This window comes from Variovorax sucrosi (genome assembly GCF_051216635.1).
In the GTDB taxonomy this organism is placed as follows: Bacteria; Pseudomonadota; Gammaproteobacteria; order Burkholderiales; family Burkholderiaceae_C; genus Variovorax.
In genome coordinates, this window is record NZ_JBPJZU010000012.1 from 55001 (window position 1) to 109180 (window position 54180).

55 protein-coding genes (1 of these 55 running past the window's edge) are annotated in these 54180 nt (G+C 68.7%); 31 read left to right on the top strand and 24 right to left on the bottom strand.

Annotated elements, in window-relative coordinates:
• Window positions 1-1815, top strand: partial view of an ATP-binding cassette domain-containing protein gene (locus ACSFBE_RS21805; RefSeq protein WP_435492487.1) — the 3' portion only. It extends 84 nt beyond the left edge of the window; the window shows 1815 of its 1899 coding nt (coding positions 85-1899); its start codon lies beyond the left edge, outside the window; it ends in the stop codon at window positions 1813-1815.
• An 87-nt stretch (window positions 1816-1902) separates the two neighbouring features.
• A complete protein-coding gene (locus ACSFBE_RS21810; protein ID WP_435492488.1) occupies window positions 1903-3666 on the top strand; it encodes a phospholipase D family protein in 1764 nt (587 codons plus the stop codon).
• Window positions 3667-3687: 21 nt separating this feature from the next.
• On the opposite strand, the gene ACSFBE_RS21815 is transcribed toward ACSFBE_RS21810, so the two are convergent.
• Both ACSFBE_RS21815 and ACSFBE_RS21820 read right to left on the bottom strand, forming a co-directional pair.
• Window positions 3688-4917 (bottom strand): DUF445 domain-containing protein, encoded by a 1230-nt coding sequence (locus ACSFBE_RS21815; protein WP_435492489.1) that lies wholly within the window; start codon window positions 4915-4917, stop codon window positions 3688-3690.
• A gap of 43 nt (window positions 4918-4960) precedes the next feature.
• Window positions 4961-6193 (bottom strand): M20/M25/M40 family metallo-hydrolase, encoded by a 1233-nt coding sequence (locus ACSFBE_RS21820; protein ID WP_435492490.1) that lies wholly within the window; start codon window positions 6191-6193, stop codon window positions 4961-4963.
• A gap of 112 nt (window positions 6194-6305) precedes the next feature.
• On the opposite strand from ACSFBE_RS21820, the gene ACSFBE_RS21825 reads away from it, so the two are divergent.
• From ACSFBE_RS21825 to ACSFBE_RS21835, 3 genes are read left to right on the top strand one after another with little or no spacing between them, the layout of a single operon-like run.
• Window positions 6306-7544 carry a glycerophosphodiester phosphodiesterase gene (locus ACSFBE_RS21825; protein WP_435492491.1) on the top strand — a complete coding sequence of 413 codons (1239 nt, stop codon included), beginning with the start codon at window positions 6306-6308 and terminating at the stop codon, window positions 7542-7544.
• Between the two features lie 55 nt (window positions 7545-7599).
• Entirely contained in the window at window positions 7600-8802 is a 1203-nt protein-coding gene (locus ACSFBE_RS21830; protein ID WP_435492492.1) for a M20 aminoacylase family protein, read from the top strand.
• Window positions 8799-9896, top strand: a complete 1098-nt coding sequence (locus tag ACSFBE_RS21835; RefSeq protein ID WP_435492493.1) for a M14 family metallopeptidase — start codon at window positions 8799-8801, stop codon at window positions 9894-9896. Before ACSFBE_RS21830 ends, ACSFBE_RS21835 begins: the two co-directional genes overlap by 4 nt.
• Window positions 9897-9914: 18 nt before the next feature.
• Here the strand turns inward: ACSFBE_RS21835 and ACSFBE_RS21840 are convergent, their stop codons facing one another.
• The gene (locus ACSFBE_RS21840; RefSeq protein WP_435492494.1) at window positions 9915-10685 is read right to left on the bottom strand and encodes a type III pantothenate kinase; all 771 of its coding nucleotides are present in this window, start codon (window positions 10683-10685) and stop codon (window positions 9915-9917) included.
• 130 nt (window positions 10686-10815) lie between these two features.
• On the opposite strand from ACSFBE_RS21840, the gene lysM reads away from it, so the two are divergent.
• On the top strand, window positions 10816-11286 hold the full coding sequence (gene lysM / locus ACSFBE_RS21845) for a peptidoglycan-binding protein LysM (RefSeq protein ID WP_435492495.1): 471 nt from the start codon (window positions 10816-10818) through the stop codon (window positions 11284-11286).
• Window positions 11287-11320: 34 nt separating this feature from the next.
• Here lysM and ACSFBE_RS21850 read toward each other — a convergent pair whose 3' ends face one another.
• Entirely contained in the window at window positions 11321-11743 is a 423-nt protein-coding gene (locus ACSFBE_RS21850; protein ID WP_435492496.1) for a rhodanese-like domain-containing protein, read from the bottom strand.
• 175 nt (window positions 11744-11918) lie between these two features.
• Here ACSFBE_RS21850 and ACSFBE_RS21855 point away from each other — a divergent pair, with 175 nt between their 5' ends.
• From ACSFBE_RS21855 to ACSFBE_RS21885, 7 genes are all read left to right on the top strand, one after another.
• Window positions 11919-13034, top strand: coding sequence for a TRAP transporter substrate-binding protein (locus ACSFBE_RS21855; RefSeq protein ID WP_435492497.1), 1116 nt, complete (start codon window positions 11919-11921; stop codon window positions 13032-13034).
• 82 nt (window positions 13035-13116) lie between these two features.
• Entirely contained in the window at window positions 13117-13737 is a 621-nt protein-coding gene (locus ACSFBE_RS21860) for a TRAP transporter small permease subunit (RefSeq protein ID WP_435492498.1), read from the top strand.
• Window positions 13734-15683 (top strand): TRAP transporter large permease, encoded by a 1950-nt coding sequence (locus ACSFBE_RS21865; RefSeq protein WP_435492499.1) that lies wholly within the window; start codon window positions 13734-13736, stop codon window positions 15681-15683. The genes ACSFBE_RS21860 and ACSFBE_RS21865 overlap by 4 nt, the downstream gene beginning before the upstream one ends.
• Before the next feature lie 78 nt (window positions 15684-15761).
• The gene (gorA, locus tag ACSFBE_RS21870) at window positions 15762-17126 is read left to right on the top strand and encodes a glutathione-disulfide reductase (RefSeq protein ID WP_435492500.1); all 1365 of its coding nucleotides are present in this window, start codon (window positions 15762-15764) and stop codon (window positions 17124-17126) included.
• A 38-nt stretch (window positions 17127-17164) separates the two neighbouring features.
• Window positions 17165-18649 (top strand): AMP nucleosidase, encoded by a 1485-nt coding sequence (locus tag ACSFBE_RS21875; RefSeq protein WP_435492501.1) that lies wholly within the window; start codon window positions 17165-17167, stop codon window positions 18647-18649.
• A gap of 68 nt (window positions 18650-18717) precedes the next feature.
• On the top strand, window positions 18718-19080 hold the full coding sequence (locus tag ACSFBE_RS21880) for a translation initiation factor Sui1 (RefSeq protein WP_435492502.1): 363 nt from the start codon (window positions 18718-18720) through the stop codon (window positions 19078-19080).
• Window positions 19081-19090: 10 nt separating this feature from the next.
• Window positions 19091-19318, top strand: a complete 228-nt coding sequence (locus tag ACSFBE_RS21885; protein WP_435492503.1) for a DUF3820 family protein — start codon at window positions 19091-19093, stop codon at window positions 19316-19318.
• Window positions 19319-19326: 8 nt separating this feature from the next.
• Here ACSFBE_RS21885 and ACSFBE_RS21890 read toward each other — a convergent pair whose 3' ends face one another.
• Window positions 19327-20598: a D-amino acid dehydrogenase gene (locus ACSFBE_RS21890; protein ID WP_435492504.1), complete on the bottom strand. Its 1272-nt coding sequence runs from the start codon at window positions 20596-20598 to the stop codon at window positions 19327-19329.
• 73 nt (window positions 20599-20671) lie between these two features.
• Complete coding sequence (locus tag ACSFBE_RS21895) at window positions 20672-21388, bottom strand: ArsR/SmtB family transcription factor (protein WP_435492505.1); 717 nt, start codon at window positions 21386-21388, stop codon at window positions 20672-20674.
• Window positions 21389-21439: 51 nt separating this feature from the next.
• Here ACSFBE_RS21895 and ACSFBE_RS21900 point away from each other — a divergent pair, with 51 nt between their 5' ends.
• Genes ACSFBE_RS21900 through ACSFBE_RS21915 form a run of 4 tightly spaced genes read left to right on the top strand, consistent with a single transcriptional unit; the run spans window position 21440 to window position 24739 of the window.
• Complete coding sequence (locus ACSFBE_RS21900; protein WP_435492506.1) at window positions 21440-22612, top strand: cytochrome P450; 1173 nt, start codon at window positions 21440-21442, stop codon at window positions 22610-22612.
• Window positions 22609-22953 carry an antibiotic biosynthesis monooxygenase family protein gene (locus ACSFBE_RS21905; RefSeq protein ID WP_435492507.1) on the top strand — a complete coding sequence of 115 codons (345 nt, stop codon included), beginning with the start codon at window positions 22609-22611 and terminating at the stop codon, window positions 22951-22953. Before ACSFBE_RS21900 ends, ACSFBE_RS21905 begins: the two co-directional genes overlap by 4 nt.
• 27 nt (window positions 22954-22980) lie before the next feature.
• A complete protein-coding gene (locus ACSFBE_RS21910; protein ID WP_435492570.1) occupies window positions 22981-23931 on the top strand; it encodes an ATP-binding cassette domain-containing protein in 951 nt (316 codons plus the stop codon).
• Between the two features lie 46 nt (window positions 23932-23977).
• Window positions 23978-24739, top strand: coding sequence for an ABC transporter permease (locus ACSFBE_RS21915; RefSeq protein ID WP_435492571.1), 762 nt, complete (start codon window positions 23978-23980; stop codon window positions 24737-24739).
• 21 nt (window positions 24740-24760) lie between these two features.
• On the opposite strand, the gene ACSFBE_RS21920 is transcribed toward ACSFBE_RS21915, so the two are convergent.
• Entirely contained in the window at window positions 24761-26017 is a 1257-nt protein-coding gene (locus ACSFBE_RS21920; RefSeq protein ID WP_435492508.1) for a DEAD/DEAH box helicase, read from the bottom strand.
• A gap of 308 nt (window positions 26018-26325) precedes the next feature.
• On the opposite strand from ACSFBE_RS21920, the gene ACSFBE_RS21925 reads away from it, so the two are divergent.
• The 3 genes from ACSFBE_RS21925 (at window position 26326) to ACSFBE_RS21935 (ending at window position 28950) form a co-directional block, all read left to right on the top strand.
• The gene (locus ACSFBE_RS21925; protein WP_435492509.1) at window positions 26326-26751 is read left to right on the top strand and encodes an RNA recognition motif domain-containing protein; all 426 of its coding nucleotides are present in this window, start codon (window positions 26326-26328) and stop codon (window positions 26749-26751) included.
• 185 nt (window positions 26752-26936) lie between these two features.
• Complete coding sequence (locus ACSFBE_RS21930; RefSeq protein ID WP_435492510.1) at window positions 26937-27425, top strand: tripartite tricarboxylate transporter TctB family protein; 489 nt, start codon at window positions 26937-26939, stop codon at window positions 27423-27425.
• A 13-nt stretch (window positions 27426-27438) separates the two neighbouring features.
• On the top strand, window positions 27439-28950 hold the full coding sequence (locus tag ACSFBE_RS21935) for a tripartite tricarboxylate transporter permease (protein WP_435492511.1): 1512 nt from the start codon (window positions 27439-27441) through the stop codon (window positions 28948-28950).
• A 148-nt stretch (window positions 28951-29098) separates the two neighbouring features.
• On the opposite strand, the gene purT is transcribed toward ACSFBE_RS21935, so the two are convergent.
• Window positions 29099-30304 carry a formate-dependent phosphoribosylglycinamide formyltransferase gene (purT, locus tag ACSFBE_RS21940; protein WP_435492512.1) on the bottom strand — a complete coding sequence of 402 codons (1206 nt, stop codon included), beginning with the start codon at window positions 30302-30304 and terminating at the stop codon, window positions 29099-29101.
• A 167-nt stretch (window positions 30305-30471) separates the two neighbouring features.
• On the opposite strand from purT, the gene ACSFBE_RS21945 reads away from it, so the two are divergent.
• The 5 genes from ACSFBE_RS21945 (at window position 30472) to ACSFBE_RS21965 (ending at window position 34355) form a co-directional block, all read left to right on the top strand.
• Window positions 30472-31320 carry a 3-hydroxybutyryl-CoA dehydrogenase gene (locus ACSFBE_RS21945; protein ID WP_435492513.1) on the top strand — a complete coding sequence of 283 codons (849 nt, stop codon included), beginning with the start codon at window positions 30472-30474 and terminating at the stop codon, window positions 31318-31320.
• Between the two features lie 60 nt (window positions 31321-31380).
• Window positions 31381-32196 (top strand): crotonase/enoyl-CoA hydratase family protein, encoded by an 816-nt coding sequence (locus ACSFBE_RS21950; RefSeq protein ID WP_435492514.1) that lies wholly within the window; start codon window positions 31381-31383, stop codon window positions 32194-32196.
• Between the two features lie 80 nt (window positions 32197-32276).
• Window positions 32277-32726: a MarR family winged helix-turn-helix transcriptional regulator gene (locus tag ACSFBE_RS21955; RefSeq protein WP_435492515.1), complete on the top strand. Its 450-nt coding sequence runs from the start codon at window positions 32277-32279 to the stop codon at window positions 32724-32726.
• A 58-nt stretch (window positions 32727-32784) separates the two neighbouring features.
• Entirely contained in the window at window positions 32785-33210 is a 426-nt protein-coding gene (locus ACSFBE_RS21960) for an organic hydroperoxide resistance protein (RefSeq protein WP_435455541.1), read from the top strand.
• A 110-nt stretch (window positions 33211-33320) separates the two neighbouring features.
• Entirely contained in the window at window positions 33321-34355 is a 1035-nt protein-coding gene (locus ACSFBE_RS21965) for a serine/threonine protein kinase (RefSeq protein ID WP_435492516.1), read from the top strand.
• A 12-nt stretch (window positions 34356-34367) separates the two neighbouring features.
• Here ACSFBE_RS21965 and ACSFBE_RS21970 read toward each other — a convergent pair whose 3' ends face one another.
• From ACSFBE_RS21970 to ACSFBE_RS21995, 6 genes are read right to left on the bottom strand one after another with little or no spacing between them, the layout of a single operon-like run.
• A complete protein-coding gene (locus ACSFBE_RS21970; RefSeq protein WP_435492517.1) occupies window positions 34368-35198 on the bottom strand; it encodes an aldolase/citrate lyase family protein in 831 nt (276 codons plus the stop codon).
• Window positions 35195-36007 (bottom strand): 2-oxo-hept-4-ene-1,7-dioate hydratase, encoded by an 813-nt coding sequence (gene hpaH, locus ACSFBE_RS21975; protein ID WP_435492518.1) that lies wholly within the window; start codon window positions 36005-36007, stop codon window positions 35195-35197. Before hpaH ends, ACSFBE_RS21970 begins: the two co-directional genes overlap by 4 nt.
• On the bottom strand, window positions 36004-36879 hold the full coding sequence (locus ACSFBE_RS21980) for a fumarylacetoacetate hydrolase family protein (RefSeq protein ID WP_435492519.1): 876 nt from the start codon (window positions 36877-36879) through the stop codon (window positions 36004-36006). The genes hpaH and ACSFBE_RS21980 overlap by 4 nt, the downstream gene beginning before the upstream one ends.
• A complete protein-coding gene (locus tag ACSFBE_RS21985) occupies window positions 36876-37763 on the bottom strand; it encodes an amidohydrolase family protein (protein ID WP_435492520.1) in 888 nt (295 codons plus the stop codon). The genes ACSFBE_RS21980 and ACSFBE_RS21985 overlap by 4 nt, the downstream gene beginning before the upstream one ends.
• A 26-nt stretch (window positions 37764-37789) precedes the next feature.
• The gene (locus tag ACSFBE_RS21990) at window positions 37790-38212 is read right to left on the bottom strand and encodes a RidA family protein (RefSeq protein WP_435492521.1); all 423 of its coding nucleotides are present in this window, start codon (window positions 38210-38212) and stop codon (window positions 37790-37792) included.
• On the bottom strand, window positions 38209-39186 hold the full coding sequence (locus ACSFBE_RS21995) for a Bug family tripartite tricarboxylate transporter substrate binding protein (RefSeq protein ID WP_435492522.1): 978 nt from the start codon (window positions 39184-39186) through the stop codon (window positions 38209-38211). Before ACSFBE_RS21995 ends, ACSFBE_RS21990 begins: the two co-directional genes overlap by 4 nt.
• A 198-nt stretch (window positions 39187-39384) precedes the next feature.
• Between ACSFBE_RS21995 and ACSFBE_RS22000 the strand changes: the two genes are divergently transcribed.
• Complete coding sequence (locus ACSFBE_RS22000; RefSeq protein ID WP_435492523.1) at window positions 39385-40020, top strand: flavin reductase family protein; 636 nt, start codon at window positions 39385-39387, stop codon at window positions 40018-40020.
• On the top strand, window positions 40001-40819 hold the full coding sequence (locus ACSFBE_RS22005) for an IclR family transcriptional regulator (protein ID WP_435492524.1): 819 nt from the start codon (window positions 40001-40003) through the stop codon (window positions 40817-40819). Before ACSFBE_RS22000 ends, ACSFBE_RS22005 begins: the two co-directional genes overlap by 20 nt.
• Before the next feature lie 50 nt (window positions 40820-40869).
• Here ACSFBE_RS22005 and ACSFBE_RS22010 read toward each other — a convergent pair whose 3' ends face one another.
• The gene (locus ACSFBE_RS22010; RefSeq protein WP_435492525.1) at window positions 40870-41259 is read right to left on the bottom strand and encodes a hypothetical protein; all 390 of its coding nucleotides are present in this window, start codon (window positions 41257-41259) and stop codon (window positions 40870-40872) included.
• Window positions 41260-41314: 55 nt separating this feature from the next.
• Window positions 41315-43294 (bottom strand): molecular chaperone HtpG, encoded by a 1980-nt coding sequence (gene htpG / locus ACSFBE_RS22015; RefSeq protein WP_435492526.1) that lies wholly within the window; start codon window positions 43292-43294, stop codon window positions 41315-41317.
• A 202-nt stretch (window positions 43295-43496) separates the two neighbouring features.
• On the opposite strand from htpG, the gene aqpZ reads away from it, so the two are divergent.
• Window positions 43497-44255 (top strand): aquaporin Z, encoded by a 759-nt coding sequence (aqpZ, locus tag ACSFBE_RS22020; protein ID WP_435492527.1) that lies wholly within the window; start codon window positions 43497-43499, stop codon window positions 44253-44255.
• 43 nt (window positions 44256-44298) lie between these two features.
• On the opposite strand, the gene ACSFBE_RS22025 is transcribed toward aqpZ, so the two are convergent.
• Entirely contained in the window at window positions 44299-45225 is a 927-nt protein-coding gene (locus tag ACSFBE_RS22025) for a LysR family transcriptional regulator (RefSeq protein WP_435492528.1), read from the bottom strand.
• Between the two features lie 101 nt (window positions 45226-45326).
• Here ACSFBE_RS22025 and ACSFBE_RS22030 point away from each other — a divergent pair, with 101 nt between their 5' ends.
• The gene (locus tag ACSFBE_RS22030) at window positions 45327-46331 is read left to right on the top strand and encodes a zinc-dependent alcohol dehydrogenase family protein (RefSeq protein ID WP_435492529.1); all 1005 of its coding nucleotides are present in this window, start codon (window positions 45327-45329) and stop codon (window positions 46329-46331) included.
• Between the two features lie 16 nt (window positions 46332-46347).
• Here ACSFBE_RS22030 and ACSFBE_RS22035 read toward each other — a convergent pair whose 3' ends face one another.
• The 5 genes from ACSFBE_RS22035 to ACSFBE_RS22055 form a co-directional block, all read right to left on the bottom strand.
• Complete coding sequence (locus ACSFBE_RS22035) at window positions 46348-47169, bottom strand: pseudouridine synthase (RefSeq protein ID WP_435492530.1); 822 nt, start codon at window positions 47167-47169, stop codon at window positions 46348-46350.
• A 113-nt stretch (window positions 47170-47282) separates the two neighbouring features.
• A complete protein-coding gene (locus ACSFBE_RS22040) occupies window positions 47283-47510 on the bottom strand; it encodes a DUF3606 domain-containing protein (RefSeq protein WP_435492531.1) in 228 nt (75 codons plus the stop codon).
• Window positions 47511-47627: 117 nt separating this feature from the next.
• Window positions 47628-47972 (bottom strand): hypothetical protein, encoded by a 345-nt coding sequence (locus tag ACSFBE_RS22045; protein WP_435492532.1) that lies wholly within the window; start codon window positions 47970-47972, stop codon window positions 47628-47630.
• A 122-nt stretch (window positions 47973-48094) separates the two neighbouring features.
• Window positions 48095-49693, bottom strand: coding sequence for a gamma-glutamyltransferase family protein (locus ACSFBE_RS22050; RefSeq protein ID WP_435492533.1), 1599 nt, complete (start codon window positions 49691-49693; stop codon window positions 48095-48097).
• 37 nt (window positions 49694-49730) lie between these two features.
• Window positions 49731-50711, bottom strand: coding sequence for a Bug family tripartite tricarboxylate transporter substrate binding protein (locus ACSFBE_RS22055; protein WP_435492534.1), 981 nt, complete (start codon window positions 50709-50711; stop codon window positions 49731-49733).
• Here ACSFBE_RS22055 and ACSFBE_RS22060 point away from each other — a divergent pair.
• Window positions 50599-50850, top strand: a complete 252-nt coding sequence (locus ACSFBE_RS22060) for a hypothetical protein (protein ID WP_435492574.1) — start codon at window positions 50599-50601, stop codon at window positions 50848-50850. The genes ACSFBE_RS22055 and ACSFBE_RS22060 overlap by 113 nt on opposite strands.
• A gap of 59 nt (window positions 50851-50909) precedes the next feature.
• On the opposite strand, the gene ACSFBE_RS22065 is transcribed toward ACSFBE_RS22060, so the two are convergent.
• Both ACSFBE_RS22065 and ACSFBE_RS22070 read right to left on the bottom strand, forming a co-directional pair.
• A complete protein-coding gene (locus ACSFBE_RS22065) occupies window positions 50910-51593 on the bottom strand; it encodes a GntR family transcriptional regulator (RefSeq protein ID WP_435492535.1) in 684 nt (227 codons plus the stop codon).
• Window positions 51594-51707: 114 nt separating this feature from the next.
• Window positions 51708-52427 (bottom strand): Crp/Fnr family transcriptional regulator, encoded by a 720-nt coding sequence (locus tag ACSFBE_RS22070; RefSeq protein WP_435492536.1) that lies wholly within the window; start codon window positions 52425-52427, stop codon window positions 51708-51710.
• 57 nt (window positions 52428-52484) lie between these two features.
• Between ACSFBE_RS22070 and ACSFBE_RS22075 the strand changes: the two genes are divergently transcribed.
• Window positions 52485-54134, top strand: a complete 1650-nt coding sequence (locus ACSFBE_RS22075) for an adenylate/guanylate cyclase domain-containing protein (protein WP_435492537.1) — start codon at window positions 52485-52487, stop codon at window positions 54132-54134.
• Window positions 54135-54180 lie beyond the last annotated feature (46 nt).

Sequence of the window (54180 nt, forward strand, 5' to 3'; positions counted from 1 at the left end):
TCCGAGCGCATCGGCCTGATCGGCCGCAATGGCGCAGGCAAGTCTTCGCTGCTCAAGATACTGGGGGGCCTGGAGAAGGCAGACGATGGCACCCTGCAACTCCAGCAGAACCTGCGCGTGGCCTATGTTGCGCAGGAACCTCTGCTCGATATGGATGCGGATGTATTCACCGCAGCCAGTGAAGGCCTGGGAAGCGTCATTGCCGTGCGGGACCTGTATCTCTCCGGTGCGGAGGGGCTGGATCTGGACGCCCTCCAGTCCCAGATCGAAGCCTTCGACGCCTGGAATTGGGAACAACGCGTCGAAGAGACATTGCATCGCCTCCACCTGGACCGCAACGCCCGTGTCGGCTCCCTCTCTGGCGGCACGCGCAAACGGGTCGCTTTGGCGCAGGCGCTCGTTGCCGCTCCTGATGTGCTGCTGCTCGACGAACCCACCAACCACTTGGACCTCGACTCCATCGAATGGTTGGAGCAGTTGCTGATCGACTTCAAGGGCAGCGTCGTCACCATCACCCATGACCGCAGCTTCCTGAACCGCGTCGCCACCCGTATCGTCGAGCTGGACCGGGGCAAGCTGAGCTCCTACCCCGGCAACTTCGAGCAGTACCTATTACAGAAGGAAGAGCAGCTCGCCCAGGAGGCCGTCATCAGCGCGAAGGCCGACAAGCTGCTCGCCCAGGAGGAGATCTGGATCCGCAAGGGCGTGGAAGCCCGCCGCACCCGTAGCCAGAGCCGCATCACCCGCCTGCAGGAACTGCGCGCCAGCCGCGTCTCCCGCCGAGAGGTGCAGGGCAGCGTCAACATGGACGTGGCCTCGGGCCAATCCAGCGGCAAGATCGTGGCCGAACTCACCGAGGCCTCGAAATCCTTCGGCCCCAAGACCGTGATCCGCAACTTCAGCGGCACCATCCTGCGAGGCGACAAGATCGGCCTGCTCGGACCGAATGGTGCCGGCAAGACCACGCTGCTGAAGCTCATTCTGGGCCAGCTCGAGCCCGACACCGGGAAGATCCGCCGCGGCACCAACCTGCAGGTCGCGTATTTCGACCAGATGCGCGAGGCGCTCGACCTGGACGCCACCCTGGAGGACTTCATCAGCCCTGGCAGCGAGTGGATCGAGATCGGCAAGCAGCGCAAGCATGTGAAGAGCTACCTGGGCGACTTCCTGTTCTCGCCGGCCCGCGCCAATTCGCCGGTGCGCTCCCTCAGCGGTGGCGAGCGCAACCGCCTGCTGCTGGCGCGCTTGTTCGCCCGGCCGGCCAACGTGCTGGTGCTCGACGAACCGACCAACGATCTCGACATCGACACGCTCGAACTGCTCGAAGACCTGCTGCAGAACTACGACGGCACTGTCTTTCTCGTCAGCCACGACCGCACCTTCCTCGACAACGTCGTGACCAGCACGATCGCCTACGAAGGCGACGGCCGCTGGCGCGAGTACGAAGGCAGCGTGCAGGACTGGCTTACCCAGTCGAAGCGGGCACGCGAGATCGTGGCCCAGCGCGAGGCGGCCAGCCCCGCAGCACCGCCTGCCGCCGCGCCAGCGCCCCAGCCCGCCGCCGCCGAGCCTCGCCCGGCTGCACGCAAGAAGCTCGCTTACAAGGAGCAGCGCGAACTCGAGGCGCTGCCCGCGACCATCGCCGCGCTCGAAGACGAGCAGGCCCGCATCAGCGCCCTGCTCGAATTGGACGGCGGCGCCATCTATGCCAGCGAGCCGGCCCGTGCCACCGAACTCGCCGAGCGGCATGCGCAGATCGACGACGAACTGCTCGCTGCGCTCGAACGGCAGGAAGCGCTCGGCGCGACGCGCTGAACGCGCCCTCCCGGCCGCGCGCCGTCCGACGCGGCGCCGCGGCCGCATGCGCTATACAGACAGCCTTTCCACGGCCGGATGTTCCGTATGCCCCCTTTGCGCGTGTTCCGTCGCCCTTTCCGAGCGCAGTGCCTGGCACTGCTTCTCCCTCTCTTTCTCGCGGTCGGATGCGCTGAACTGCCCAAGAACGTGGAGCGCCCCGTCTCCACCGCCCTCTCGTCGACGGACAGCACGCCGCTCGCGGCCCTGGTGGCGCAACGCCGCACCGACGCCCGGGCACGCTTCGACTCGGGCTTCCTGCTGCTCGAAGGGCCGCAAGTGGCGTACGGCAGCCGCCTGGCACTGGTCGAGGCGGCCCAGAAGACACTCGACCTGCAGTACTACGCCATCCATGCCGACGCCAGCACCGAGCGCCTGCTGCGCGGCGTGGTGCAGGCGGCACGCCGCGGCGTGCGGGTGCGCGTGCTGCTCGACGACTTTCACAGCACCGGCCGCAACGCCCTCGTGATGCGGCTCGCCTTCGAGCCGAACATCCAGATGCGGATGTTCAACCCGGTGGCAGGTGCCCGCGGATCCAGCCTCGTGCGCCTGTTCAACGCCGCCGGGGACTTCGACCGGGTGCAGCAGCGCATGCACAACAAGCTCTTCATCGCCGACAACGCCATGGGCGTGACCGGCGGCCGGAACCTCGGCGACGCCTACTTCGGCATCGCGAAGAGCCGCAACTTCGTCGACCTGGACGTGCTGGCGGCCGGGCCGATCGTTCAGGACATGTCCCGCAGCTTCGACCACTACTGGAACGACGAACGGGCTTATCCGGTTCAGTCGCTGATCGACCGCGAAACCCTGCAGAAGCTGCGCGACAAGACGCGCGCGGCCGACGCGGCGCAGCGCCAGCGCGACAACGAACCCGGCGACCCCAACGCACCGAAGCCGCCAGACGGCGAGCCGAGACCGTCGGATGCCGGCCCGACCGATGCGCAGCGTGCCGCCGCCTGGGACGAGAAGCCGCTGGACCTGCGCAACGCCGCCTTCGTCTGGGCACCGGCCGCGCTGCTGGCCGACCGGCCGGCCAAGATCGCCGCGGAGTCCGGCGCCACCGTTGTCGACGACACGGCCGGCGCGCCCTCCCTGGTGGTCACGCAGCCGCGCAATGCCGCCGCGGCACGCCGCCTCACCGCGCTGGAAGACGCCTCGGGGGCGGCCGACGGCGGCGAGACGGTGGTCTCCGGCCTGCTGCAGTTGATCGGCCAGGCGCGCAGCGAGCTCACCATCATCTCGCCCTACTTCGTGCCTGGGCCCGACATGAAGCAAGCCTTTGCCTCGGCCCGCAGCCGAGGGGTTCGGGTGCGGGTGCTGACGAACTCGCTCGCGTCCAACGATGCGCCGATCGCCCACGTCGGCTACGCGCGCCACCGCGAGGAACTGCTGGCGATGGGCGTCGAACTGTACGAACTGCGCAGCGAACAGGCCGGCCTGGGCAGCGCCTTCGGCTCTTCCGGTTCCAGCACGACCGGCGAGTCGCGCTCGATGCTGCATTCCAAGGCCCTGGTGCTGGACGACCAGTTGCTCGTTATCGGTTCGATGAACCTCGACCTGCGTTCGCAGCTGCAGAACACCGAGATCGCGCTGCTGATCCGCAGCCAGGCGCTGTCGCGCATCGCGACGACGCAGATCGAGACGGCGATGACGAAGGGCGCCTGGCACGTCGAACGGTCCGACGGCGGGCTGATCTGGCGGGCGCCGCAGGACAGCGGCCTGCAGGACACCCGCACCGAGCCCGATGCCAGCGCAGGCCTTCGGCTGCTGCTCAAGATCTTCGGCCCGCTCGCGCCCGACGAACTGCTCTGAACCCGCCGCCGAACTGCGCCGCTAGCGAAGCGCCTGGGTCACGGTGTGGATCAGCAGGCCGACCAGGCCGCCCACCAGCGTGCCGTTGATGCGGATGAACTGCAGGTCGCGGCCGATGTGGCGCTCCAGTTCGTCCGTCATCTCCTGCGCGTTCCATTGCGCGACCCGCTCGACGATGTAGCGCCGGATGTCTTCGCGGTAGCGGGCGATCGCCACCGGTGCGGCGTCGGTGATCTGCTCGTTGACCCAGCGACGGAAGGCCTCGTCCTGCTGCAGCCGTTCGCCCATCGAGCCGGCCAGCGCGGCGATGCGTCGGCGGATGGTCGAATCGTCACGCGCCAAGTCGTCGTGCAGCCAGTCCAGCAGCGTGTCCCACAACCCGTGCAGATAGTCGGTGAGCGCCGGGTGCGCCAGCAGCTCGGCGCGGATCGCCTCGCCGCGCGCGTGGAACTCGGGGTCCGATTTCAGGCGCTCGACGAAGTCCGCCATGAAGCCGTCGAAGCGCAGCCGCAGCGGATGGCCGGGTTGAGCCGCCACGTCGCCGAGGGTGTGCACCAGGGCCGCCACGATCTTGCGCGTCGCAGCGCGCGCGGCCACCTGGTCGAGGCCCACGTAGCGCAGCGTCTTGATCTCGCGTGCGATCGCCTCGGTGATGTGCTCCTGCACCGTCTCGCCCTGCATCACCTCGGCCACCTGCGTCAGCACGTCGTCGAGCAGCGCCTGGTGCCGCCCGCCGGCAGTGAGCGCATCGAGCGCCTGGCCGAGCAGGCGCGACACATCGACCTGCGCCAGCCCGGCGGCCGCCGCACGCCCGACGAAGGCGCGCGCCCGTTCGTCGTCGAATGCGCTCAGGCCGTAGCGCACCGCAGCCACCGCATGCTGGCCCAGGCGCTCGCCATGCGCGGGCGCGGCCAGCCAGTTCGCCAGGCGCGCCGCCGGATCGAACTCGCGCAGCTTGGCCAGCACCTGCGGCGTGCTCAGGAAGTTGTCGAGGATGAAGCCGGCCAGCTTGGCGCCGATGCGGTCCTTGTTGGCGGGGATGATGGCCGTGTGGGGAATCGGCAGGCCCATCGGATGGCGAAACAGCGCCACCACCGCGAACCAGTCGGCGATGGCGCCGACCATGGCCGCTTCGGCGAAAGCCGCGACATAGCCCCAGGCCGGGTGTCGCGCCTCCAGCGCGTGGGCCACGCCGTAGAGCACCGCAGCACCGCACAGCAGGCCGAGCGCGACGCGCTTCATCGCGTTCATCGGAGCAGCCGGGCGTTTCTCGTGCAGCGGTGGCCGGGACGGCTCACGGCAGGCTGCGCGTCTGCGCCAGCCCCCGCAGAAAGCCTTCGCAGCGCGCGAGCTGCTCGAGCGTCACGTACTCGTCGGGCTGGTGCGCCTGGGTGATGCTGCCCGGGCCGCACACCACGGTTGGAATGCCCGCGCCCTTGAACAGCCCCGCCTCGGTGCCGAAGGCCACCAGCGTGGTGCCCTGTTCGCCCGACAGGCGCTGCGCCAGCCGCGTGATCGGATCGGCCGCCGAGCCGAGGAAGCTCGGCACTTCGCAGATCGTCTCGAAGCTGAACCCGGTGTCCGGGGCGACCTTCTTCATCGGCCCTTCGAGGCGCGCGGCATACGCCAGCACTTCCTTCTGCATCTGCTGCGCATCGGCCGTCGGCAGGTTGCGGAATTCATAGCGGAACTCGGCGTCGCGCGGCACCACGTTGTCGGCGATGCCGCCGTGGAACTGACCGACGCTGGCGGTGCTGAAGGGCACGTCGAAGCCGTCGTAGCGCCGCTCGTTCTGCTCGAAGTCTTCCGCCATGTCGCGCACCTTGCCGACCACGCGGGCCGCCATCTCGATCGCATTGACCGACTGCGGCGTGAGCGACGAATGCGCTTCCTTGCCGCGCACGCAGCAGCGGTAGCGGTACACGCCCTTGTGGGCGATGGCCGGCACCATGCTGGTGGGCTCGCCGATGATGCAGGCCATCGGCTGGATGTTCTGCGCCTTCATGTCGGCGATCAGCTCCCGCACGCCGAAGCAGCCGACCTCCTCGTCGTAGCTGAAGGCGAAATGCACCGCGAAGGGCGCCTTGCTTTCCAGGAACGCCTCGGCATTCGCCAGCGCCACCGCGATGAAGCCCTTCATGTCGGCCGCGCCGCGGCCGTACAGCCGGGGGCTGCCCAGCGCGGCAAGTTCGTCGTGGGGTCCGGCCGGCACCGGGCCGCCGCCCTCCGAGGGCCAGTGCTGCACCATGGCCGAGAGCGGGTCGATGCTCCAGTCCTGCCCGTCCCAGGGCACCGTGTCGGTATGGCCCGACAGGATGATGCCGCTGCGCTTGCCGGCGCCGAGCGTGGCGAACAGGTTCGCCTTGGTCTTGTCGGCGTTGTAGGTCAGGCGGCTGCGCACGCCGAGCGCGGCGAGCTGGTCGCGCACGAAGCCGATCAGCTCCAGGTTGCTGTTGGCGCTGACCGTGTTCATGCGCACCAGGGTCTGGGCCAGCTCGAGGCTGCGGGCGGAAAGGACATGGGACATGCGGCCATTGTCCCGGAAGTCCGCGCGGCCGTGCCCCCGTCGCGCCGGCTTCGCCCCCGTCATGCGCGCGGTGTAGGCTGGCGCCTTCGTTCACCGCCCCATGGGACATGCCATGACTCCTTCGACGACCGCCCGCCCCTTCCCCGCCCATCGCTCCGCCCACCGCCCCGCCGTGCTGTGGGCTTTCTGCACCTTGGCCGCGCTCGGCACCACCGCCTGCACCCTGCCCACCGCGCCGACCGCCCTGCCGACGCTCGACGGCAAGCCGCCGCTGGTGGTGGCGCACCGCGGCGCCTCGGGCCAGTTGCCGGAAGAGACGCTGGAAGCCTATGCCCGCGCCATCGAGCTGGGCGCCGACGTCATCGAGATGGACCTGCTGTCCACCAAGGACGGTGTGCTGATCACCCGGCACGACCCGAACCTGGCGATCAGCACCGACGTGGCCAAGCACCCGGAGTTCGCCGCGCGCAAGAAGACGATCCAAGTCGATGGCGAGACGCAGACCGGCTGGTTCGTCCATGAATTCACGCTGGCCGAACTGCGCACGCTGGGCGCCACGTCGACGGACGCCGAACGGCCGCAGCAGTTCAACGGCCGCTTCAAGGTGCCGACCTTCCAGGAGGTGGTCGACCTGGCCAAGGCCAAGTCGCGCGAGACCGGCCGCACCATCGGGATCTACCCCGAAACCAAGAACCCGACCTGGTTCCGCAACCTCGGGCTGCCGCTCGAGGAGAAGCTCGTCGCCATCCTGGAGGCCGCGGGCTGGAACAGCAAGAGCGCACCGGTCTACGTCCAGTCCTTCGAGCCGGGCAGCCTGAAGCGCATGAAGGCGGCCGGCCTGAAGACCCGGCTGATTCAACTGATCGATGGCGACGGCATCGACCTGCGCACAGGCGCCATGACCTATGCGGTGCCGGTCGACCGCCCCTACGAATGGACCCTGGCCGGCGACAAGCGCAATTTCGACGTCATGGTCACGCCCGCGGGCCTGGCCGAGATCGCCACCTATGCCGACGGCATCGGCCCCTGGAAGCGCTACATCATCAGCGTCAAGGGCACGGTCGGTGCGGACGGCAAGCCGATGGACGTCAACGCCGACGGCAAGGTCAACGACGCCGACGCCACCTCCCTGGCGCCGACCCCCCTGGTGGCGGATGCGCACAAGGCCGGGCTGTTCGTGCACCCCTTCACCTTCCGCAACGAATCGCGCCGGCTGGCGGCCGATTACAAGGGCGACCCGAAGGCCGAGTACGCCGCCTACTACCGGGCGGGCGTGGACGGCGTCTTCACCGACTTCACCGACACCGCGCTGGCCGCCCGGACCGCCTGGTTGAAGGAAACCGGACGCTGAGCGCATCGCGGGCACGGTCTTTGCGGGCATCGCCAGCCCCGCCTAGACTGTGCCCATGAAACTCATCGATTCGCTCGTTACCCAGGCCGCCGGCATCGCGTCGATCCGACGCGACCTGCACGCCCACCCCGAACTCTGCTTCCAGGAAGTCCGCACTGCCGACGTCGTCGCAGCCAAGCTGACCGAGTGGGGCATCCCGATCCACCGCGGCCTGGGCACCACCGGCGTCGTGGGCATCGTGAAGAACGGCACCAGCACGCGCGCCATCGGCCTGCGCGCCGACATGGATGCGCTGCCGGTGACCGAACTCAACACCTTCGAGCACGCCAGCAAGCACCAGGGAAAGATGCACGCCTGCGGCCATGACGGCCACACCGCCATGCTGCTGGCCGCCGCCCAGCACCTGTCCAAGCACCGCAACTTCGATGGCACCGTGTACCTGATCTTCCAGCCGGCCGAAGAAGGCGGCGGCGGCGCGCGCGAAATGATCGCGGACGGCCTGTTCGAGAAATTCCCGATGGACGCCGTCTACGGCATGCACAACTGGCCCGGCATGAAGGCCGGCCAGTTCGCGGTGAGCCCCGGCCCGGCGATGGCGTCGAGCAACGAGTTCAAGATCACGATCCATGGCAAGGGAGGCCACGCCGCGCTGCCGCACACCGGCGTCGACCCGGTGCCGGTCGCCTGCGAGATGGTGCAGGCCTTCCAGACCATCCTCACCCGCAACAAGAAGCCGACCGACACCGGCCTGATCTCGGTCACGATGATCCACGCCGGCGAGGCCAGCAACGTGATCCCCGACACCTGCGAGCTGCAGGGCACGGTGCGCACCTTCACCCTCGAGGTGCTCGACCTGATCGAGCGCCGCATGAAGCAGATCGCCGAGCACATCGGCGCAGCGCACGACACCGAGGTCGACTTCTACTTCCACCGCAACTACCCGCCGACCATCAACACCGCCGCCGAAGCCGACTTCGCCCGCGCCGTGATGGCCGGCATTGTCGGCGCCGACAACGTGCTGCCGCAGGAAGCGGCGATGACGGCCGAAGACTTCTCCTTCATGCTGCTGGCCAAGCCCGGGGCCTACGCCTTCATCGGCAACGGCGACGGTGCGCACCGCGACATGCACCACGGCGGCGGACCGTGCACGCTGCACAACGCCAGCTACGATTTCAACGACGACCTCATTCCGCTGGGCGCGACCTGCTGGGTCGAGCTGGCCGAGCAGTTCCTCCAACCCGGCAGGACCGGCGTGTGATCGGCGTCGTCGAGGCCTTTTCGCCCAGCTACGCGCTGGCGCGCCGCAAGTTCCTGCAGGGCTGCGTCGCTGCAGGGCTGACCGTCGACACCCATCCGCATCCGTTGAAGGGACGCGAGGGCGAAGACCTGGCGATGGACGTGGCCTACGACGGCCCGGCCGATGCGCAGAACCTGCTGATGGTCAGCAGTGCCTGCCACGGCGTCGAAGGTCACTGCGGCAGCGGCGTGCAGGTGTTCGCGCTGCACGATGCCGAGTGGCGCGACAAGGCGCGCGCGGCCGGCGTCGGCGTGCTCTACGTGCATGCGCTGAACCCGCACGGCTTCTCGTACGGCCGGCGCGTGACGCACGAGAACGTCGACCTCAACCGCAACTTCGCGGACTTCGGCCAGCCGCTGCCGGTGAACGCAGCCTATGCCGAACTCCATGCGCTGCTCCTGCCCGATGCATGGCCGCCCTCGCCGCAGAACCAGGCCGAGATCGAACAGTGGATCGCCGCGCATGGCGTGCCGGCGTACCAGGCGGCCATCTCGGGCGGCCAGTACCAATTCGACGACGGACTCTTCTTCGGCGGCCGGGCCCCGACCTGGAGCAACCACACGCTGCGTCAGGTCCTGCGCACGCATGCCCGGCGGGCAAAGCGGCTGGCCTGGATCGACCTGCACACGGGGCTGGGCCCGAACGGCCATGGCGAGCGCATCTTCGCCGGCCGCGACGACGCGTCGGCCTATGCGCGCGCCAACGCCTGGTGGGGACGCGAGACGGCCGTCACCTCCATCTACGACGGCTCGTCGACCTCGGCACGGCTCGCCGGCCTGATGTGCGGTGCGATCGACGAGGAATGCGCACAGCTCGAGTACACCGGCATCGCGCTCGAGTACGGCACGCTGCCGATCCTCGATGTGATGGGCGCGCTGCGCGCCGACCATTGGCTGCACATGCATCCGGACGCCGCGCCCGAGCTGGCCGACGCCATCCACGAGCGCATGCGCGAGGCCTTCTACACCGACACCGATGGCTGGAAGGGCCAGGTCATCAGCCAGGCGCGACAAGCGATGTTCCAGGCCGTGGACGGCCTCCACGCCGGCGCCTGAGCCGGCGCGACCAATGGGTCAGGCGGCCGCGCGGGCCTGCGCGATCACCAGCAGCCCGTCCATGATGAGTCCGTCGACCAGTTCGAAGGGGCTCACCATCGACGGCGCCATCTTCCAGCCGGCACCCCCGGTCATGTAGCAGGCGGGCTCGGTGCCGCAATGCGCCCGGACGTGCTGGCGCATGCGCTCGACGGCGCCGGCGATGGCGTAGGTGCCGCCACTGGTCAGCGCATCGCTGGTGTTGGTCGGGAACTCGCGCACCTCGCCGGTGGGCACATGCAGCCCGGCGGTGCCCGACTCCAGGGCGCGCAGCATGATGCCGTGGCCCGGCAGGATCAGCCCGCCCAGAAAGCGGCCGAGCACGTCGATCGCCTCGACCGTCACCGCGGTGCCGATCATCACCACCACCATCGGCCGCGCCGGCCCTTGGGACAGCATGCGATGGCGCGCGCCGATCATGGCGACCCAGCGGTCGGCACCGAGGCGCGTCGGATGGTCGTAGCCGTTGACGAGGCCGGCCTCGGTCGCACTCGAGACCACCCAGCGCGGTTCGCAGTCGAAGCACTCGACCACCTGCTCCTCGGCACGCCGGCGGACTGCGTCGCCGGCCACCGCACACCCCAGCATCGCCGCGGGCGACGCCAGGCCGGCCCATGGACCCTCGGCCAGGCGCTCGATGTGGTCGAGGAACTCGGCACCGCCGGCCAGCAGTTCGGCCCCCGGGTGCGCGGCCGCATAGAGAGCCCACTTGAGGCGGGTGTTGCCGATGTCGATGGCGAGGAAGGTCATGGCGGATTATTTGCGAGTTTGCGCGGGCGGGTGCTTACCCTTGCTTGCAACCATGCGCCCAGCGCCTACGCCTCGCGGCGGCGGGCGTGCTTACAGTGGACCTTCATCACCACACGAAGGAGCGCACACCATGGGTCTGCTGAGTTTCATCAAGGAAGCTGGAGAAAAGCTGTTCGGCGGTTCGTCCGCGCACGCCGCCGAGCCCGGCGCCAACCCCGACGCGGCGGCCTCTGCGGCCATCAAGACCTACATCGAGACGCAGAACCTCGGCCTCACCAGCCTCGCCGTTTCGTACGTGGGCGCCAGCGGCGTCGTCACCTTGAGCGGCAATGCGCCCTCGCAGGAGGCGAGCGAGAAGGCTGCCCTGGCCGCCGGCAACGTGGCGAACGTGACCAGCGTCGACAACAATCTTGTGGCTCCGGCGGCACCGCCCGCGCAGTACCACGACGTGGTGCGCGGCGACACGCTTTCGGCCATCGCGAAGAAGTACTACGGCGATGCCAACAAGTACAACGCCATCTTCGAGGCGAACAAGCCGATGCTGACGCACCCGGACAAGATCTATCCGGGCCAGAAGCTGCGCATCCCGACCCAGGGCTGAGCGTCGACCGCGCCAACGCGGTCCTTCGGTCTCCTCAGTTCTGCTTCCAGGGCAGGCCACGAAAGCGCCAGCCGCCGACGCGGCCGCGGTGGCCTTCGGCATCCGGGTTGCCCTCGAAGCCTTCGAGAATGTTGTAGGCCTCGATGCCCAGTTCGGTCGCGCGCTTCGCAGCGGCGACCGAGCGCACACCGCTGCGGCACAGCAGCACCGCCTTGCCGCCCGTCGGCACGGCGGCACGCAGGCCTTCGTCGAAGCCCGGGTTCATCGCCATGCCTGGCCATTGCTTCCACGCCAGCGCCACCGCGCCCGGCACGTAACCCACCCATTCGCGCTCGGCATCGCTGCGCACATCGACCAGCACCGCCTGGCCGTCGGCCACCCACTGTGCGGCCTGCGCGGGCGTCACGTCGCCGGCGTAGCCCTCGGCCGGGGTGAAGGGAGCATCGGCTCGGGTCATTTCAGTCCTCAATCTTCATAGGGTTAATCGAAGCGGTCGCCATGGCTTCAGAGGGCGAGGCGCGCCTCGCCGTGCCTCAATTCTGGACGCTGCGTGGAAACCCTCTGTGTCACGAATCGTCACATACCAAAGATGGGTGGTCTGGATGTTCCAGACATTACAACGGAGACAACGCATGACCGAGCACACCCCGAATCGCCGTCGCAATCTGTTGAAAGGCGCCGCCGTCGCGGCCGGCGCCATGGCCGCCCCGATGGTCAGCACGGCGCAGACCAGCACGCTTCGCTTCCAGAGCACCTGGCCGGCCAAGGACATCTTCCACGAGTACGCGCAGGACTTCGCCAAGAAGGTGAACGACATGGCGGGCAGCCGCCTGAAGATCGAGGTGCTGCCCGCAGGCTCGGTGGTGCCGGCCTTCCAACTGCTCGACGCGGTCGCCAAGGGCACGCTCGACGGCGGCCACGGCGTGGTGGCGTACTGGTACGGCAAGAACTCGGCGCTCGCCCTGTGGGGGTCGGGCCCGGGCTACGGCATGGACGCGAACATGGTGCTGGCCTGGCACAACTACGGCGGCGGCAAGGCGCTGATGGAAGAGATCTACAAGAGCCTCAACCTCGACGTGATCTCCTACCTCTACGGCCCGATGCCCACGCAACCGCTGGGCTGGTTCAAGAAACCGGTGGCGAAGGTCGAGGACATGAAGGGGCTCAAGTTCCGCACGGTCGGGCTGGCGGTCGACGTGTTCACCGACATGGGCACGGCCGTCAACCCGCTGCCCGGCGGCGAGATCGTGCCGGCGCTCGACCGCGGCCTGATCGATGCGGCCGAGTTCAACAATGCATCGAGCGACCGGGTGCTGGGCTTCCCGGACGTGGCGAAGAACTGCATGCTGCAGAGCTTTCACCAGTCGGGCGAGCAGTTCGAGATCCTGTTCAACGGACCGAAGCTCAAGGCCCTGCCCGCGGAGCTCAAGGCCGTCATCGACTACGCCGTGCAGGCCGGCAGCGCCGACATGAGCTGGAAGGCGATCGACCGCAACTCGAAGGACTACGAAGAGCTCAAGAAGGCCGGCGTCAAGTTCTACAAGACGCCCGATGCGATCCTGCGTGCGCAGCTCGCCTCGTGGGACAAGACGATCGCGAAGAAGTCCGCCGAGAACCCGATTTTCAAGAGAGTGCTCGACTCGCAGCGCGCCTTCGCCGAGCGGGCCGGCCAATGGCAAAACGACTATACGGTCGACTTCAAGATGGCCTACAACCACTACTTCGGCCGCCAGGCGAAGAAGAGCTGAACACCCTCCGTTGAGCACAGGGGCACCGGCGGTGCCCCTTTTTCCTTCGTCCGATTCCGCCTGCGCGCGGCAAGGGTCTTCGATGCAATCCTTCCTTCTCGCGATCGACCGCTTTTCGACCTGGATCGGCAAGACGTTCGCCTGGTGCGCCGTCCTGCTCACGCTGCTGATCAGCTGGGAGGTGTTCTCTCGCTATGCGCTGAACACGCCGCACGCCTGGGTGCTCGACGCGCAAATCATGCTGTACGGCACGCTCTTCATGACCGCGGGCGCCTACACGCTGAGCAAGAACGGCCATGTGCGCGGCGACGTGCTCTACGGCTTCTTCCGGCCGCGCACGCAGGCCATCTTCGACCTGGCGCTGTACATCCTCTTCTTCCTGCCGGGCATCGTCGCGCTGACCTGGGCCGGCTGGATCTACGCGGGCGAATCGCTCGCCATCCGCGAGCAGACCTTCTCGGCCGACCCGCTGCCGCTCTACCCCTTCAAGTACATCATCCCGCTCGCCGGCATCACGCTGCTGATCCAGGGCGTCGCCGAGATCATCCGCTGCGTGCAGTGCATCCAGCGCGGCGCCTGGCCCTCGCGCGAGGACGATGTCGAAGAGGTCGACGTCGCGAAGCTCAAGGAGATGGTCAATGTGCAGGACGCCGACATCCAGGCGCTCGACGCCGTGGTCGTCGCGAAGGAAAGCGCCAAATGAAGATTCGCAAGGAACTCTGGTTCGGCCTCAGCTTCATGGCGCTGATCGTCGGCGGCGCCATCGCGATGCTGGTGAGCGTCGAGACCGTCACCAACGGCCACCTCGGCCTGCTGATGCTGTCGCTCGTCGTGGTCGCGATCATGCTGGGCTTTCCCACCGCCTTCACGCTGATGGGCATGGGGATGATCTTCACCTGGTTCGCCTACGACCGGAACACCACGCACACGCTCGACCTGATGGTGCAGTCGGCCTACAAGACGATGTCGAACGACGTGCTGATCGCGGTGCCCCTGTTCGTCTTCATGGGCTACCTGGTCGAGCGCGCCAACCTCATCGAGACGCTGTTCAAGAGCCTGCACCTGGCCATGGCGCGCCTGCCGGGTGCGCTGGCCGTCGCCACGCTGGTGACCTGCACCATCTTCGCGACCGCCACCGGCATCGTCGGCGCGGTGGTCACGCTGATGGGCCTGCTCGCGCTGCCGGCCATGCTGCGCGCGGGCTACAGCATTCCGCTGGCGGCCGGCGCCATCACGGCCGGCGGCTGCCTGGGCATTCTGATTCCGCCGTCGGTGCTGCTGATCGTCTACGGTGCCACGGCGGGCGTGTCGGTGGTGCAGCTCTACGCGGGCGCCTTCTTCCCGGGGCTGATGCTGGCGTCGCTCTACGTGGTGTACGTGGTCCTCGTCGCCAAGCTCAAGCCGGCCTGGGCGCCGCCGCTGTCCGCGGCCGACCGCGTGGTGCCGCTGCCGCCTCTCACGCAGCGTACCGGCGCCACCGCAGAAGCGCATGTGCTGCCCAAGCTCATCGCCACGCTCAAGGGACGGCGCAACGCCGACGTGCCGGTGGGCCATCTGCTGCGCCAACTGGCCATCGTCGCGCTGCCGGGGCTGCTGTTCGCGCTGCTGACCATCGTCAGTTACCGCGCAGTGACCACCGTCGAAGCAGCGGCGCAGTACGACATCCAGGAGATCGGTGCATCGCGCGCTGCGGCTTCCCAGAGCGGGCTCGCCGAGCCGCCCGCGTCGGGCGGCCTGGAAGAGCCACCGTCGGGCGACGGCGGCGGCCTGCAGGAGCCGCCGAGCGACGGCGGCGCGTTGGCCGCGCCGCCGGGGGCCGCGCCCGCGGCCGCCACGACGGCGGCGACAGCGAGCGCCTCGGCAGGCGCCCCGTCCGCCGCAGAAGCCGGCACCCGCCCCGCGCCGACCTGGTGGTGGGTCGTCTTCGCCGTGCTCGGCGCCCTTGTCACGCTGTTCTATCTGTTCCTCAGCTTCGCCCGGCTCGAGATCTTCAAGATGCTGCTGGCGTCGTTCTTCCCGCTGATGCTGCTGATCCTCTCGGTGCTGGGCTCGATCGTGCTCGGGCTGGCCACGCCGACCGAAGCCGCGGCCATGGGCGCGCTGGGCGGCTTCCTGCTCGCCGCGGCGTACCGGCGGCTCACCCTGAGCGTGCTCAAGGAATCGGTCTTCCTCACGGCCAAGACCTCGGCCATGGTGTGCTGGCTGTTCGTCGGCTCGGCCATCTTCTCGGCGGCCTTCGCCCTGCTGGGCGGGCAGGCGCTGGTCGAGGAATGGGTGCTGAGCATGAACCTGAGCAAGGTGCAGTTCCTCATCCTGAGCCAGGTGATCATCTTCCTGCTCGGCTGGCCCCTGGAATGGACCGAGATCATCGTGATCTTCATGCCCATCTTCATCCCCCTGCTGGACAACTTCGGCGTCGACCCGCTGTTCTTCGGGCTGCTGGTGGCGATGAACCTGCAGACGGCGTTCCTTTCGCCGCCGGTGGCCATGGCCGCGTTCTACCTGAAGGGCGTGAGCCCGCCGCATGTCACGCTCAACCAGATCTTCCTCGGCATGCTGCCCTTCATGGGCATCCAGGTGCTGGCGATCGTGCTGCTCTACATCTGGCCGCAGATCGGGCTCTGGCTCCCGCAGCTGCTGTACAAATAAGCGGGGGGGGGGTGGAGCCGACGTGGGCGTCGAGCGCGTGCCTCTTTGCCCGGCTACAGTCGGCGCAAGGAACACGACATGCCCACATTCGACTTCGATCTCTTCGTCATCGGCGGCGGCAGCGGCGGTGTGCGGGCCGCTCGCATGGCAGCCCAGCGGGGCGCCCGCGTGGCGCTGGCCGAAGTGGCCGATCTCGGTGGCACCTGCGTGAATGTCGGCTGCATTCCGAAAAAGCTCTACAGCTATGCCGCCGGTTATGCCGAGGCCTTCGAGGAGGCGCCCGGCTACGGCTGGCAGCTCGGCGAGGCACGCTTCGACTGGCCCACGCTCAGGGCGAACCGGGCACGCGAGATCACCCGCCTCAACGGCGTCTACCGCGGCCTGCTGGATGCGGCCGGCGTCACGCTCGTCATCGGCTGGGCCCACCTGGAAGACGCGCACACGGTGAAGGTCGGACAAGCACGGCACACGGCACGGCGCATCCTCGTGGTCACCGGCGGCCGGCCCTTCGTGCCGCCGTTGCCGGGGCGCGAGCATGTGCAGGTGTCGGACGGCATGTTCGACCTGCCCGACTTCCCGAAGCGGCTGGTGATCGTCGGTGGTGGCTACATCGCCTGCGAATTCGCCTCCATCTTCAACGGCCTGGGCGCCGAGGTGACGCTGGTGCAGCGCCAGCCGCACCTGCTCAACGGCTTCGACGAGGACGTGCGCGTGTTCCTGGCGCGTGAGATGGGCAAGGCGGGCGTCGACATCCGGCTCAACACCGAAGTTGCGTCCGTCGCGCGCAACCGCGGCAAGGACGCCCCGCTCGCCGTGATGCTGTCGCGCGGCCAGCAGCTCGAAGCCGACACCGTGCTCTACGCCACCGGCCGCGTGCCCAACACCGAGGGGCTGTGCCTGGAGGCCGCCGGCGTCACCCTCGACGAGCGCGGCGCGGTGAAGGTCGACGCGCACTACCGCAGCAGCGTGCCCTCGGTCTACGCGCTGGGCGACGTGTCGACCAAGATGCAGCTCACCCCGGTCGCGCTGGCCGAGGCGATGGCCGTGGTCGACGCCCTCTTCGGCGACGGCCGGCGCAAGGTCGACTACGACTACGTGCCCACCGCCGTCTTCACGCACCCGAACGTCGGCACCTGCGGCCTGACCGAAGCCGAGGCGCGCAAGAAGTACGAGAAGGTCACGCTCTTCAGCAGCGAGTTCAAGGCACTGCGTCACACGCTCTCCGGCCGCCAGGAACGCACCTTCCTCAAGTTGATCGTGGACACCGCGAGTGACCGCGTGGTCGGCCTGCACATGGTGGGGCCCGAGGCGGGCGAGGTGGTGCAGGGCTTCGCGGTCGCGATGCGCGCCGGCGCGACCAAGGCGCACTTCGACAGCACCATCGGCATCCACCCCACCGTGGCGGAGGAGTTCGTGACGATGCGCGAGCCGATGCCGGGCTGAGCTCACCCGCGCCCTTCGCGGACCTGCACAATGACGGCATGCCTTACATGCCGCCCTTCATCGCCCCCGCCCGCTTTACCGATGCCGCCGCCGCCCTGGCGCAGGTGCAGAAGATCTACCAGGAGGCGCTGGCGCATCTGCGGGATTCGATGCTCCGCTTCGTGGCGGGCGAGACGCTGCCGGGCCGGGTGCGGGCCTGCTACCCCTTCGTGCGGGTGCACACGCACACCGTGTCGCGCCAGAGCCCGCCGACCACCGCCGGCCTGAGCTACGGCTTCGTCGCCGGCCCCGGCCGCTACGAGACGACGCTGACGCGGCCCGACCTGTTCCACCGCTACTACCTGGAGCAGTTCCGCCTGCTGCTGGAGAACCACGGGATGGAACTGGAGGTCGGCACCGCCACGCAGCCGATCCCGATCCACTTCTCCTTCGCCGAGAACGACCACATCGAAGGCACGATGAACGCCGAGCGCCGCGCCTTGATGCGCGACGTGTTCGACCTGCCCGACCTGGCGGCCATGGACGACGGCATCGCCAACGGCACCTACGAACCGAAGGATGGCGAGCCGCAGCCGCTGGCGCTCTTCACCGCGGCGCGGGTCGACTACTCGCTGCACCGGCTGCGCCACTACACCGGCACCGCGCCGGAGTGGTTCCAGAACTTCGTGCTGTTCACCAACTACCAGTTCTATATCGACGAGTTCGTGGCGCTCGGCCACAAGGAGATGGCGAACCCCGACAGCCCCTACGTCGCCTTCATCGAGCCGGGCAACGTGACCCGCTACCGCAGCGGCTACGACGGCCCCGAGGGCGGCATCGCGCCGCCGCGGCTGCCGCAGATGCCGGCCTACCACCTGGTGCGCGAAGACCGCACCGGCATCACGATGGTGAACATCGGCGTCGGCCCGTCGAACGCCAAGACCATCACCGACCACATCGCGGTGCTGCGCCCGCACGCCTGGATGATGCTGGGCCACTGCGCGGGCCTGCGCAACAGCCAGCAGCTGGGCGACTACGTGCTGGCCCACGCCTACGTGCGCGAGGACCATGTGCTCGACGAGGAGTTGCCGCTGTGGGTGCCGATCCCGGCGCTGGCCGAGATCCAGCTCGCGCTGGAGAAGGCGGTGGAAGAAGTCACGCAGATCAGCGGCCCCGATCTGAAGACCATCATGCGCACCGGCACCGTCGCCAGCACCGACAACCGCAACTGGGAGCTGCTGCCGCAGAACGAGCCGCAGCGCCGCTTCAGCCAAAGTCGCGCGGTGGCGCTCGACATGGAAAGCGCGACCATCGCGGCCAATGGCTTCCGCTTCCGGGTGCCCTACGGCACGCTGCTGTGCGTGTCCGACAAGCCGCTGCACGGCGAGATCAAGCTGCCGGGCATGGCCAACCATTTCTACCGGGAGCGGGTCGAGCAGCATCTGCGCATCGGCATGAAAGCCATCGAGATCCTGCGCGCCGAAGGTTCGAGCCGCCTGCACAGCCGCAAGCTGCGCAGCTTCGCCGAGGTCGCCTTCCAGTAGGCGCAGGGCGCCACCCAGGTGGCTGGCACCCCGTTCCCGAGGCTCCCCCGAAATTCCATCGTCCCATCATGATGCACAGCACGTCCTCCAGCCGTCTGGTCTATTCCACCGACACCGGCCGCGTCTGCCCCAACTGCCGGCAGGCGAGCGCCGACTGCCGCTGCAAGGCCACGGCCGCGGCGCCGAAGGGTGACGGCATCGTGCGGGTGTCGCAGGAGACCAAGGGCCGCAAGGGCAAGGGCGTGACGCTGATCCGCGGCGTGCCGCTCGCGGCCGACGCGCTGGCCGCACTCGCCAAGCAGCTCAAGGCGAACTGCGGTTCGGGCGGCACGGTGAAGGACGGCGTCATCGAAATCCAGGGCGACCACCGCGACACGGTCATTGCCGCGCTGCAGAAGCAGGGCATGACGGTCAAGCGCGCCGGCGGATAGGCTCGCCGCGATGAATCCGGAAGACCTTCAACGCCTGGTCACCCTGCAAATGCCCTTCGGCAAGTACAAGGGCACGCTGATCGCCGACCTGCCCGGCAACTACCTCACCTGGTTCGCCCGCGAGGGCTTTCCCAAGGGCGAGATCGGCCGGCTGCTGCAGCTGATGCACGAGATCGACCACAACGGCCTCAAGCCGCTGCTGGCGCCCTTGCGCAATGCCGGCAGCCGCAGCGCTTAAGGGAGGGCCTAAAGGGAGGCGTAGGCGTTCGGATAGCGGGCCACCGTCAGGCCTTCCATGTCGATGGCCGGCGCCTCGCCGGAGATCAGGTCGGCGATCACGCGGCCGGTGCCTGCGGCCATCGTCCAGCCCAGCGTGCCGTGGCCGGTGGCGAGGAACAGGTTGGGCAGCCGGGTAGCGCCGATGATCGGTGTGCCGTCCGGCGTCATCGGACGCAAGCCGCACCAGAACTCGGCGCGCGACAGGTCGCCCCCACGCGGGAACAGGTCGCCCACCACGTGCGCCAGCGTCTGCCGGCGCGCCTCGTGCAGCTTCAGCGTGTAGCCGGCGAGTTCGGCCGTCCCGCCGACACGGATGCGGTCGCCCAGGCGCGTAACCGCGACCTTGTGGGTCTCGTCCATCACCGTCGATTCGGGCGAACCGGACGCATCGGTGATCGGCACGGTGATCGAGTAGCCCTTGACCGGATAGACCGGGATGCGAATACCGACGTCCTTCAGCAACAGCGGCGAATGGCTGCCCAGCGCGACCAGGTAGGCGTCGGCCTTCAGGGTGCCGCCATCGGTCACGACGCCGTCGATCGCGGCGATGGTGCCGTCGAAGCGCCGGACCTGCACGCCATAGCGGAAGCGCACGCCCAGGTCGGCCGCCATGGCCGCCAGCCGTTGGGTGAACTTGAAGCAGTCGCCGGTTTCGTCCCCCGGCAGCAGCAGGCCGCCGACGAACTTCTCGCGCACCGCGGCGAGAGCGGGCTCGTGCCGGATGCAGCCGTCGCGGTCGAGCAGCTCGAAGGGCACGCCATCGCGCTGCAGCACCGCGACGTCGGCGGCGGTGCCGTCCAGCTGCGCCTGGGTGCGAAAGAGCTGCAGCGTGCCCTGCATGCGTTCGTCGTAGCGGATGCCGGTCTGCGCCCGCAGCGCCTTCAGGCAGTCGCGGCTGTACTCGGCCAGCCGCACCATGCGGCTCTTGTTGATGTCGTAGCGGGCACTGGTGCAATTGCGCAGCATCGCGAAGCCCCAGCGCACCAGCGCCAGGTCGAGCTGCGGGCGGATCACGAGCGGCCGGTGGTGCATCAGCAGCCACTTGACCGCCTTCAGCGGCACGCCCGGGCCGGCCCAGGGCGAGGAATAGCCGGGCGACACCTCGCCGGCATTGCCGTAGCTGGTCTCCATCGCGGCCGCGGGCTGGCGGTCGACCACCGTCACCTCGTGGCCGGCCAAGGCCAGTTGGTAGGCGGCGCTCACGCCGATGACGCCACTGCCCAGAACCAAAACCCTCATGCGATGCGCTCCGTGTCGTTGTGGCCGCACCCGGACGGGCGCGGCGCTGCTGGGGTGCAAGGAACGGGCCCGGTCACGGCACGGCGTCGGTCTTGGCGAACAGTCCGGGCACCTCGCGCAGCGCTTTCGGCGTGACGGCAAGCGCGCGGCTGTCCAGGTCTTGCTGCACCCAGCCTCGGCGCACCGACTGCGCCAGCAGTGCGGCACCGAGCGCGCCGCCCAGATGCGGCCGACGTTCGCTCCAGTCGAGGCAGGGGCAGGCGAAACGCCGGCGCAGCGACCGCGCAGCCCCCACATCGATCCCCAGCGCAGCGAAGCCGCCCGCGCCGTGCGGCGTGAGCGCGTAGCCCGCGGCGCCGTCGGGCACCAGCCACCCCTGGGCGTGCAGGTGGTCGTGCATCGCCACGCCGGCCGCGCCGGCGATGTGGTCGTAGCAGGTGCGGGCCGCGCGCAGCCGGTGCGGCGTGTTGGGGCGGAAGCGTTCGCCGCCTGCGCCGGCCAGCACCAACAGGCTTTCGAGGGCGGTGCCGACCTCGTCGCCGGTAAGACGGAAGTAGCGGTGCTTGCCCTGCGCCACCGACTCGACCAGCCGCTCGTCGCGCAGCCGCGCCAGATGGGCGCTGGCGGTCGAGGCCGCTACGCCGGCCACCGAGGCCAGCTCGGTCGCGGTGCGGGCATGGCCGTCCATCAGGCAGCACAGCATGCGGGCGCGCGCCGGCTCGGCCATCGCACCGGCGATGCGGGCAAGGCGGTCGTCGGCCGGGTCGGCGAGGTTGGCAACTGCATCCATGCTTCGATGGTAGACGAAGCATGGCGTGCGCGTCGGCCTACGATCCGCCCCATGACGCCCTCGACAGCCCCATCGGCCGACCTCCTTCCCGACCCGGTCGCCGCCGCCACGCAGCCCGACCCGTACCCCGGCTATGCACGCTGGCGTGCCGCGGCACCGCTCGTCTTCGACCCCCGCTGCGGCCTCTGGGTGGCCAGCCGTGCCGAGGTGGTGCAGGCACTGCTCGCACACCCGCAACTGCGCGTGCGTCCGCCCGGCGAAACGGTGCCGCGTGCACTGGCCGGCCGCAGCGCCGGCGCGGTGTTCGGCCAGCTGGTGCGCATGAACGACGGGCCGCTGCACGCGCGCTTCAAGCCGCTTCTGGCGCAGTGCCTGGCTCGCCTGTCGACACCAATGCTGCAGCAGGCGGCGCGGGCGGCGCTGCGCTGCCTGCCGCCGATGCCGCTGAACGACTGGCTGTTCGCCCTTCCCCTGTGCACCCTGGCGCATGCGCTCGGCTTCGACGCGCGGGCCGCCACGGCAGCGGCCGAGGAAGGGCGCGCCTTCGCCGCCGGCATCTCCCCGCTCGCGACGCCCGACCCGCGCGATGCAGCGAGCGCGGCGGCCGAGGCCCTGAGCGATCGGCTCGGTCGCCTGCTGCAGGATGGCCCGGTCGACGGACCGCTCGCCGGATGGCCGGAGCTCGATGCCGAGGCGCGCGAGACGGTGCTGGCCAACCTGGTCGGCCTGTTCTCGCAGGCTTGCGACGGCACCGCCGGACTGGTGGGCCTGGGCTTGCTTGCGCTGGCACGCGCGCCCGGGCTGGCAGCGCAGCTGCGCGCCGATCCCGCCGCATTCGCGCCCTTCGTTGCCGAGGTCGCGCGGCACGATCCGCCGATCCAGAACACGCGGCGCTACGTCGCCACCGCCGGCGCGTTGCACGGTGCGGTGCTGGCACCGGGCGACGGCGTGTTGCTGCTGCTGGGCGCCGCGCAGCGCGATGCGACGCTCGACCCGGCGCCGGACGACTTCCGCCTGGCGCGCAGCGAGCGGCACCTGCTCGGTTTCGGCCACGGCGCGCATGCCTGTCCGGGCCGCGCCGCAGCGCTCGCCATCGCGGCATCGGCGCTGCACCACCTGATCGATCGCGGCCTCGAACCCGCGACACTGGCGAACGGCGGCTGGGGCTTCCATGCCTCGGTCAACGCGCGCATTCCCTTTTTTCACACTGGAGCGACACCATGATGGCCGTGATCTTCGAAGTCTGGCCCGCCGCAGGCCAGCGCGACACCTACCTGCAGATGGCCGCGGCGCTGCGCGACGACCTGATGCAGCGCGACGGCTTCCTTTCCATCGAGCGCTTCGAGAGCCTCGGAGAGCCCGGCAAGATGCTGAGCCTGAGCTTCTGGCGCGACGAGGCCTCGCTGGCCGCATGGCGCGCCCTGGACACCCACCGCCGTGCGCAGAGCGCCGGCCGCGACCATGTGTTCGGCGACTACCGGCTGCGCATTGCCGAGGTGGTGCGCGACTACGGCATGACCGACCGCGCGCAGGCGCCGTCCGACAGCCGCCGCGCGCATGGCTGACGGCGGCGGCCAGCCGGGCCGCGCACAATCCGGTCGGTGAGCACAGGCCCCCTCTTCCTCGTCCGCGATCTGCGCAAGTGCTACGGCGCGACGACGGTGGTCGACGACCTGTCCTTCGACATCGGCGAGGGCGAGTGCCTGGGCGTGATCGGGCCGAACGGCGCCGGCAAGACCACCACCATCCGCATGTGCCTCGGCCTCACGGCACCCGACGGCGGTGCAATTACCTACCGCGGCAACGGGAGCGATCTGCAGATGCCGCGCGACGCGCTCGCCATCAAGGCGCAGCTGGGCGTGGTGACCCAGTTCGACACCCTCGACCCGGACTTCAGCTGCGCCGAGAACCTGATGGTCTACGGCCGCTACTTCGGTTTTCGCCGCGCGCAGATCGCGCCGCGCGTCCCCGAACTGCTGGAATTCGCCGCGCTCACGCACAAGGCCGCCGCCAAGCCGGGTGAGCTGTCGGGCGGCATGAAGCGGCGGCTCTCGCTGGCGCGCGCACTGGTCAACGACCCGAAGCTGCTGCTGCTCGACGAGCCGACCACCGGGCTCGACCCGCAGGCGCGCCACCTCATGTGGGAACGGCTGCAGGTGTTGCTGCAGCGCGGCAAGTCGATCCTGCTGACCACACACTTCATGGACGAGGCCGAGCGCCTGTGCACGCGATTGCTGGTGCTCGACCACGGCCGCAAGATCGCCGAAGGCCGGCCGCGCGACCTGATCGCAGCGCACCTGGAGCCCGACGTGGTCGAGGTCTACGGCAACGGCGCGCTCGACCTGGCCACCGCGCCCGAATTGAAGGCGCTGGCCGCGCGCGTCGAGGTCAGCGGCGAGACGGTGTTCTTCTACACCCAGGATGCACGTCGGCTGCTGGATGCGCTGACGCAGCGTGGCGGACTGCGCACCTTTCACCGCCCGGCCAACCTGGAAGACCTGTTCCTGAAGCTCACCGGGAGGCAGATTCGTGAAGACGGCTGAAGCGACGCGATCCATCCCTTCGGCCTGGCGTGCACCAGCGCTCTCGATGCGCTGGTGGCCGGTGTTCCTGCGCAACCTGCTGGTGTGGCGCAAGCTGGCGATTCCCAGCCTGATCGGCAACATCGCCGAGCCGCTGATCTGGCTGGTGGCTTTCGGCTATGGCATGGGCGCACTGGTGGGGCAGGTCGAGGTGAACGGCGTCAAGGTTCCCTACATCCTGTTCCTCGCGAGTGGCTCGATCTGCATGAGCGCGATGAACGCGGCCTCGTTCGAGGCGCTCTACTCCGCCTTCTCGCGCATGCATGTGCAGAAGACCTGGGACGGCATCATGAACGCGCCGATCGGGCTCGACGACGTGGTGCTGGCCGAGATGCTGTGGGCCGCCTTCAAGTCGATCTTCACCGTCACCGCGATCCTGTTGGTGATGCTCGGCCTGGGCATCAGCCACAGCCCGAAGCTTCTGGTGGCCTGGTGCGTGCTGGCGGGCGCGGGCATCACCTTCTCGTCGATCGCCCTCATCTTCAACGCGCTGGCCAAGGGCTACGACTTCTTCACCTATTACTTCACGCTGTTCATGACGCCGATGATGTTCCTGTCGGGGGTGTTCTTCCCGCTGGATCAGCTGCCGGGCTTCGTGCGCGCCATCGCCGCCTGGCTGCCGCTCACCAACGCGGTGGCGCTGGTGCGGCCGCTCTTCATGGACCAGTGGCCGACCGATGCCTGGCGCCACGGCGGGGTGCTGGTCGGCTACGCGGTGGTGGCGTTCTGGCTGGCCCTGGCGCTGACCCGTCGGCGCTTCAAGGCTTGAGCGCGCATCCCGAGCGGGGCTTCAGGGGGCGTCCGGCTTGTGGGCCACGGCCGCCGCGCGCAGCTTGTCCTTCTTGCTCGGGCGCTTGCCCTTGATGCCGCCACTGCCGGGCGCAGCCACCGCCGCCTCGGGCGCGCGCGGCGCAGGCTCGAAGCCGGCGATCTGCTCGCGCGGCACCGCCGCGCCCTGGCGCTTCTCGATCAGGCGGAAGTGCGCCTCGGTCTCCGGGCTGACGAAGCTCAATGCCACGCCGCGTTCGCCGGCGCGGCCGGTGCGCCCGATGCGGTGCACATGGTCGACTGCCGAACGCGGCAGGTCGTAGTTCACCACCGCGGGCAACTGCACCACGTCGATGCCGCGCGCGGCGAGGTCGGTGGCGACCACCACCTGCACGCGCGAGGCCTTGAAGTCGGTCAGCACCTGGGTGCGCTTGCCCTGGCTCAGCACGCCATGGAAAGGCTCGGCCTCCAGGCCCGCCTTGCGCAACTTGTCGGCGACGATCTCGGCCGCATGCTTGGTCGCGACGAAGACGAGCACGCGCGCCCAGCCCTCGTCCTTCACCAGCTTCGCGAGCAGCTGCGTACGGCGCGGCGGGTCGACCTCGATGGCGCGCTGCGCGATATCGGGCGCCGATTCGGGCTCGACCGGCAGGTCGATGCGCAGCGGATCGCGCAGCACAGCGCCGGCCAGGGCTTCGATCGCGGGCGGGAAGGTGGCCGAGAACAACAGCGTCTGCCGACGCGCCGGCAGCAGCGCCAGGATGCGCTGCAGCTCCTCGTCGAAGCCGAGGTCGAGCAGGCGGTCGGCTTCGTCCAGCACCAGCGTGCGCACCGCCCCCAGGCGCAATGCGTTGTGCCCGACCACGTCCAGCAGCCGTCCGGGGGTCGCGACCACCACGTCGGCCCCGCCGCGCAGCGCCATCAACTGCGGATTGATCGATACCCCGCCATGGATCAACGCGATTCGCAGCCGAGCCGGGAGCGTCTGCGCGAGGGCGCGCAAAGTTTCGGCGACCTGCGCAGCCAGTTCCCGGGTCGGCACAAGCACCAGCGCAGGCAGGTCACGACCCGTTTCGTGGCGGCGATCCAACAGTTGCTGGAGCAGGGGCAAGGCGAAGGCGGCAGTCTTTCCGGAGCCGGTCCGGGCCGAGGCCAGCACATCGCGGCCGGCCAGGACCGCGGGGATCGCTTCGCGCTGGATCGGCGTGGGCACGGCATAACCCCGCTCGGCGGCGGCTTGCGCCAGAGGAGAAAGGAGGCCCAGGGTGGCGAATGGCATGCGTTGGAAAGAGCGGCGGTGAAGAAGCGGGAACCGGGGCGCGCACGGCGCCCGGAGAAGCCGGAAGGATAGCCAGCACGCTCGTCGCGGGGGCGCCCCGAAAGGGCTTTTTGAACTTTCTTCTCCTACAACGAAAGGTTTTCCCCCAAAACGCTCAGAGTGAACGACAATGTGCAAGCGTTTCAGGCGGAATCCCGCCGACGACGTGAACCGGTGATCGGTCAGTTTCGCGCCACAGCGCTTTTCAGTCAGTTGTGATTCTGGGACTCCATCGCTTTGTTATTTTGGTTTGAATTAGGAGTCCCTCCATGGGCAAGAAACTCTACGTAGGCAATCTGTCCTACTCCATCCGCGACAACGACCTGGAACAAGCCTTCGGCGAGTTCGGTGCTGTGACCAGCGCCAAGGTCATGATGGAACGCGAAACCGGCCGCTCCAAGGGCTTCGGCTTCGTTGAAATGGGCACCGACGCGGAAGCGCTGGCTGCCATCGAAGGCCTGAACGGCCACTCCCTCGACGGCCGTGCACTCACCGTGAACGAAGCCCGTCCGATGGAACCGCGTCCTGCTGGCGGCGGCTTCGGCGGCGGTCGCAGTGGCGGCGGCGGCGGTGGTGGTTACGGCGGTGGTGGCGGCGGCGGCGGTTACGGCGGCGGCGGTGGCGGCCGTAGCGGTGGCGGCGGTGGTGGTGGTGGTTACGGCGGCGGTGGCGGCGGTAGCCGCGGCGGCTACTAAGCCCTCTCGCGCTTCACATGAAAAAGGCTCCTTCGGGAGCCTTTTTTGCGTTCTGACTGCCTACTTTTTGAGCAGACCCTCGGATACCCGTACGAAGCGCTACGCGTTACTGCTTAGCCTTCGCGTCAGCCATTGGTCAGGCGCCTCCGACGACCCTCACGCCTCCAATTCACGGGGTCGAGACAATGGGAATCAAGAGTCAGGCTGACTTCTTTTCGGGAGTCATGTTCACTGCCGTCGGCGCCGCCTTCGCGGTCGGCGCCACCACTTACAACATCGGGGACGGCGCCCGCATGGGGCCGGGATACTTCCCGCTCATGCTGGGGATCCTGCTGGCCGTGCTGGGGCTGCTGATCATCTTCCAAGCGCTGGTGGTGGAAACCGCCGACGGCGGAAAAATCGGCAGGTGGGCATGGAAGCCATTGTTCTTCGTGATCGCCGCCAACGTCGCTTTCGGCGTGCTGCTGGGCGGCCTGCCGAGCATCGGCCTGCCGGCCATGGGCCTGATCATCGCGATCTACGCGCTCACCATCATTGCGAGCCTCGCCGGCGAGCACTTCAAGCTGCGCGACGTGCTGGTGCTCGCCACCATCCTCGCCGTGGGCAGCTACATCGCGTTCATCTGGGCCCTCAAGCTGCAGATCCAGGTCTGGCCGACCTTCATTTCGGGCTGAGGAGACACACGACATGGAACTGTTCCACAACCTGGCGATTGGCTTCGGCGTCGCGTTCACCTTCACCAACCTGCTGTACTGCCTGGTCGGTTGCATTCTTGGCACGCTGATCGGCGTGCTCCCCGGCATCGGCCCGGTCGCGACCATCGCGATGCTGCTGCCCGCCACGTACGCGCTGCCGCCCGTGTCGGCGCTGATCATGCTGGCCGGCATCTACTACGGCGCGCAGTACGGCGGCTCGACCACCGCCATCCTGGTCAACCTGCCGGGTGAATCGTCGTCGGTCGTGACCTGCATCGACGGCTACCAGATGGCGCGACAGGGTCGAGCGGGCCCGGCACTCGCCGCGGCCGGCCTGGGCTCCTTCTTCGCCGGCTGCGTCGGCACGCTGATCCTGGCCGCCTTCGCGCCGCCGCTGACCGAGCTGGCCTTCAAGTTCGGCCCAGCGGAATACTTCTCGCTGATGACGCTGGGCCTGATCGGCGCGGTGGTGCTGGCGTCGGGCTCGCTGCTCAAGGCGGTCGCGATGATCGTGTTGGGCCTGCTGCTGGGCATCGTCGGTACCGACGTGAACTCGGGTGTCGCGCGCTTCAGTTTCGACATTCCGGAACTCACCGACGGCATCGGCTTCGTGGTGATCGCCATGGGCGTGTTCGGCTATGGCGAAATCATCGGCAACCTGTCGCAGCCCGATGACGAGCGTGAGGTGTTCACCGCCAACGTGAAGGGCCTGTTCCCCACCAAGGAAGACTTCAAGCGCATGGCCCCAGCCGTGCTGCGCGGCACCGCCCTCGGTTCGGCCCTGGGCATCCTGCCCGGTGGCGGCGCCTTGCTGGCAGCCTTCGCGGCGTACGCGCTCGAGAAGAAGATCAAGATGAGCCCCGGCGAAGTGCCCTTCGGCAAGGGCAACATCCGCGGCGTGGCATCGCCCGAATCGGCCAACAACGCCGGTGCGCAGACCTCCTTCATCCCGCTGCTGACGCTGGGCATCCCGCCCAACGCCGTGATGGCGCTGATGGTCGGCGCCATGACCATCCACAACATCCAGCCCGGCCCGCAGGTGATGACCAGCAACCCGGAACTGTTCTGGGGCCTGATCGCCTCGATGTGGATCGGCAACGCAATGCTGGTGATCCTGAACCTGCCGCTGATCGGCATGTGGATCAAGCTGCTGACGGTGCCCTACAAGTTCCTGTTCCCGGCCATCGTGCTGTTCTGTGCGGTCGGCGTGTACTCGACCAACAACAACACCTTCGACGTGTGGATGGTCGCGATCTTCGGCGTGATCGGCTATGTCTTCCTCAAGCTCAAGACCGAGCCCGCGCCGCTGCTGCTGGGCTTCATCCTCGGGCCGATGATGGAAGAGAACCTGCGCCGTGCGCTGCTGCTGTCGCGCGGAACCTGGAGCGTCTTCGTCACGCGGCCGCTGTCGGCGGGCCTGCTCGTCGCTGCGTGCCTGCTGCTGGGCATCGTGCTGCTGCCGTCGATCAAGGCGAAGCGCGAAGAGGCATTTGTGGAGGAATAGGCTCTCCCCCGAAGGCTTGCCCACTTCGTGTGGCAGCGCCCTCCCCCTTCCGGGGGCGACACCAGCGGCCCGGCGAAGCCGGTTCCGCGGTGTCCCACCAACATGAAAGCCGCCCTCGGGCGGCTTTCTGCTTTTGGGGCGTCGCGCTCTACGCCTTGCGGGGCTTCACGCGGGACGCGGCTTCCTTGGCGTTCGCACGGGCGGTGTCGATGTCGGCCGCATGCGCCAGCGCCACGCCCATGCGGCGCTTGACGAAGCTCTCCGGCTTGCCGAAGAGGCGGATGTCGACGCCGTGCACCTGCAGCGCATCGGCCACGCCGTCGAAGACGATGCCGGTGGCGTCGACGCCGCCGTAGATCACCGCGCTGGCGCCGGCGCTCTTGAGCGTGGTGTCGACCGGCAGGCCCAGGATGGCGCGGGCGTGCAGCTCGAACTCGTTCTGCCACTGCGTCGCCATCGTCACCATGCCGGTGTCGTGCGGGCGCGGGCTGACTTCGCTGAACCAGACCTCTTCGCCTTTCACGAAGAGCTCGACGCCGAACAGGCCCTGGCCGCCGAGGTCGTCGGTCACCGCCTTCGCGATCTGCTGGGCCTTCTTCAGCGCCATCGGCGACATCGGGTGCGGCTGCCAGCTCTCGACATAGTCGCCGCTGACCTGCACGTGGCCGATGGGTTCGCAGAACTGGGTCTGGACCGAGGCCCTGGCATCCAGCGCGCGCACCGTCAGCAGCGTGATCTCGTAGTCGAAGTCGATGAAGCCTTCGACGATCACCCGGCCGTGGCTCACACGGCCTCCGGCCATGGCGTAGTCCCAGGCCTTCTGCACGTCGGCCGGACCGTCGATCTTGCTCTGGCCCTTGCCGGAGCTGCTCATCACCGGCTTGACGATGCACGGGTAGCCGATGCCGTCGTCGATTGCGGCCTGCAGCTCTTCGAGCGAATCGCAGAACTTGTACGGACTGGTCGGCACGCCCAGCGTCTCGGCCGCCAGCCGGCGGATGCCTTCGCGGTCCATCGTGAGGCGGGCGGCACGGGCGGTCGGGATGACACGCACCACGCCAGCGCTTTCCAGTTCCTGCAGCATCGGCGTGGCGATGGCCTCGATCTCGGGCACGACCAGATGCGGCTTCTCGGTCTCGATCAGCGCCTTGAGCTGCGCGGGGTCGCTCATCGTGATGGTGCGCGCGTGGTGCGCCACCTGCTGGCCCGGCGCGTTCTCGTAGCGGTCGACCGCGATGGTCTCGACGCCCAGCCGCTGCAGCGCGATCAGCACTTCCTTGCCGAGCTCGCCGGAGCCGAGCAGCATCACGCGGGTGGCGTGGGGGGACAGGGGGGTGCCGAGGGGGGTCGTCATGAAAAGCGCTCCGGGGGGACTGGAAAACCGGGCACTTTAATCCACCCGCCCTGCCGCCCGCGTTGTCGGCTGCGGCACAGCGTTTGCACGCCGCGCTGCGACACAATGTCCGCCATCGTGCGGGTACGCCCGCCCTCCCCATTTCCATTCCCTGCAAGGAGCATTTCATGAACATTCAAACCGTCGGCATCATCGGCGCCGGAACCATGGGCAACGGCATCGCGCAGGCCTGCGCGGTTGCTGGCGTGAAGGTCGTGATGGTCGACATCGCGCAAGCCGCGGTCGACAAGGGGCTGGCCACCGTCAGCGGCAGCCTCGACCGGCTGATCAAGAAGGAAAAGCTGACGGCCGAGCAGAAGACTGCCGCGATGGCGCTGATCCAGGGTTCGACGAACTACGAGGACCTGAAGAGCGCGCAGCTGGTGATCGAGGCCGCCACCGAGAACTACGAGCTCAAGCTGAAGATCCTCAAGCAGGTCGACGCGCTGCTCGCGCCCGAGGTGATCATCGCGTCGAACACTTCGTCGATCTCGATCACCAAGCTGGCCGCCGCCACCTCGCGCGCCGACCGCTTCATCGGCATGCACTTCTTCAACCCGGTGCCGATGATGGCGCTGGTGGAAATCATCCGCGGCTACCTCACGAGTGATGCCACGCACGACGCGGTGAAGGCGCTGTCGGTGGCGCTCGGCAAGTCGCCGATCACCGTGAAGAACGCGCCGGGCTTCGTGGTCAACCGCATCCTGGTGCCGATGATCAACGAGGCCTTCTTCGTGCTGTCCGAAGGCATCGCGACGGCGGAAGACATCGACGCCGGCATGAAGCTCGGCACCAACCAGCCGATCGGCCCGCTGGCCCTGGCCGACATGATCGGTCTGGACGTGTGCTTGGCGGTGATGGACGTGTACCTCGAGGAATACGGCGATTCCAAGTACCGCCCCTGCCCGCTGCTGAAGGAGATGGTCGCCGCTGGCCAGTTGGGCCGTAAGACCGGCCGCGGCGTCTATCGCTATTGAGCATGCTGCGCGGGCGCGCAGCCCGCTTCCGGCGCGACAGAACAACCACGGAGACAACCGATGATCCATTCCGCCACCACGCCCCCGCCCGAAGGCTGCATCGACACGCAGGTGCTCGACCACGTGCTGCTGATCGGCATCAACCGCCCGGCCAAGCGCAACGGCTGGACGCCGCGCATGTTCCGCGAACTGGCCGAGGCGTACACACGGCTCGATGACGACCCCGCGCTGCGCGTGGGCGTGCTGCATGCGCTCGGCGACCACTTCACAGCCGGCCTCGACCTGCCGTCGTTCAGCGAACTCATGAAACGCGGCGAGAAGGCCTATCCGCTCGGGCTGGTCGAGCCCAACGACCTGGGCACGCCCGGCTACCGGCGCCGCACCAAGCCGATGGTGGTCGCAGTCAAGGGCATCTGCTTCACCGTCGGCATCGAGCTGATGCTGGCCGCCGACATCGTGGTCGCGGCCGATGACTGCCGCTTCTCGCAGCTCGAGGTGCAGCGCGGGATCATGGCCACCGGCGGCGCGACGCTGCGCATGGCCGAGCGCGCCGGCCTCGGCAACGCGATGCTGCATCTGCTGACGGCGGACGAGTTCGACAGTGCCGAGGCGCTTCGCCTGCACTTCGTCCAGAAGGTGGTGCGCGCGGGCGAAGAGCTCGACGCCGCACTGGCCATCGCGCAGCGCATCGCGGCCCAGGCGCCGCTCGCGGTCGTTGCCACCCGGCTCAACACGCTGCGCGCCGTCGAGCACGGGCCACTCGCTGCGATGTCCGAATTCATCGAGACCCAACAGCGCCTCGCCCGCAGCGACGACGCGGCCGAGGGCGTGGGTGCTTTCGTCGAACGACGCGCCGCCCGCTTCACCGGCCGGTGAGCCGCTCGCCCCTGCAACACGCAGGGTCATGCGTCACACATCAATTGCACGCAATTCAATTGTTCGCTATCATTCAGCCCATGCGCTCCGCACCCTCCCCCGACGAACTGCTCAAGCTGGACAACCAGCTGTGCTTCGCCGTGTATTCCGCCTCCCTCGCGATGACGCGGCTCTACAAGCCGCTGCTGGAGAAGCTGTCGCTCACCTACCCCCAGTACCTCGTGATGCTGGCCCTGTGGGAAACCGACGGCCCCACGGTGTCGGAACTCGGCGAGCGCCTGTCGCTCGACTCCGGAACGCTGACGCCGCTGCTCAAACGGCTCGAAACCACCGGCTTGGTCTCGCGGCTGCGCGACATCGCCGACGAGCGCCGCGTGCACATCACGCTGACACCCGCCGGGCGCAAGCTGAAGGCGCGTGCGGCCCACGTGCCAGCCTGCCTGCTCGCCGCGAGCCAGTGCTCGCTCGATGAACTTGCCGGCCTCACGCAGCAGTTGCAGACCCTGCGTGACCGCGTGCGGGCCGCCTGACGATTCTTCACCGCCTCATTGAAGGCACTTTTTTCCATCCACTCCCAAAGGAACGACCATGACCACGAAACTCGACAAGGTTCTCTACACCGCCGAAGCCCACACCGTGGGCGGCCGCGACGGCGCCGGCAAGACCAGCGATGGCGTGCTCGACGTGCAACTGAGCTCGCCCGGTTCGGGCAAGCCGGGCACCAACCCCGAGCAACTGTTCGCGGTCGGCTACGCCGCCTGCTTCATCGGCGCGATGAAGGCCGTTGGCCCGAAGGTCGGCGTGAAGGTGCCGGACGACGTCGCGATCGACTCCAAGGTCTCGCTCGGCCCGACGAATGGCGGCGCCGCCTATGGCATCAGCGTGCAGCTGGCCATCACGCTGCCGGGCCTAGACGCCGAGCAAAAGCAGAAGCTGGTCGACACCGCCCACCAGGTGTGCCCGTACTCGAACGCCACCCGCGGCAACATCGACGTCGAGATCACGATCGCCTGATCGTCTCTCTGCCTGTCCCTCGACGAGGGCGGCGCGGCCTGGTGGCTGTGCCGCCTTTTTTCATGGCGCCCGTTGCACGATGCGGTTTGGTACCGGCCGACAATCGCGCCATGACACCTTCCAGCGCGCCCGCGAACACCCATCCCTACGAGAGCCTCACGCCGGACGTGGTGCTCGACGCGCTGGCCACGCTCGACCTGCACGGCGACGGCCGGCTCACCGCCCTCAATTCCTACGAGAACCGGGTCTACCAGGTCTTCCTCGATCAGCCCGCGGCGCATGCGTCGGTGGTGGTCAAGTTCTATCGGCCGGGGCGCTGGACCTCGTCCGAAATCCTGGAAGAGCACGACTTCTCGCTCGCGCTCGCCGCGGCGGACGTGCCGGCCGTGCCGCCGCTCGAGATGCATGGCGCCACGCTGCACCACCACGACGGCTTCGCCTTCAGCGTGAGCCCGTACCGTGGCGGCCGCTCGCCGGAGCTGGACGATTTCGAGGTGCTCGAATGGGTCGGCCGCTTCCTCGCGCGCATCCACACGATCGGCGCGGCGCGGCCCTTCTCCGCGCGGCCGGCGCTCGACCTGCAGACCTTCGGCATCGCCTCGCGCGACTGGCTGCTGGGGAACGAGAAGATTCCGCTCGACGTGCAGCGCGACTGGGAGAAGGCCTGCAACGAGGCGCTCGACCGCATCGCCGCCACGGCGCTGTCCCCCACGTCCACCGACGCGACGCTGCGCAAGCTGCGCGTCCACGGCGACGTGCATCCGGGCAACATCCTGTGGACGCCGACCGACCGGCCCGATGGCGGCCCGCACTTCGTCGACCTCGACGACGCGCGCACCGGCTTTGCGGTGCAGGACTTGTGGATGCTGCTGTCGGGCGACCGGGCCCAGCGCACCGGTCAGCTGAGTGGCCTGCTCGACGGCTACGAGCAGTTCCGATCTTTCGACCGGCGCGAGCTCGCGCTGATCGAGCCGCTGCGCACGTTGCGCCTCATTCACTACAGCGCCTGGCTGGCACGCCGCTGGGAAGATCCGATCTTCCCGATCAACTTCCCCTGGTTCGGCAGCAGCGACTACTGGAAGGGGCAGATCCAGATGCTGCAGGACCAGTGCGAGTCGATGGACGAGGAACCGCTGTACGCCTGAGGCGCCAACCGCTCAGTAGCTGATCGGCCCGCCCGGCGTTGCCGGACGCGGTGCGGCGAAACGCGCAGCCACCGCCTCGGCACCGCGCGCCAGGATCTGCAGGTCCATCGCGACGGCGACGAACAGCGCACCCAGGTCGAGGCACTCACGCGCCCGCGCCTCGTCGATCATCAAAATGCCGGGCGCCTTGCCGGCGGCACTGATGCGACGAATCGCATCGTCGATGGCGGCACGCACGTCCGGGTGGCCGGGCTCGCCCGGATGGCCCAGGCTGGCGGACAGGTCCGCCGGCCCGATGAACACGCCATCGACGCCGTCGACGGCGAGGATCGCATCGAGCTGGTCCAGTGCGGCGCGGGTTTCGACCTGCACCAGCAGGCAGAGCTCTTCATGGCCACGCTGGATGTAGTCGCGGATGCGGCCGTAGTTGGACGCGCGCACCGAGCCGCCCATGCCGCGCACGCCCTCGGGCGCATAGCGCATCGCGCGCACCGCGGCCGCGGCCTCGTCGGCGTTCTGCACGAAAGGCAGCAGCAGCGTCTGGGCGCCGATGTCGAGATAGCGCTTGATGAGCACCGTGTCGTTCCACGCAGGTCGCACCACCACCGAGGTCGGCCGGTCCGCATCGGCCGGGACCGCGGCGGCCGCCGCCTGCAGCTGGTGCAGCATGTGCGGCACATCGGTGGGCGAATGCTCGGTGTCGAGCATGACCCAGTCGAAGCCGGCGCCGGCGATGATCTCCGACACGTACGGGTCTGGCAGCGAAGACCACAGACCGATCTGCGGCACCTGCGCTGCGAGGGCGCGCTTGAAACGATTGGGCGTGGCAGGCATGGCGTTCATCCGAAGTGGCAGGACACGGTCCCGAACTCGCCGTAGTCTGCCACGATGGTGTCGCCCCGGCTGACCTCGATCGGTCGGATGAAGGAGCCCGCAAGGATGACCTGCCCCGGCTGCAGCGTGACGCCGAAGCGGTGCAGCCGGTTGGCCAGCCACGCCACGCCGTAGCCGGGGTGGTTGAGCACGCCGGCGGCCAGGCCCGTCTCCTCGACCTCGCCGTTGCGGCTCACGATGGCGCCGATGCGCCGCATGTCGGCGTCGATCATCGCTGGCTTGAAGGGCCGGCCGCCCAGCACCAGCGCGGCGTTGGCCGCGTTGTCGGAGATGGTGTCGAACACGTTGCGCGTGCGCTTGGTCTCGGGGTCGATGCGCTGGATGCGCGCATCGAGGATCTCCAGCGCGGGCGTGACGTACGCGGTGGCGTCGAGTACATCGAACAGCGTGCAGTCGGGGCCCGACAGCGGCCTGGCGAGCACGAAAGCCAGCTCCGCCTCGATCTTCAACTGCAGGAAACGCTCCGACGGAATCACCGCGCCGTCGCGGTAGAACATGTCGTCGAGCAGCGTGCCGTAGTCGGGCTCGGCGATGTTCACCGCGCGCTGCATGGCCTTCGACGTGAGGCCGATCTTGTGGCCCTTGACCGTGCGGCCGTTGCGCAGCTTCAGCTGCATCCAGGCGTGCTGGATCGCGTAGGCATCGTCGATGGTCATGTCGGGGTAGTCGAGCGAGAACTGCCGGCAGGCGACGCGCGTGCGCTCGGCTTCTTCGAGCCGCTCGGCGGCGTTGGCAAGGGTGTTCTGGTCCAGGCTCATGCTTGCACCTCTTCGGCCTTCACGACGTTGCGCAGCACGCCGACGCCGCTGACCTCGACCTCGACCACGTCGCCCGGCTGCAGGAACTTCGGCGGGTCGAAGCGGATGCCCGCGCCGATCGGCGTGCCCGTCGCGATGATGTCGCCCGGCTCCAGCGTGGTAAAGGTCGAGAGGTAGCCGACGAGGTAGGCGAAGTCGAACATCAGGTTCGCCGTGGTGTCGTCCTGCCGCGGCTCGCCGTTGACGCGCGTCTGCACGCGCAGCGCCCCGTAGCCCTGTGGAAATTCGTCGGCGGTGACGATCCACGGGCCGATGGCACCGGAGGCGTTCCAGTTCTTGCCCTGCGTCACGTTGAACTTGGCATGGTGCACCCAGTCGCGGATGGTGCCTTCGTTCATGCAGGTGAGGCCGGCGATGCAGGCCAGCGCGGCGTCGCCCTTCACGCGGCGCGCGCGGCGGCCGATGACGATGGCGATCTCGCCTTCGTAGTCGAGCTGTGTCGATTCGATCGGCTGCTGCAGCGCCTCGCCATGACCCACGAAGGACTCGGCCACGCGCATGAAGATGCTCGGGTACTTGGGCAGGTCGCTGCCGTCCTTGTACTCGGCGTTGCGGTGCGCGTAGTTCACGCCGATGCAGAAGATGCGGCGCGGCCGCGCGATGGGCGTGTCGACGCGCACGTCGGCCAGCGCGTGGTCGGGCGAGGCGCCTTCGGCCGCTTCACGGGCCTGCGCGAGTGCGGCGTTACCGCCTTCGAGCAGCGCGGCGACCGATGTGAACGCCGGCAGGCGCCGGCCGAGGTCGACGACACCGTCGCCGATGACGCAGCCCCAGTGCGAGGCCCCGCCGTGAACGTAGCTGATGAGTTTCATGCGGTCTCGAATCCAAAGAAGCGGGCGGGGTTGTCGACGAGGATCTTCTGCCGCGTGGCGGCGTCGGGGGCGAAGCGGTAGAGCAGTTCCATCAGCGCCCCTTCGTTGGGCGGCTGCTTGACCGACACCGGGTGCGGCCAGTCGCTGCCCCACACGCACCGGTCGGGCGCGGCGTCGATCAGGCGCTGCGCCAACGGCACCACGTCGTCCCACGGTGCACCGGCCTTCGAGATCTTCTCGGACAGCGACAGCATCACCCAGAAATTGCCGCGCTCGAACAGCTCAAGGATGCGCACCAGGCTCGGGTCGGCGTCGCCACGCGACGGGTCGGCGCGGCCCATGTGGTCGAGCAGCACCGGCACGTCGAGCGACTCGAAGGTCGCCAACTGCTCGGCCATGCCGTTCGGCTCGGGCTGCACCTTGACGTACCAGCCGAGTTCCTTGACGCGTGCGAACGCACGTTCCTGCTCGGCCGCGCTGAAGCTGATACCCAGGCCGCCCCGCGTGAAGCGCGCACCGCGCACGCCGGCGTCGTGCAACTTCTGCAGGTAGGCGTCGTCGCGTTCGGTCAGCACCGCCGCGTTGGCGCAGGCCATGTAGCGCCGCGGTCCGCCGGCGTTGAGGCCTTCGAGCGCATCGAGCACCACGGCGTGGTCGGCGCCGTAGGTCGTGGCCTGGACGATCACGCCGCGCGCGATGCCGAGCGTGGCGTGCAACTGCTTCGCCACCTGCCAGGTCGCGGTCGGCATCTCGTAAGCCGCATTGGGCCGCACCGGGTACTGCTCGCGGGGTCCGAACACGTGGAACTGGCTGTCGCACGACAGCGCGGGCGGCGACGGCACCGGCGCACGCGGATGAGGATCGAAGGGAAGGTAGTCGGGCATGGGGTTGTGGGGCGGTCGGTGGTGGATCAGGCGATCCAGGCGGTGAAGCTGCACTCGATGAGCTTCCCCATGTCCAGCTCGGGCGCGATGATCGCGTGGCGTGCCGGCCGCGAGGCGGCGTCGGGGAACATCTCGAGCCAGGGCACATTGAGCGCGGGGCGCTGGCTGCGGTCCTTCATCCAGACGGTGAGCTTCACGATGTCCTGCGTGCCGCCGCCTGCGGCTTCGACGATGCGGCGCACGTTGTCGAGCATGAAGCGGCACTGCGCCTCGATGGTCTCGGCCGGCTTGCCGGTGGCCGGGTCGTTGCCCTGGATGCTGCCGCTCTCGAGCAGCGGACCGACGCGGCAACCGGCCGGGATCGGGTTCTTGTGGCTGAAGCCCTCGACATAGACGCTGGTGCGGACAGCGGGCGCAGCGCGCCCCAGGGAAGTGGTGGCGGTGCTCATTCGGAGGAGATGTTGGCTTGCTTGATGACCGGCATCCACCGTGCGTCTTCCTTCGTGAGGAACTGGGTGAACTGCTGGGGTGTGCTGCCGCGGGCTTCGGCACCCAGCGTCTCGAACCTGGCCTGCACGGCCTTGTCCGCCAGGATCTTCTGCAAGGCTTCGGAGAAGCGCACCAGGATGTCCGGCGGGGTACCGGCAGGCGCCAGGATGCCGGTGAAGGTCTCGGCTTCGAAGCCTTTGAAGCCGGACTCCTGGAGGGTCGGCACGTCGGGCAATGACGCAACGCGTCGCGCCGATGTCACGGCGAGCGCGCGCGTACGGCCCTGCTGGATGAACGGTTGCGCCACCGAGAGCTGGTCGAAGTTGAACTGCACCTGCCCGCCCAGCAGGTCGGTGGTCGCCGGTGCGTTGCCCTTGTAGTGAACGGTCAGCCACTTGGCGCCGCTCTCCTTCTGCAGGTACTCGCTCACCAGGTGGTTGGTGGTGCCGGCACCGGGCGACGCCATCGTCAAGGCGCTGCCGGGCTTCTTGGCAGCGGCGATGAACTCGCCGATCGTCTTGTACGGCGTGCCGTCGTTCACCTGCAGCACCAGCGGCGTGAACGACACCGAGCTGACGGGCGCGAAGTCCTTCTTCCAGTCGTAGGCGTTGCGCTTGAAGATGGTCGGCGAAAACAGGATCGGCCCGTTCGCACCCATGAAGAAGGTGTAGCCGTCCGGCGCGGCCTTGGCGACGAATTCGCCCGCGATCATGCCGCCGGCGCCAGGGCGGTTGTCGACGAGAAAGGGCTGCTTGAAGATCGCCTGCAGCTGCTCGCTGACGATGCGGGCAGCGCCGTCGACGTTACCGCCCGGCGGGTAGGGCAGCACGAGCTTCACGGGTTTGTCGGGCCAGTTGCCCTGCGCGATGGCGGGCAGAACGGCGAGGGCCGCGCCGGCGGCGACGGCAAGGGTGCCGATGGTCTTCTTGAACATATGTCTCCTGCTCTTGCGCCGGCACCGCAAGTGGCTGCGGTTTCATCGGCGACCCGTTCACTTTAAGAACCGGCCGCCCGATGCTGCAATGCAATATGTCCAGACTGTTCCGTATCATGGACGTTTTGCGAAAGTGCGCCGCCCGCGCGCCAGCGTGCTCCCGACAATCGAGGTTCAGCCACCCCGGAAGGCCCTCCCATGTTTCTCGATGCCGGCGACCTGTCGCCCGAAGCCACCTACCGACTGATGAGCGGCATCGTCGTGCCGCGTCCGATCGCCTGGATCACCACCGTCTCCGAAGACGGCGTGGTCAACCTCGCGCCCTTCTCGTGCTTCACCTTCGTGTCGAACAAGCCGCCGATGCTGGGCGTGAACATCGGCCGCAAGGCGGGCCAGCGCAAGGACACCGGCGCCAACATCCATGCGATCGGTGAGTTCGTGGTGAACATCGGCGACGCCTCGCAGATGGTCGCCATCCACGAGAGCAGCGCGGAGCACGCGCCCGACGTGAGCGAGACCGAACTGCTGGGCCTCGGCACCCTGCCCTGCCAGACGGTGCGCGTGCCGCGTCTGGCCGACGCGCCCGTCAGCATGGAGTGCAAGCTGGAGCGCGTGATCGCCTTCGGCCAGACCGGCGCCGAGTTCATCGTCGGAGAGGTCACGGCCTTCCATCTGCGCGATGGGCTGCTGCACGACGGCAAGGTCGACACCCGCGCCCTGAACCCGGTCTGCCGCATCGGCGGACCGAACTACGCGACGCTGGGCGAGATCGTCACGCTTCGCGGCATGCAGCAAACGGCCAAGACGGTGATGGATGGCGGCAGCAGCGGATAAGGACACGGCCGCCACCGCCGGCGCCCAGAGCGTGCGCCGTGCACTCGCGGTGCTGCGCGTGCTCGCCACCGGCCAGGAGCGCGGCGTGCGGCTGACCGACGTGGTCAGCCACACCGGCCTGAACCGCCCGACGGTGCACCGCATCCTGCGCGTGCTGGTGGAAGAAGGCGCGGTCGAGCAGGACCCGGCGACGCGGCGCTACCTGATCGGCGGCGAGGTCTCGTTGCTCGGCCTCGCGCGCTCGACGCGCTTTCCGATCCGCGCCATTGCCGAACCGCACCTGCGCCATCTCAGCGAGATCCTCGGCGACACCGCCTTCCTGACCATCCGCAACGGCGCCGACTCGGTCTGCATCGACCGCCGGCCCGGCAGCTTTCCGGTCAAGGTGCTCTCGATCGAAGTCGGCGCGCGGCGGCCCCTGGGGGTGGGGGTGAGCGGCCTGGTACTGCTCGCTGCGTTGCCCGCCGAAGAAGCCGACGAGGTGGTGCGGCGCAATGCACGCCGGCTGCAGGCGCTGCACATCGACCCGGCCGACCTGCTGGAGCGCGCGCTGCGCACCCGCTTGCAGGGCTATGCGTACGCGCCGGTGGGCGTGGTGCCAGGCTCGCGGGCGGTGGCAGTGCCGGTGTGTCTGGCCGACGGCCGCACCGTCGCCGGCCTGGCGATCGCCACCATCACCGAGCGCCTGCCCGACGAGCGCCTGCCGACAGTGGTGGCGCACATGAAGGAACGGGCTGCGCTGATCGGTGCGCAGGCCGCTGAACTCGCACGGCGCAAGAGCAGCCGCAGCGGCGGCTGAAACAAGACAGTGCGGCCTTCGATGCACGAAGCGCGCACGCACCGCAAGCCTCAGGGCAGGACCGGCGCCGGAGGCGGCGCTGCGGCGGTCGGCGGTGCGTTCGGGTCGTGCAACAGCACGCTCTGCCCCACCCCCACACCCACCGAGGCCCCGCCGCCCACGCCGGTGCTGGCGCCCACGCCCGCACCGCCATAGACCTGCCCGCGGGTGTTCACACCGACGCCTGCGCCGACCGGGCCCCAGCCGGTGCCGAGCCCCAGGCTCGGGCCACCCGAGCCGACACCCACGCCGAGCGACAGCCCCGGAAACAGCGGGATGCCGATGCCCAGGCCGACGCCGGTGCCGCCGGAGGCGCAACCCGTCAATGCCAGCACGGCAACAAAAACGCCGCCGCGCGAAGCGGCGGCGAGAGACGTGGAAAGGCGGCGGTTCTTTTTCATGGTGTCGGTCGCTCCCTGGTGATGTGCCATCGAAGCGGCCGACCGGTCGCTTCGTTCAGACCAGCAGCGCGTTGACGCGCCGCACGTAGGCGGCCGGATCTTCCGGCAAGCCACCTTCGGCCAGCAAGGCCTGGTCGAACAGGATGTTCGCCAGGTCCTCGAAATGTGCCGAACCCTCCAGCTTTTTCACCAGCGGGTGCTCGGCATTGACCTCCAGCACCGGCTTGAGTTCCGGTGCCGGCTGGCCGGCCTGCTTGAGCATGCGGGCGAGCTGCGTGCTCATGCCGCCGTCCTTCACGACCAGGCAGGCGGGCGAGTCCACCAGGCGGGTGGTCACGCGCACGTCCTCGGCCTTGTCCTTGAGGGCGTCCTTGAGCCGCTCCAGCACCGGCTTGAAGGTCTCGGCCGCTTCCTCGGCGGCCTTCTTCTCGGCGTCGTCCTGCAGCGTGCCCAGGTCGACCGCGCCCTTCGCCACGCTTTGCAGCGGCGTGCCGTCGAAGTCCTGCAGGTAGTTCAGCGCCCATTCGTCGACGCGGTCGGTCATCAGCAGCACCTCGATGCCCTTCTTCTTGAAGAGCTCGAGCTGCGGGCTGTTCTTGGCAGCGGCCAGCGAGTCTGCGGTGATGTAGTAGATGGCCTCCTGGCCTTCCTTCATGCGCGCCTTGTAGTCGGCGAAGCCCACGCTCACCGTGTCGGTGGTGGTCGAGGCGAAGCGCAGCAGCTTGGCAATGCGCTCGCGGTTGCCGAAGTCTTCGCCCAGGCCTTCCTTGAGCACGGCACCGAACTCGGCATAGAACTTGGCGTACTTGCCCGCGTCCTCGGTGTCCGCAGATTCCGCTGCGTCCTTCTTGTCGACCACGTCGGTAACGTCGCCCGACTCGGACGTCGGCGCCGCTTCGCTCGCGCCCTTCTGCTTCTTCGCCAGGTCTTCCAGCATCGACAGCACGCGCTTCGTGCTGCCTTCGCGGATCGCCTTCACGTCGCGGCTTTCCTGCAGCAGCTCGCGGCTCACGTTGAGCGGCAGGTCAGCCGAGTCGATCACGCCCTTGACGAAGCGCAGGTAGCCGGGCATCAGGGCCTCGGCGTCGTCCATGATGAAGACACGCTTGACGTAGAGCTTCACGCCCGCGGTCTTCTCGCGGTTCCACAGATCCATCGGCGCCTTGGACGGGATGTAGAGCAACTGCGTGTACTCGGTGCTGCCCTCGACGCGGTTGTGGCTCCAGGCCAGCGGGTCTTCGTAGTCGTGGCTGATGGTCTTGTAGAACTCGGCGTACTGCTCGGCGCTGATGTCCTTCTTGGGGCGCGTCCACAGCGCGCTGGCCTTGTTGACCGGCTCCCACTCGCCGGTCTTGACCATGTCGCCGGGCTGCTCGTTCTCGCCTTCCTTCCACTCTTCCTTCTCCATCAGGATGGGCAGCGAGATGTGGTCGGAGTACTTGCCGATGACCTGCTTCAACTTCCAGGCGTTGAGGTATTCCTCGGCATCGTCCCGCAGGTGCAGCGTGACGCTGGTGCCGCGCTGCGCGCGCTCGATGTCGTCGACCTCGAAGTCGCCCGCGCCACCGCTGGCCCAGCGCACACCCTGGTCTGCAGGCACGCCGGCGCGGCGCGACTCGACCGTGATGCGGTCGGCCACGATGAAGCCCGAATAGAAGCCCACGCCGAACTGGCCGATGAGCTGGGCGTCGGCCTTCTGGTCGCCGCTGAGCTTGCTCATGAAGTCCTTGGTGCCGCTCTTGGCGATGGTGCCCAGGTTGTCGATGGCTTCCTGCTTCGACAGGCCGATGCCGTTGTCGGCGATGGTGAGCGTGCGGGCCGTCTTGTCGAAGGACACGCGCACCTCGAGGTTGGGTGCGTCCTCGTACAGCGCAGGCTGGTCGATGCCCTCGAAACGCAGCTTGTCGCAGGCGTCCGAGGCGTTGGAAATCAGTTCACGCAGGAAGATTTCCTTGTTCGAGTAGAGCGAATGCGTGACGAGGTGCAGCAGCTGGGCCACTTCGGCCTGGAATGGGAGTTTGGTCGTTGCAGTCATGGTTCTCTGGGATCGAAAAAAGAAACGGGAGGCGCATGGCCCCATCGCGATATGGCGTCGAGCCGGCTATTTTCAACCGTTGCAACGTGAAGAGATACCTGATGAGGCAATCCGGCGCGGGAAGAGAAGCCATCCCTTTCTAGAATCCGCCGCGCAGGGCCATGCCCGGCATTCATGTCACACTCAAGCAGGAGAGAGAACAATGGAAAACAGCAATTTCAAGAAGTGGGTCGCCGAGTTTCTCGGGACCTTTTGGCTCACTTTCGGTGGCTGCGGCAGTGCCGTGCTCGCCGCGGTGTTTCCCGGCACAGGGCTCGGCATCGCCTTCGTGGGCGTCTCGCTCGCGTTCGGCCTGACGGTGCTCACCGGCGCCTATGCGTTCGGGCCCGTGTCCGGCGGGCATTTCAACCCTGCCGTGTCGGTCGGGCTGGCCGTGAGCGGACGCTTCCGCTTCGCCGAACTGCCGGGCTATGTGATTTCGCAGGTGCTGGGCGCCATCGCCGCCGGTGGCGTGCTCTACATGATCGCGTCCGGCCGGCCCGGCTTCGTCATCGGCAGCGGTGCGGGCGCGTTCGCCACCAACGGCTTCGGGGAGCTTTCGCCAGGCGGCTTCAGCCTGCAGGCTGCGCTCATCACCGAAGTGGTGCTCACCGCAATTTTCCTGATCATCATCCTGGGCGCGACCTCACGCCGCGCGGCCGGCGGCTTCGGCGGCATCGCGATCGGCCTGTGCCTGACCCTGATCCACCTGATCTCCATTCCGGTGACCAACACCTCGGTCAATCCGGCGCGCAGCACCGGCGTGGCGGTGTTCGTGCCGAGCGCGATCCCGCAGCTGTGGCTGTTCTGGGTGGCGCCGATCGTCGGCGCCATCGTCGGCGCACTGATCTACAAGCTGCTGCTGTCGACCCCGGCCGACGAGCCCCACCCGACGCTCGCCCGCGCGGAAAACGTCGGCTGAGGCGCGACCGGCTCCACAAGGCCTGCGCCATTTAAGAGCGGGCTTAGCGCGCCGCGAGCAGCAGCGGCAGCCGCTCGGCCAGCAGGTCGATCACGACGCGCGTCTTCTGTGGCAGCGCGCGTGCCTGCGGCCAGACCGCATGCAGCGGGTAGCCGAAGGGCTGCGACTCCTCGAACACCCGCAGCAGCCGGCCCTCCGCCAGCGCCTCAGCCACCAGCCAGGTGGGCAAGCGCGCCATGCCGATGCCCTGGAGAGCGGCCATCGCCGTCACCTCCAAGCTGTCGCAGCTGAAAGCGAAGCGCGTGGGCGCCACGAAGTCGACGGTGCGGCCCGTGGCATCGCGGAACTGCCAGGGGTGCGGCCCCGTCTCGCGCGCATAGCCGACGAAACCGTGCGCAGGCGCCTCGGCCTGCAGCGCCGCCAGGCTCTGCACGCGGCCATGCGCGGCAAGATAGGTCGGCGACGCATACACGCCCATCCACTGATGGCCCAGCAGCCGTGCCGCCAGCACCGCGCTGTCGCCCAGCGTGCCGCTGCGCACCGCGAGGTCGATGCCTTCCTCCACCAAGTCGATGCGACGGTCACTGAAGGACACGTCGAAGGCGAGTTGCGGATGCCGCTGGCCCAGCTCCAGCAGCAACGGCGCCACGCGCGCCCGGCCGATCAGTGCGGGCATGGTGATACGCACGCGGCCGGTCGGCGTCTGGCGCCCGGCCTCGACCACCGCGTCGGCCGCGTCCAGTTCGGCCAGAGCACGGCGACAGCGCTCGTAATAGGCCTGGCCGTCCTCGGTGAGACTCTGGCTGCGCGTGGTGCGGTGGAACAGCCGCGTGCCAAGGCGCGCCTCGAGGCGCGCGACACTCTTGCCGACGGCCGAGCGCGTGAGCCGCAGGCGCTGCGCCGCCAGCGCGAAATTGCCAGCCTCAACGGCTGCGACGAAGGCTTCGATGCCGTTCAGGCGTTCGCTCATTGGTGCAAATCAGTCGTCATTCAAACGAACAAATGGCGTCACTGCGGAATTGGGAGAGTCAATAGCATCGACCATCTCTCCCTCCACCGCAAGGAAATCCCATGACCGACACCCTTCATCGCTGGCAGATCACCGACTTCGGTCGCCAACACCTGCAACGCGTCGAGGCCGCCGTGCCGCAGCCCGGACCGGGCCAGATCCTGGTGCGTGTCGAGGCCGCCTCGCTGAACTATCGCGACCTGATGCTGACGGACAACGCCTACGGCTGGACGCCGCCGCTGCCCTTCGTGCCGGGCTCGGACCTGGCGGGAACGGTGCTTGAGGTTGGCGCCGGCGTCACGCGCTGGTCCGGCGGCGAGCGCGTGATCAGCACCTTCGTCGCGGGCTGGCTCGACGGTGTCGCGCCAGTCGAGGCGATGGCGCTCGGCGGCCCTGGCCCGGGTGCGCTCGCCTCGCACGTGCTGCTCGACGCCCAATGGGCGGTGGCCGCGCCCGCCACGCTGAACGCGGCGCAGGCAAGCACCCTGCCCTGCGCGGCGCTCACCGCCTGGTTCTCGCTGGTCGAGCAGGGCGGGCTGCACGCGGGCCAGACCGTGCTGATTCACGGCACCGGCGGCGTGGCGCTGTTCGGCGTGCAGTTCGCACGCCTGCACGGCGCGCAGGCGATCGTCGTCTCGGGCAGCGCGGACAAGCGCGAGCGCGCGCTGGCGCTCGGCGCCACCCACGTCCTCGCGCGCGAGGCCGATTGGCCGGCCGAGGTGCGCCGGCTCACGGATGGGCGCGGCGCCGAGCAAGTGTTGGAAACCGTCGGCGGCGCCAACCTCGGCCGCTCGCTGGAGGCGCTGGCGCAGGGCGGCCACGTGGCGGTGATCGGGGTACTCGAAGGCGGGGAGATCAGCGGATCCGCCTACCAGGCGATCCGCAGCCGCGGCACGATCCAGGGCATCAGCGTCGGCCACCGGCGCGCGCTGGAAGAGATGGTGCGCGCCATCGACGTGAGCGCGCTGCAGCCGGTCATTGCCGCCGAGTACGGCGCCGACGAGGTGCCGGCCGCCTTCGCGCACCTGGCGCGCGGCGCGTTCGGCAAGGTGGTGGTGCGCTTCTGAGTGCAACCGCCACGCTTCAGAACCGCTCGTCAGGGCCCAGGTAGCGCCATTGCCCGGCCGGCAGGCTGCCCAGCACCACGCGCCCGATGCGGATGCGCTTGAGGCCCACCACCTTGAGCCCGACCTGCTCGCACATGCGGCGGATCTGCCGCTTCTTGCCTTCGGTCAGCACGAAGCGCAGCTGCTCGGGGTTCTGCCAATCGACGCGCGCCGGCTTCAGCGGCTGGCCGTCGAGGCTCAGGCCATGGCGCAGGCGCGCGAGCATCGCGGGCGGGAAGACCGCCTGCACATTGGTCGTGACGGGATCGTCGTCGTCGATGCGCACCAGCTGCCCCAGCGGCGCTGGCTTGTTCGGGCCATGGTAGGCCACGCGCACCAGGTATTCCTTCTCGATGCCCGAGTCCTCGCCGATGAGCTGGCGTGCGACGCGGCCGTCCTGCGTCAGCACCAGCAGCCCGACCGAATCGATGTCCAGCCGCCCGGCCGGCGCCAAGCCGCGCAACTGCGGCGGCGAGAAGCGGTTCGTGCTGGGGTCTTCGCGCCAATGGGTGCGGGGGTTGACGAGCGTCACTGCCGGCTCGTGGCCGTCCTCGGCCTGGCCGCTCACGTAGCCCATCGGCTTGTGCAGCAGGATGGTGACCTGCTGCGCCTGCTGGCCGTGCGCCTTCTTGTCGACCTCGACCTTGTCGGCGGGCGTCACCTTCACGCCCATCTCCGCCGGCTTGCCGTTGACCTTGACCCAGCCCTGCGCGATCCAGTCGTCGGCCTCGCGGCGTGAGCAGATGCCGAGTTCGGCCATGCGTTTGTTGAGGCGGACGGGTTCGGCGGACGTGGGCATGGCGTGAGGACGAGCGGGGGCGAGCGCGTATTCTCGTCCACCCTGCGCCGCACCCGGCAGGGGCTCGCCCTGGTGCACTGCGTGGCGAGGCGCCCCGCAAGGCGCGCCTCGGCTCAGATCTGCTCGGCCTCCTGGAGAGCGCCGGCGCTGCGGTTCGTCACCCGGGGGATGCCGAGGTAGCGGCACACCGCCTGGGTCGAATCGCCGGCGGCACCCACGGCTGCGCGCAGTCGCGTTTCAGTCACGGCGAGCGCGCGGGTCCAGTAGCGGACCTCGCGGGGCTCATCCAGATTGATCCAGCCCGTGTCGCGCGGGCTGCGGGCTTCAAAGTCCTTGGCCATCGCCCTGTCTCCATTGGTTCCTGATGATCCCAACACGATGCCACGACACCCCCGGACGATGCGACAGGACGGTGCAGACCGGCCTTATAGGACGTGTCCCACATAGCGCGCAAACACTCAACCTCCATAGGCGACACCGCAACGCCCCAGGTGGGAACGCCAGCTTGTCAACGCGCCGATCTCGCCGTCCGGCACGCAGGCCAGCACCCCGTGCAGGACCTCTGCGTAGCGCGACAGGGGCAAGCGCACCATGAGCCGAACGCGCGGCGCGGCATGCTCGCAGGCCGCGCTGGCGTGCAGCAGCGGTTCGCAGCGCAGCACGCCCACCCCCTCGCACGCCGCCAGCGCCCGCCGGACGCGGCAGGCATCGACCGAGGCGACCGTGACATCGAGCACGTGGAACGTCGTCTCGCGGACGACAGGGGTGGCGCCGGGAGGCTCCCGGTAGGCGGCATAGGCCATGGCATTCCTGCTTGAAATGAACAGGAAACCAGTGTCGGCAGGCATCCGTCAAAACGGTGCAAAGCCTTCGGATGGCGGCGTAAAGAAGGCGTCAATGCGGCGCAGCGCGCCGGCACGCGCTGTCAGCAGCCGACGGCCTGCCCGTCGCGCCGGTGGTCGGAGCCGCCTGCATACACGATGCCGTCGCCATCGGGGCCGGAAGGCAGGCGCTGCGCGAGTTGCGCAGAGCCGAACAGCAGGTTGCCCGGTGCCGTCTTCTCCGGCACATGGCCCAGGGCCTGCAGGCCCTCGAGCACGGCGTCGGGCACCGTCGGCTCGACCGTCAGGGCCGAAGCGTCATTGATGCGCCAGCGCGGCGCGTCGGAGCAGGCCTGCGGGTTGAGGCCTTCGACGACATGCCGCAGCACCATCTGCACGTGGCCCTGCGCCTGCATGTTGCCGCCCATCACGCCGAAGGCCATCACGGGCTGGTCGCCGCGGGTCAGGAAGGCCGGGATGATGCTGTGCTGCGGGCGCTTGTTGCCGGCCACTTCATTGACATGGCCGGGTGTCGTGACGAAGCCCGAGCCGCGGTTGTGCAGCGCAATGCCGGTCCCCGGCACGACCAGGCCCGAGCCGAAGCCGCGGTAGTTCGACTGGATGTACGACACCATCCGGCCTTCGGCGTCGGCGGTGCACAGGTACACGGTGCCGCCCACCGGGGGTGCGCCGGCCGCGTACTGCCCGGCCCGCTTCGGGTCGATCAGCCGCGCGCGTTCGCGCAGGTAGGCGGGGGCTAGGAGTTGCGCCGACGTGAGGCGCATGTGCGCCGGGTCGCCCACATGGGTCTGCAGGTCGGCGAAGGCCAGGCGCATGGCTTCGATCTCCAGGTGCATGCGCGCCGCGGAGCCGATGGCCGTGTCTTCGTAGGGGAGGTGCTCCAGGATGCCCAGCGCCATCAGCGCCGCGATGCCCTGCCCGTTCGGCGGGATCTCATGCACCTGGTGGCCGCGGAAGCCGATGTTGATCGGATCGACCCACTCGCTGCGATGCGCCGCCAGGTCGGCCAGGCCCAGCGCCGCGCCGTGCGACGCGGCGAAGGCGCTGATCTCGCGCGCCAGCCGACCGGTGTAGAAGGATTCGCCCCGGGTGCGCGCGATCTCTTCGAGCGTGTCGGCCTGCTGCGCGAAACGCCAGACCTCGCCCACGGCGGGTGCGCGGCCGCGCGGCATGAAGGCCTCGAAGCCGGGGTACGACTGCAGGTCGCGGACGGACTCGGCCCACTGCCCGGCGATCACCGGGCTCACGGGGAAGCCGTCGCGCGCATGGCGGATCGCGTCGACGAACAGGTCGTCGAAGGGCAGCGCGCCGAAGCGCTCCGACAGCGACGCCCAGCCCGCCACCTGGCCCGGCACGGTGACCGTGTCCCAGCCGCGGGCCGGCATGGCGTCCAGGCCCTTGAAGCGTGCGTCGTCCCAGCCCGCAGGCGAGCGGCCCGAGGCATTGAGGCCGTGCAGCCGGCCGCCGTCCCACACCAGCGCGAAGCCGTCGCCGCCGATGCCGTTCATGACCGGCTCGACCACAGTCAGCGTGATGGCCGCCGCCAGTGCGGCATCGATGGCGTTGCCGCCGCGGGCGAATGCGGCCGCACCGGCTTGCGCGGCCAGCGGCTGCGAGGTCGCGACGACATTGCGCGCCAGCACCGGCTGCCGGCCGGACGGATGGGGAAGAGACCAGTTCATGGATCGTTGGGTGAGGGACGGAAAATGGATCGGACGGCTACTGCATGGTCATGCCGGACTGCTTGACCAGCCGTTCGGTCTTGACCAGTTCCTTGGCGATGACCGACTCGAATTCCTTGCGGCCGCCCACGGCCGGCTCCGCGCCGGCGGCGGCGAACTTGAGCTTGAAGTCCGGGTCTCTCATGAGCTTGGTCAGCGATGCATCGAGCTTGTCGAGGATGGGCTTGGGCGTGCCCTGCGGCGCCACGATGCCGTACCAGACCACCACGTCGAAGTCGGGGTAGCCCTGCTCGGCGATCGTCGGGATGTTCGGTGCGATGGACGAACGTTGCGGGCTGGTCACGCCCAGCGCGCGCAGCTTGCCGTCGGCGACGAAGGGCATGCTGGTCACGATGGTGTCGAAGAACATCGACACCTCGCCGCTCACCACCGCCGGCAGCGCCTGCGCGGCGCCCTTGTACGGCACGTGCAGGATGTCGATGCCCGCCACGGCGCGCAGCATTTCGCCGGCCAGATGCGAGGTGGTGCCCGCGCCGAAGGACGCATAGGTCAGCTTGCCGGGGTTGGCCTTGGCATAGGCCACCATTTCCTGCACCGTCTTGAAGGGCATCGCCGGGTTCACCACCAGCATGTTGGGCGTGTAGGCGACCAGCGCCACCTTCTCGAAAGCCTCGGGGCTGTAATTGAGCTTCTTGAAGGTGAAGCGGTTCGTCACCATCGACGCCGGACCGGACATCAACAGCGTGTAGCCGTCGGCCGGCGCGCGGGCAGCCAGCTCGCTGCCGATCAGCGTGGCGGCACCGGGTTTGTTGTCGACGACGAAGCTCTGCTGCAGGTCGTTCGTCAGGCCGTTGGCGATCAGCCGCGTCAGTTGGTCGGTGCCGCCGCCCGCGCCGAAGGGGACGATGATCTTCACGGGTTGGGTGGGCCAGGGGGTGGCTGCCGTCTGGGCCATGCCGTGGGACGCGAAAACCGCCGCCAGGAGCGCGACGCAGCGTTGGAGCGAGCGCAATGTCATTGCATACCTCTTGCAGATTGTGGATAAAAAGACATCGACAATTTCGCAATTAGCATGCCTGAATCAACACCTCGAATTGGCACCATTTCGGAAATACGAAATTGGCACGCAAACCCGCAGGCCGCTTGCACCGAATTGAACAGGGAGCAATGAAGAGGTGCTCTTTCGCGGCCCGATTGCGTGCGCTAAAAAACGTCGCTACGCCTTTTTTGGCGCCCCGGGCGCCATGAATTTCTCGAGGCTGGCGATGGTCCGTTCGGCATGCTGTCGCAGGACCGTTTCGACCTCTTCCGCCGACCCCGCCCGCAGCGCGTCGATGATGTAGCCGTGCGCGCTCCGCGAGCGGTGGGGCCCGTCGGACTTTTCCAGCCACAGCCGCATGTGCGGCTCGACCACCGAATGCAGCGACGAAATCTGCCGCATCAGGCGCGGGTTATGGCTCAGCGAGCACAGGTATTCATGGAATTGGCGGTGCAGCGACACCCATTCCTGCACATCGTCTTCGGCCAATTCCATTTGCCGGATCAGGTCGTCCAGCACCGCGATGTGCTTTTCCTGGATCGTGCTGAAAGCCACCCGCGCGGCCAGGCCTTCCAGCACGGCGCGCATCTGGAACACCTCGACCATTTCGGCCGTCGAAAGCTTGCGCACCACCGCCCCGCGGTGCGGCCGGATATCGACCAGACCCTCGGTCGCCAGGCGCCGGAAGGCTTCGCGCACCGGCATGCGGCTGGTGCCGATCTCGGTGGCAATTTCCTCGGGAATCAGGCGATCGCCCGCACGGTACTCGCCGCTGCGGATGCGCTGGATGATGTGGCTGTAAGCCTCTTCCTCGGCGGTGAAGGACGGCGTCAGGCCGGTCAGGCGGTGGATGTCGATCATGCGCGGCCCCCGGTCGGCGTCACATTTGAGTGATGCTGAATGTAACTTTGTATCCACATATACATGGATGGAGTCTAGAGGGCTTGGCGCGCCGGCACAAGCTTCCGGCGGCGTCTACGAGGAGGAAAGGTCGCCCCGCGCGTCCGCCACGGCGTGCATCAGCTGCTGCACGTCGGCCACGACCATCGCCTTGCCGTCCTTCTGCAGCACGCCCCGGCGCGCCAGCGCGTTCAACTCGCGGGTGACCTGTTCGCGGTTGGTGCTGATCTGGCTGGCCAGCGCCGCGTGCTTGGGCGACGGCTCCAGCCGGGCCCGGTTGTCGGCCACGCCGGCGGCTTGGGCCATGCGCAGCAGCTCGGCTTGCAGGCGCTGCGGCACTTCGAGCGTGCTGAGGTCGATGATGCGTTCGGACAATTGGCGCACCAGCGATGCGAGACGCAGCATCACGCGCTCGGCCAGCAACGGCTCCTCGCGCAGCAGCGCGCGGAAGTCGGCCGGCGCCAGGCTGGCCAGCACGCTGGGCTGCAGCGTGACCACGTCGGCCGAGCGCGGCCCGCCGTCGATGGCCGCCAGTTCGCCGAACAGCTCGCCTTCCCCGCAGTCGCGGAAGGTGACCTGGCGGCCGCTGGCCGAATAGGTGGTGATGCGCACGCGCCCCGACACGATGAAGTAGACGTCGCCCTCGTCCTGCGCCCGCAGCACCAGAGGCTGGTCTGCGTCGACGCTCTGCCAGCGGCAGGCCTGCGCGACGCGGTCGAGCCGGTCGTCGGGCAGCGCGTCGAACAGGGCGACCCCGCGCAGCGCGAGGGAAGAACGGACGGTGGTGTGGGGCATGCGTGAGGAGCGCCGGGGCGCGCGGATTATGCTCGGGCGCCCCTTCGAGCCGCCTGCATGTCCGTCCGTTCCCCTCGCCGTCTTTCCTGGCCCACGCGGCGCAACCTGCGGTGGACCAGCGGCCTGATCCTGCTGGGCTACGTCGCCGGCCATCTGCTGAACCATGCGCTGGGCCTGGTGTCCCTGGCCTTCGCCGAAGCGGTGCTGCGGGCGGTGCATGGCTTCTGGCACAGCCTGCCCGGCACGCTGCTGCTCTACGGCGCGGCCGCCACGCACCTGGTGCTGGCGCTGCAGGGCGTGTGGGAGCGCCGCAGCCTGCGCATGCCCCCGATCGAGGCGGTGCGCCTGCTGCTGGGCTTCTCGCTGCCGCTGCTGCTGGCGTCGCATTTGAGCGCCATGCGCTGGGCCTACGAAGTCTTCGCACTGCAGCCGTCGTATGCGCGGGTGGTGCGCGGGCTGTGGAGCGTCGGCGGAGCGAGTGGCCAGTTCGCACTGATGGCCGCCGCCTGGGCGCATGGCTGCCTCGGCATGCACCTGGCGCTGCGGGCCCGGGCCGGCTACGGGCGGCATTCGCACCTGCTGCTGGTCGCGGCGGTGCTGCTGCCGGTGCTGGCCGCGGCCGGCTTCCTCGGCATGGGGCGCGAGCTGCAATGGTCGGGCACGGTGGCACCGCAGCTGCCCACGCCGGCGCAGAGCGCGGCCATCGAACGAACCGAAGGCCACATCGAACTCTTCTATGGCCTGCTGCTGCTCGCGGCGTTCGCGGCGCGCGGGCTGCGTCTGCGCCGCGAGCGCCGGCCGGGCGCGTCGATCGTGCTGCGCTACCCCGAGCGCAGCGTGCACGTGCCGCGCGGCTGGAGCGTGCTCGACGCCAGCCGGGCGCACGGCATCGCGCACCTGTCGGTGTGCGGCGGGCGGGCGCGCTGCTCGACCTGCCGGGTGCGGGTGAGCGGCCCGGCAGAACACCTCGACGCGCCGAACCGCGACGAGCGCCGCACGCTGGCCCGCGTGCGCGCACCGGCCGACGTGCGCCTGGCCTGCCAATTGCGGCCGCAGGGCGACCTCGCGATCACGCCGCTGTTCGAAACCAGCGCCGCTACGCAGCCGGCCCGCTTCGGCCGCGAGCGCGACGTGGCGATCCTCTTCGTCGACCTGCGACGCTGGTCGGGCCTGTCGGAGAACCAGTGGCCCTTCGATCTGGCCTACCTGCTGGAGCGCTACTTCGCCACCGTCGGTGCCGCGGTGCGCGACAGCGGCGGCGTGCCCAACCAGTTCATCGGCGACAGCGTGATGGCGATCTTCGGGCTCGACGTCGACCTGCCCACGGCCTGCCGCCAGGCCATGGACGCCGCCGCGCTGATCGGCGAGCGCATGGACGCCTGGGGCACCGGCTTCGAGGCACAGTTCGGCCACCGCCTGGACTTCGGCATGGGCCTGCATGCCGGGCGCGCCGCGGTCGGCGAAGTGGGCTACCTCGAGACGACCACCTTCACCGCCGTCGGCGAGGTGGTCAACACCGCCAGTCGGCTGCAGGACCATTCGAAGGCGGCCGATGCGCGGCTGGTGGTCTCGGTGTTCGCGGCACGACAGGCCGGCAGGGCCGATCGATTCGGCCCCGCGCATGCGGTGCAGTTGCGCGGCCGCGCCGAGCCGCTCGACGTGCTGCATGAGCCGCGGCCGGCACGGCCCGCCTCCGCAACGACCTGAGGAAAAACGTGCGCCAGCGCACATCGCACAACGGCGTCGGCGAAGA

Bases quoted from the DNA above. Each gene is read 5' to 3' on its own strand.
- ACSFBE_RS21905 (WP_435492507.1), top strand. From the start codon at position 22,609: ATGATGGCCGTGATCTTCGAAGTCTGGCCCGCCGCAGGCCAGCGCGAC.
- ACSFBE_RS21955 (WP_435492515.1), top strand. From the start codon at position 32,277: ATGCGCTCCGCACCCTCCCCCGACGAACTGCTCAAGCTGGACAACCAG.
- ACSFBE_RS21810 (WP_435492488.1), top strand. From the start codon at position 1,903: ATGCCCCCTTTGCGCGTGTTCCGTCGCCCTTTCCGAGCGCAGTGCCTG.
- ACSFBE_RS21840 (WP_435492494.1), bottom strand. From the start codon at position 10,685: ATGACCTTCCTCGCCATCGACATCGGCAACACCCGCCTCAAGTGGGCT.
- htpG (WP_435492526.1), bottom strand. From the start codon at position 43,294: ATGACTGCAACGACCAAACTCCCATTCCAGGCCGAAGTGGCCCAGCTG.
- ACSFBE_RS22070 (WP_435492536.1), bottom strand. From the start codon at position 52,427: ATGCCCCACACCACCGTCCGTTCTTCCCTCGCGCTGCGCGGGGTCGCC.
- ACSFBE_RS22050 (WP_435492533.1), bottom strand. From the start codon at position 49,693: ATGAACTGGTCTCTTCCCCATCCGTCCGGCCGGCAGCCGGTGCTGGCG.
- ACSFBE_RS21885 (WP_435492503.1), top strand. From the start codon at position 19,091: ATGAATCCGGAAGACCTTCAACGCCTGGTCACCCTGCAAATGCCCTTC.
- ACSFBE_RS21865 (WP_435492499.1), top strand. From the start codon at position 13,734: ATGAAGATTCGCAAGGAACTCTGGTTCGGCCTCAGCTTCATGGCGCTG.
- purT (WP_435492512.1), bottom strand. From the start codon at position 30,304: ATGACGACCCCCCTCGGCACCCCCCTGTCCCCCCACGCCACCCGCGTG.
- ACSFBE_RS22045 (WP_435492532.1), bottom strand. From the start codon at position 47,972: ATGGCCTATGCCGCCTACCGGGAGCCTCCCGGCGCCACCCCTGTCGTC.
- ACSFBE_RS22040 (WP_435492531.1), bottom strand. From the start codon at position 47,510: ATGGCCAAGGACTTTGAAGCCCGCAGCCCGCGCGACACGGGCTGGATC.
- ACSFBE_RS21855 (WP_435492497.1), top strand. From the start codon at position 11,919: ATGACCGAGCACACCCCGAATCGCCGTCGCAATCTGTTGAAAGGCGCC.
- ACSFBE_RS21980 (WP_435492519.1), bottom strand. From the start codon at position 36,879: ATGAAACTCATCAGCTACGTTCACGGCGGGGCCTCGCACTGGGGCTGC.
- ACSFBE_RS21950 (WP_435492514.1), top strand. From the start codon at position 31,381: ATGATCCATTCCGCCACCACGCCCCCGCCCGAAGGCTGCATCGACACG.
- ACSFBE_RS21965 (WP_435492516.1), top strand. From the start codon at position 33,321: ATGACACCTTCCAGCGCGCCCGCGAACACCCATCCCTACGAGAGCCTC.
- ACSFBE_RS21895 (WP_435492505.1), bottom strand. From the start codon at position 21,388: ATGGATGCAGTTGCCAACCTCGCCGACCCGGCCGACGACCGCCTTGCC.
- ACSFBE_RS21935 (WP_435492511.1), top strand. From the start codon at position 27,439: ATGGAACTGTTCCACAACCTGGCGATTGGCTTCGGCGTCGCGTTCACC.
- ACSFBE_RS21990 (WP_435492521.1), bottom strand. From the start codon at position 38,212: ATGAGCACCGCCACCACTTCCCTGGGGCGCGCTGCGCCCGCTGTCCGC.
- ACSFBE_RS22005 (WP_435492524.1), top strand. From the start codon at position 40,001: ATGGCGGCAGCAGCGGATAAGGACACGGCCGCCACCGCCGGCGCCCAG.
- ACSFBE_RS21880 (WP_435492502.1), top strand. From the start codon at position 18,718: ATGATGCACAGCACGTCCTCCAGCCGTCTGGTCTATTCCACCGACACC.
- ACSFBE_RS21925 (WP_435492509.1), top strand. From the start codon at position 26,326: ATGGGCAAGAAACTCTACGTAGGCAATCTGTCCTACTCCATCCGCGAC.
- ACSFBE_RS21815 (WP_435492489.1), bottom strand. From the start codon at position 4,917: ATGAACGCGATGAAGCGCGTCGCGCTCGGCCTGCTGTGCGGTGCTGCG.
- ACSFBE_RS22065 (WP_435492535.1), bottom strand. From the start codon at position 51,593: ATGATCGACATCCACCGCCTGACCGGCCTGACGCCGTCCTTCACCGCC.
- ACSFBE_RS21945 (WP_435492513.1), top strand. From the start codon at position 30,472: ATGAACATTCAAACCGTCGGCATCATCGGCGCCGGAACCATGGGCAAC.
- lysM (WP_435492495.1), top strand. From the start codon at position 10,816: ATGGGTCTGCTGAGTTTCATCAAGGAAGCTGGAGAAAAGCTGTTCGGC.
- ACSFBE_RS22000 (WP_435492523.1), top strand. From the start codon at position 39,385: ATGTTTCTCGATGCCGGCGACCTGTCGCCCGAAGCCACCTACCGACTG.
- ACSFBE_RS22025 (WP_435492528.1), bottom strand. From the start codon at position 45,225: ATGAGCGAACGCCTGAACGGCATCGAAGCCTTCGTCGCAGCCGTTGAG.
- ACSFBE_RS22055 (WP_435492534.1), bottom strand. From the start codon at position 50,711: ATGACATTGCGCTCGCTCCAACGCTGCGTCGCGCTCCTGGCGGCGGTT.
- ACSFBE_RS22060 (WP_435492574.1), top strand. From the start codon at position 50,599: ATGATCTTCACGGGTTGGGTGGGCCAGGGGGTGGCTGCCGTCTGGGCC.
- ACSFBE_RS21890 (WP_435492504.1), bottom strand. From the start codon at position 20,598: ATGAGGGTTTTGGTTCTGGGCAGTGGCGTCATCGGCGTGAGCGCCGCC.
- ACSFBE_RS21825 (WP_435492491.1), top strand. From the start codon at position 6,306: ATGACTCCTTCGACGACCGCCCGCCCCTTCCCCGCCCATCGCTCCGCC.
- ACSFBE_RS21960 (WP_435455541.1), top strand. From the start codon at position 32,785: ATGACCACGAAACTCGACAAGGTTCTCTACACCGCCGAAGCCCACACC.
- ACSFBE_RS21860 (WP_435492498.1), top strand. From the start codon at position 13,117: ATGCAATCCTTCCTTCTCGCGATCGACCGCTTTTCGACCTGGATCGGC.
- ACSFBE_RS22075 (WP_435492537.1), top strand. From the start codon at position 52,485: ATGTCCGTCCGTTCCCCTCGCCGTCTTTCCTGGCCCACGCGGCGCAAC.
- ACSFBE_RS22035 (WP_435492530.1), bottom strand. From the start codon at position 47,169: ATGCCCACGTCCGCCGAACCCGTCCGCCTCAACAAACGCATGGCCGAA.
- ACSFBE_RS21850 (WP_435492496.1), bottom strand. From the start codon at position 11,743: ATGACCCGAGCCGATGCTCCCTTCACCCCGGCCGAGGGCTACGCCGGC.
- ACSFBE_RS21970 (WP_435492517.1), bottom strand. From the start codon at position 35,198: ATGAACGCCATGCCTGCCACGCCCAATCGTTTCAAGCGCGCCCTCGCA.
- ACSFBE_RS21915 (WP_435492571.1), top strand. From the start codon at position 23,978: ATGCGCTGGTGGCCGGTGTTCCTGCGCAACCTGCTGGTGTGGCGCAAG.
- ACSFBE_RS21930 (WP_435492510.1), top strand. From the start codon at position 26,937: ATGGGAATCAAGAGTCAGGCTGACTTCTTTTCGGGAGTCATGTTCACT.
- ACSFBE_RS21985 (WP_435492520.1), bottom strand. From the start codon at position 37,763: ATGCCCGACTACCTTCCCTTCGATCCTCATCCGCGTGCGCCGGTGCCG.
- ACSFBE_RS21920 (WP_435492508.1), bottom strand. From the start codon at position 26,017: ATGCCATTCGCCACCCTGGGCCTCCTTTCTCCTCTGGCGCAAGCCGCC.
- ACSFBE_RS21820 (WP_435492490.1), bottom strand. From the start codon at position 6,193: ATGTCCCATGTCCTTTCCGCCCGCAGCCTCGAGCTGGCCCAGACCCTG.
- gorA (WP_435492500.1), top strand. From the start codon at position 15,762: ATGCCCACATTCGACTTCGATCTCTTCGTCATCGGCGGCGGCAGCGGC.
- ACSFBE_RS21995 (WP_435492522.1), bottom strand. From the start codon at position 39,186: ATGTTCAAGAAGACCATCGGCACCCTTGCCGTCGCCGCCGGCGCGGCC.
- ACSFBE_RS21900 (WP_435492506.1), top strand. From the start codon at position 21,440: ATGACGCCCTCGACAGCCCCATCGGCCGACCTCCTTCCCGACCCGGTC.
- hpaH (WP_435492518.1), bottom strand. From the start codon at position 36,007: ATGAGCCTGGACCAGAACACCCTTGCCAACGCCGCCGAGCGGCTCGAA.
- ACSFBE_RS21830 (WP_435492492.1), top strand. From the start codon at position 7,600: ATGAAACTCATCGATTCGCTCGTTACCCAGGCCGCCGGCATCGCGTCG.
- aqpZ (WP_435492527.1), top strand. From the start codon at position 43,497: ATGGAAAACAGCAATTTCAAGAAGTGGGTCGCCGAGTTTCTCGGGACC.
- ACSFBE_RS22030 (WP_435492529.1), top strand. From the start codon at position 45,327: ATGACCGACACCCTTCATCGCTGGCAGATCACCGACTTCGGTCGCCAA.
- ACSFBE_RS21875 (WP_435492501.1), top strand. From the start codon at position 17,165: ATGCCTTACATGCCGCCCTTCATCGCCCCCGCCCGCTTTACCGATGCC.
- ACSFBE_RS22010 (WP_435492525.1), bottom strand. From the start codon at position 41,259: ATGAAAAAGAACCGCCGCCTTTCCACGTCTCTCGCCGCCGCTTCGCGC.